Source organism: Oleiharenicola lentus, from assembly GCF_004118375.1.
Classification (GTDB): Bacteria; Verrucomicrobiota; Verrucomicrobiia; order Opitutales; family Opitutaceae; genus Lacunisphaera; species Lacunisphaera lenta.
The window spans coordinates 1,087,715-1,144,625 of sequence record NZ_SDHX01000001.1 but is presented as its reverse complement, the minus strand read 5'-3'; the positions used below and the strand labels follow the sequence as shown (position 1 = coordinate 1,144,625).

Sequence of the window (56,911 nt, the reverse complement as noted above, 5' to 3'; positions counted from 1 at the left end):
GTCGTTGGCGAAGTTGCGCTTGCGCGTCCGCCACAACTCGCGCGCCCGCAGCAGCGTGGTCGCGAATCCGGCCGGCGGCTCTTGGACGACAAAGCCGCGATAGCCGAGTCGCTCGACGGCCAGCAAGGTGGCGCCGTTTTCCTCGCCGACGCGCACTTGCCGCAACCGCGCACCCGGTGCACCGCAGATTTCGCCCGTCAGCCCATGCCGCCCCATGAAGTCCGCCAGAAATTCCGGGCGGATCGCCAGGATGCGGGGAAAGGCCGACGGCGCGGCCCCGGCGGCCACCAGCACGCGCGGCAGCATGGCGTGCGGATGCGCCAGCGCCATCTGCCCGGCCGGGACCTCGGTGGTCTCCGGCACGAAGCCGGCGGCGCGAAATTCCTTCTCGTGCTCCGGCGAGACGACGAAGTGATCCACCCATTCGAAAAATTCCGTGCCGGTCTCGGCGTGCATGCGTTGCGCCAGCGCGGCCGCGAAGGAGTTTTTCTCGAGGAAGGCGTTGATATGCCGCGAGAGCAGCGCCTCGGCCTCGTAGGCCAGCGGCCAGTTGAAGTTGTCGGGAGTTTGGAGGGAAGACATGGGGTAAGTTTTGTTGCGTGTGTCATAAAGGTCCGGCGCGATTAACCAAGATTTTTTGGGCCGAAGCGGGCGCGGCTTTGGCCTTTGCTGCTTCGCTGCTTCGTGTTCTATCAGTCCAGATGATCGCAACGCCTCCCGACCTCTCCGCCCTCGCCGCCCGCCTCACCGGCGCGCTGCACATGGGACGGACGATGCGCGCACTCTACGCGACCGACGCTTCCGAATACCAGGAACTGCCGCTGGCCGTCGCCCTGCCCCGCACCGAGGCGGACGTGCGCGAACTGGTGCGCTTCGCGGCGCAACACCGGATCGGCCTCATCCCCCGCACGGCCGGCACTTCGCTGGCGGGCCAGGTCGTCGGCAGCGGCATCGTCGTGGACCTCGGCCGGCATCTCAACCAGATCGTCTCCTTCGATCGCAGCACTCGCCGCGTGCGGGTGCAACCGGGCGTCGTGCGCAATGAACTCAACCTGTTCCTTCAGCCGCACGGCCTGTTCTTCACCCCCGAGACCTCCACGGCCAACCGCGCGATGATCGGGGGCATGGTCGGCAACAATTCCTGCGGCGCCAACTCCATCGTCCACGGCACCACGCGGGAACACCTCATCTCCGCGCGCGGCTACCTGAGTGATGGATCGGAGGCCACCTTCGGTCCTCTGACAGCGGCGGAATTCGCGGCCAAGTGCGCCGGACCCGACACGCTCGAAACCAGAATCTACCGCGAGGTCCGGGCCGTGCTCGGCGACGCCGGCAACCGCCAGCTCATCCGCGACCACTATCCGAAGCCCGCCGTCACGCGCCGCAATACCGGCTACGCGCTCGACCGGCTGATGACGTGCCACGTGTTCGACCCGGCGTCCGACCGGCCCTTCAACCTCTGCCAGCTCCTGGCCGGCTCCGAGGGCACGCTCTTCGTTGGCGTGGAGTTCGAGCTGAACGTTGAGCTGCTGCCGCCGCCCGGCGCGCTCATGTGCGCCCATTTCGCCAGCGTGCACGATTCGCTCAAGGCCACGCTCATCGCGATGCGGCACCGGCCCTTTGGCTGCGAACTGATCGACCGCCACATCCTCGAATGCACCAAGGCCAACCTCGAGCAGGCGCGCAACCGCTTCTTCGTGCAGGGCGACCCGGGAGCCGTGCTCGTCATTGAGGTGCGCCATGCCGACCGCGCCACCATCGAGGCCACGATGCGCACGCTCGAAGCGGAGCTGCGCGCCGCCGGGCTCGGCTACGCCTTTCCCGTGCTCTGGGGCGAGGACTGCAACCGCGTGTGGGACCTGCGCCGCGCGGGCCAGGGCCTGATGATGAACGTGCCGGGCGACGCCAAGCCGCGCGAGGTCGTCGAAGACACCGCTGTCGCCGTCGAGGATCTGCCCGCCTACATCGCCGAGTTCGACGCATTGCTGCGCGAGAAATACGGCATCAGCAGCGTCTATTACGCCCACGCCGGCGCCGGCGAGCTGCACACCCGCCCGCTCTTCGACCTCAAGACGGCGGAGGGACTGCGGATGTTCCGCGGCATCGCCACCGACGTGGCCGCGCTCGTGAAAAAATATCGCGGCTCCCTCTCCGGTGAGCACGGCGACGGCCGCCTGCGCGGCGAGTTCATCCCCTTCATGGTCGGCCCGGAATGCTACGCGCTCATGCGCCGCATCAAGTCGGTCTTCGATCCGGCCAACATTTTCAATCCGGGCAAGATCATCGATACGCCGCCGATGGACACGGCCCTGCGGCACGGCCCGGACCACCCGACGCCGGACTATAAGACTGTATTCGACTTCAGCGCCTCCCAGGGCGTGCTCCGCGCTGCCGAGAAGTGCAACGGTGTCGGCGAGTGCCGCAAGTCCCACCTCATGGGCGGCACCATGTGCCCGAGCTACATGGCCACGCGCAACGAGCAGGACACGACGCGCGCCCGCGCCAACCTGTTGCGCCAGGTCCTGACCAATGCGCGCGAGGGCATGAACGCGTGGGACAGCCAGCAGGTGAAGGAGGTCATGGCCCTGTGCCTTTCCTGCAAAGCCTGCAAATCCGAGTGCCCCTCGAATGTGGACGTCACCCGCCTCAAGGCCGAGTGGCAGCAACACTACCACGATGCCCACGGCGTGCCGCTGCGTTCGCGGATTGTCGCCGGCTACAGCGCCTCCATGCGCTGGGCCACGCTGGTTCCGGCGCTCTACAACTGGATCGTCACCGCGCCCGATGTTTCGCGTTGGATCAAGGATTTCACCGGCTTCGCCCGGCAGCGCAGCCTGCCCACCCTGCCGGCGACCACGCTGCGGAAGTGGATGGCGCAAGGTGGAGCCCGCGCGGAGCGCGGGCTCGGTTCTCTTGTAGGGTCGGCCCTTGGGCCGACCTCGCCCTCGAACCAGGTCGTCGCAAGCGACGACCCTACAAAGGATCGCCCCCGCCGCGTCCACCTCTTCTGCGACGAATTCACCGACACCACCGACGCCACTGTCGGGATCAAGGCGGTGCAGCTCCTCGAACGGCTTGGCTACGAGGTCGTCCTTCCCGCGCAGGTTGAGAGTGGCCGGGCCCATCTGTCGAAGGGCCTCGTGCGCGACGCCCAGCGTCTCGCCATCCGCAACGTCGAGCTGCTCAAGGACGTCGTCACCGCCGAGGCCCCGCTCATCGGCATCGAGCCGTCGGCCATCCTCGGCTTCCGCGACGAATACCCCGACCTCGTGCCCGCTTCCCTGAAAGACGCCGCGCGCACGCTCGCGAAGCACGCCCTGATGATAGACGAGTTCATCGCCCGCGAAGCCGAGGCCGGCCGCATCCGGCCGGAACAGTTCCGCGCCACGGAACGCACGATCAAGCTTCATGGCCACTGCCACCAAAAGGCCCTGTCCTCCGTCGCTCCGACCGTGAAAATGCTGCAACTGCCGGCCGGTCACAAGGTATCGGTCATCCCCAGCGGTTGCTGCGGCATGGCCGGGTCCTTCGGCTACGAGGCGGAGCACTTCGCCGTTTCCCAGCAGGTCGGCGAACTCGTGCTCTTCCCCGCCGTACGCTCCGCCGCCCCAGAGGTCGTCATCGCTGCGCCCGGCACCAGCTGCCGTCATCAGATCCTCGACGGTACCGGCCGGATCGCGCTGCACCCGGTGGAGATTCTGCACGAGGCGCTGAGGTAGGGACAGTCTGTGACTGGCCGCGACCGGTCGAAGACCGGTCCTACTCAAGAAATTCCCGGGCTGGCATCGGCGCTGCTCCTGTCTATCCTGCCACTATGCCCCTCACCCGCTTCTCCGTCCCGCCGCTGCACACCGTCACCCGCTCGCTGGCTGCCGTTGCCATGGGGCGCAAGGCGCCCGACCTCGTCATCACCGGTGCCCGCATTCTTTCCACCTACACCGAGCGCATTCACGAGAACCGCGAGGTCTGGATCAAATCCGGCCGCATCGCCGTGGTGAAACCTGCCGGCACGTTCAAGGCCGGCCCGAAGGACAAAACCAAACTCTACGACGTGCGCGGCGGCCTGCTCGCCCCCGGTCTCGTGGACCCGCACATCCACATCGAGAGCTCGATGATGACCGCCTGCGCCTACGCCGAAGGTGCGTTGCTCAACGGCACGACCACCATCTTCTGCGACAGTCATGAGATCGGCAACGTCTGCGACGCCGCGGGCATCGAGTGGATGCTGCGCGACGCCCGGCAGGCCCCGCTCAACATCTTCCTGACGGTCCCCAGCACCGTGCCGGCCACGTCGGCGTTCTTCGAGACCGCCGGCGGCGACCTGACGCCCGCGAAGATCGGCAAACTCTTCGACAAGTGGCCCGAGGCCGTCGCGCTGGGCGAGAAGATGGATTTCGTGCAGGTCGCCATGGGCGACAAACGCAGCCACGGCGTCCTCGCCGAGGCGATCAAGCGCGGCAAGCCCGTCTGCGGCCACATCTACGGTCGCGAATTTGTCGCGGCCGGTGCCGCCAGCGGCATCAACGACACCCACGAAGCCATCGACCGCGACATCGCCGATGACTTTCTCGAGAACGGCGTATGGGTGTTCCTCCGCGGCGGTCCGCCGACCACGCCCTGGCACTCGCTGCCCCAGGCCATCAAGACCGTCACCGAACTCGGCGCCCACCCTAAGCGCGTGTGTGTCTGCACTGACGATCGCGACGCCGACGATCTTTTCCTGTTCGGCATGGACTGGGTCGTGCGCGAGGCCGTGAAGCACGGCATGAAGCCCGTCACCGCCTGGAGCATGGGCTCGCTGCACCCGGCCACGCGTTACGCCAAGGACGGAGACATTGGCGGCTTCGGCCCCGCCCGTCGCGCCGACCTCGTGCTGCTCAACGACGACCTCGTGCCGCAGAACACCTGGTATGGCGGCGAACTCGTCGTCGAGAACCGCAAGGTCACGCCGCTCCTCGATAAGGCCCTCTCGAAGCGCTACCGTTACCCGAAGGCCGCCTACGAAACCGTGAAGCTCGCGCCGAAGCTCACGCTCACGCCCGCGCTGCCCACCGGCCCGGTCACGGCCAACTGCATCCGCACCGCGCTGCCCGGCATCATCCTCTTCCACGAGAAGGTCGCCCTCAACCCGCAGCCCGGCGAGACTTGGTCCGACCTGTTCGCGAAGCACGGCCTGTGTTTCGTCACCGTCATCGAGCGCCACGGCAAATCCGGCAAGGTCGCCCACGGCCTGCTCAAGGACTTCGGCCTGAAGGAAGGCGCGGTCGGCAGCTCGGTCGGCCACGATGCGCACAACATCATCCTCGCCGGCACCAACGAGGCCGACCTGCAGCTCGCGCTTAAAACCATCAAGGCCATGCGCGGCGGCGTCTGCGTCATCCGCGGCGGCAAGGTCGTCGCGAAGGTCGCCCTCCCCGTCGCCGGCCTGCTTTCCGACAAACGCGCCACTGTCGTCGCCGCCGAGTCCACCGCCCTCAAGACCGCCTGGAGCGCCGCCGGCTGCACCCTCCCCTACATGGGCTTCAACCTCATCCCGCTCTCCGTGATCCCCGAGATCCGCATCACCGACAAGGGCCTGGTGACCGTGCCCGGCATGCAGATCCTGCCGCTGTTCGAGCCAGCGACGACCTGACACACCGGCTGGCTGTCCCCGTGTTTCCCCTTGTGGCCACCTTCAACATAAGGATAATTGGCCCTATGCGCCTTCGCCACACCTTGGGCCTCACGCTTGCCTGCTTGATGGCCACGATCGCGGCGGCACAGACAACCTATACTTGGTCGGGATTGGGCGGTGATTCGATCTTCACCAATCCTAACAACTGGCAGGGCAACGTGGCACCCGCCGGAACTGCGACGGACAATCTGGTTTTCCCGGGTCTGCCGGCGAACCTGCTGGATGAAGTGGGCTTCACCGCGATTCTCAACTCACCGACCAGCGCTGGAGACATCACGTTCAACGGAAACTACTACAGTTTTTATCTCAGTGGCACAGGCCCGCTCACCCTCCATGGCAACGTAGCCGCCGTGGGCAATGTAGGTAACATCTCGCTCCCGGTCATCCTCTCCGCCGGGAACCACACCTACGCGGGCAGCAACCATGTTTTCCAGACTGGCGTCGTGTCGGGCACCGGCGGCATCGCCGTAGACAGCGGCACCTTGGCCCTTTTCAACTCGGTCAACACCTACTCCGGCGGCACCACCGTCAACGGCGGCACCGTCCTCGTCAACGGCAGCAGCTCGCTCGGCACCGGACCCGTCACGATCAACTCGGGCACGCTCACCCTGTCAGGCAGTGCCTACACCCTGGGCTACAATATCCTGCTCGGGACCAACGTCACTCTGAGCAGCTACGCAGCCGCCAGCAGTCCCCAGCTCGGCAACGGCAGCACGACGCTCACTCCCGTCGCGGCCGGGCCGACCACGGTCAATGTCAATGTCGCCTACAGCACCGGGCCCGTGGTCATCGGCGGCAGCCTCGCTGATGGCAGCGGCGCCACTACCTACGCCTTCACCGACGAGGCCGGAGTTGGCGGTCTACTGGGAGGGTATTTCCGCCTGACCGGCACCAATACCCACACCGGCGGCACCGCGGTGAACGCCGACGCCACGGTCATCTTCGGCACGGCCGCTGCCATCCCGGCCACCGGCCTCATCACCGCGGCCACCGATGCCTATGCCGGCATCGAGAGCCCGACGCTGCAGACCGCCTTCCTGAGCAAACTCGACGCCGCCACCTTCAGCGGCACCATCGGAATTGAGAACGATGATTCCACCTTTACCGGCAACATCGACCTGAGCAGCTTCTCCGCCAACGGCGGCTCGGCGTCCATCGGCACGCGTGGCTATGCCTTCCTGACGGGCCTGATCACCCCCTCCAGCACCTCCAACCAATACCGGTTCCGCAACAGCGGCACGCTCTTCGTGGAAGGCGCCAATCCACTTTCGGGCAGCCGGAGCGTTCACTCGACCTCGTTTGCCAACGCCTCGGTCCCCGGCATGCTGGTTCTGGCACAAAGCGTGGCCAACACCTACACGGGTGGCACTTATGCGGATAACGCCGCCATCGTCCTCAACTCGCCGGGCTCGTTGTCCGCTTCGACCACCATTCATCTCGCCAACGGCGGTTACGTCAGCGTTACCGACACCTCCACGCTCTCGATCGCCAACCTGGTCAGCAAGATCGGCACCGTCACCAACGGCGGCGTGATCGGTTTCGACAACTCCGCCAACCTGTTCGGTGGATTCAACACCTACCTCTACACGGCCCCCGTCGATTTCTCCGCCCTCACGACCGACGTCTATCTCGGCACCGCCGGCGGACACACCGCCTTCAGCGGCGTGATCACCACCGCCAATGGCAACACGGGCGATTATTTCCTGACCGGGTATGGCTATGCCGAACTCGAGGTTTCCTCCCAGCTCACCGGCAGCAAGGCGCTCCATGTCGGCATAGCACAAGGAGAGGCCGGCTCGGTCTATCTCGAACACGTCAACAACACCTACACCGGCGGCACTTTCCTCAACACCGGCTCGCTGATTGTCGCGGCGGCCGGTTCCCTCGGCACCGGCCCGATTACGACCGTCGCGGTCGATGGCACCTCCTCACCGTATCTGGAAGGGCCGAGCAACAGCACCCTGTCCAACAGCATCACCCTGGGTGCCGTCGATCTGAGCCTCTACTGGGGCAGCAACAGCACCTTTTCCGGTGTGATTTCCGGCACGGGCAGCCTGACCATCAACAGCGACCTGACCCTGTCCGGTGCGAACACCTACAGCGGCGGCACCTATGTGCCCGCCGGCACCTTGGTGACCGCTACCACCCATACCTCCCTCGGCTCGGGTGGCTTGAGCCTGGACACCGGCTCCACCGTGCGGTTCACCTCCGCCGCGCCCCAGATCGGCAGCCTCCTCCTCGGCGGCACCTACTTCGATGATACCGATGGCGTCTACGAGCGCTCCTCGGTTCTTGAATTCGCCACCAGCGGCAACGCCACGCTCACCATCAACCAGGCGGATGATGGCACTTTCGAAGGCGCCATCGGTCAGGGCACGGGTGTCGGCTCGCTGGTCAAGAACGGCAGTGGAACGCTGACCATCGGCGGCCTGGTGGGCGCGGACAACAACGTCCACACTCCCTTCAGCGGCGGCACCACGATTAACGACGGCAAGTTGATCGCCGGTTCCGCCACCGCGCTCGGCACGGGCACCATCACGATCAACGGCGGTGAACTCGGCACCGATTTCGGCGTCACGCTGGCCAACGCCGTGACCTTCGGCGCCAACGGCGGCACCCTCGGCGGCAGCGGCACGTTCTCCGTCCCGATCACCGCCGGCACCAACGTCACCCTCGCCCCCGGCGCGTCCCCCGGCACCCTGACTTTCACCGCCGGCCTCACCCTCGCCCCCGGCGGCAACCTGGAATTCGAGGTGCAGGCCGCCACCGGCATCGCCGGCACCGGCTTCGATCTGGTGAACGTCTCCGCCGGCCTGCTCGACATCACCGCCACTTCCGGTTCGCCCTTCACGATCAAGCTGACGTCCCTCGATACGCTGGGCGATCCCGGCGACGTTTCGGATTTCTCGTCCTCCACCGGCTACACCTGGATGATCTTCCAGGGCAATTCCGTCTCCGGCATCAACGGGTTCGTGACGAACAAGTTCATCCTCGATGCCTCTGCCTTCACCAACAGCCTCAATGGCGGCGTGTTTTCGCTCACCCAGGGGCTGAACGGCGCCAACCCCGCCCTCTATCTCAATTTCAGCCCCGTGCCCGAGCCCTCCACCTACGCGCTCGTGGTCACCGGCCTGCTCTCGGTGGTTTTTCTGCGCCGCCGCCGGGGCTGAGGAGGGCGACCGTTCCGGTCTGCCATGACCCGGGCATGACTTTCTTCCCATATCGCCAATCCGCCGGGATGTGGTAGGCTGGCGGGATGGACATCTGGCCCAAGGACCGCGGCACGTATTACGGCTCGTTCGCCTTCGCGAGCGTGGTGCTGGGCTGCTACGCGGGCTATTTCAACACCCGCACCTTCTACACGTCGGAGTGGATGGCCCTGCTCTCGTTTGTCCTCGGCGCGGTGCATGTGACGCTGGGCATCTTTTGCACCGACTACGCCGCCGCCGATTCCCGGCGGCAGTCCGTGCTCTACTTCCTGGGACAATGCGCCCTGCTGACCGTCATCCTGCTGATCAGCCCCATCCGGGGTTTCATGGGCGTCCTTGTGTTGCCGGTCGTGAGCCAGTCGGTCCTGCTGCTCGGCTGGCGCGGTGCGGCACTGGTCACCGCCTATCTCTACGGCATCAACGTCGCGCTGTGGGGCGTGCCCTACGGTTGGGGCTCCGCCCTTCAGGCCCTCATCAGCTACTCCGCCGGTTTCGCCTTCACCGTCGTTTTCACCGCCATCACCCGGCAGGCGCTCGAGGCCCGGCATTGTTCGGAGAAACTCCGCCATGAACTCGAAAAGGCCAACCTTCAGCTCCGCGCCCAGGCCGCCCAGACGGAGGAACTCGCCACCACCCGCGAACGCAACCGCGTCGCCCGCGAGATCCACGACGGCGTCGGCCACTACCTCACCGTCGTGAAGACCCAGCTCGACGCCGCCTCCGCGCTCCTGCCCGCCCAGCCGGACCGCGCCCGCGAGGCCGTCGGCAAGGCCGCGAAACTCGCCGCCGAGGCGCTCGACGACGTGCGCCGCTCCGTCGGCACCCTGCGCACCGACGCCACCCGCCCGCCCCTGCCCGAGGCGCTGAAGGAACTCGCCGCCCACGGCGAACCCGCGCCCACGCTCGCCATCGAGGGCGAGCCGCGCCCGCTGGCCCCGGGGGTCGAGCACGCGCTCTTCCGCGCCGCCCAGGAAGGCCTGACCAACATCCGCAAACATGCCCGTGCCACCAACGCTCTCCTGCGCCTCGACTTCCGCACGCCGCAGCGCGTCGTGCTCGAGCTCGCCGACAACGGCGTCGGGGCCAATGGCGCGAACGGCACCGGCTTCGGCCTCCGCGGCCTGCGCGAGCGCATCGAACTGCTCGGCGGCACCGTGGCCAGCGGCAACCGCCTCGAAGGCGGCTTCGCCCTCCGCGTGGAGGTGCCGGCGTGAGGCGAAAAGGGTCACCACGAAATACACCAAACACACGAAAACGGAAACCTTCCCCATGAAACGCCCAACCGATCAGAACAAGGCAGCCTCTGACCGAGGCGTTTCCTGATTTTTCCCCTTTATCAAATCGTCCCAGGTTTTCGTGTGTTTCGTGTATTTCGTGGTTTCCCTCCTTCCTGAATGAAAAAACTCCGCCTCCTGCTCGTGGACGACCAGTCGCTCTTCCGCGAGGCCTTGCGCACGCTGCTCTCGCTGCAGCCTGACTTCGAGATCGTCGCCGAGGCCGAGAACGGTGAACGCGCCATCACTCTCGCCAAGGCCCACCGTCCCGACGTGGTGCTCATGGATCTCCGCATGCCGGTCATGGGCGGCGTCGAGTCCACGCGCCGCCTCCTGCAGGCGGTGCCGTCCGCCCGCGTTGTCGTGCTGACCACTTTCGATGAGGACGAAGAGGTCTTCGAGGCCCTGCGCGCCGGCGCCAACGGCTACCTGCTCAAGGCCTGTTCGGCCGACAAGCTCTGCGAATCCGTCCGCGCCGCCGCCAAGGGCGCCTCGGTGCTCGAGCCCTCCGTCGCCGCCCGCATGATGGCCGAGGTCAACCGGGCCGCGACCCGCGAGGGCCGCAAGGTCGCGCCAGCCCTCTCCGACCCGCTCACCGACCGCGAACTCGCCGTGTTGCGCCTGCTCGCCGCCGGCCGCAGCAACAAGGAGATCGGCGGCGAGCTCGGCATCACCGAGGGCACCGTGAAAAACCACATGACGAACGTGCTCGGCAAACTCGGGGTGCTCGACCGCACCCAGGCCGCCCTCCGCGCTCGCGAGCTGGGGCTGATCTGAAGAAGTTGCCCTTTGTGGGCGGCCAGCTTGCTGGCGCCACGCATGCCGACCAAGTGGCGCGAGCGAGCTCGCCGCCCACCAACGATAGTGGACCATGCCCCCGGGTCATGCGCGGGCATGACCATGACCCTGACCTCCGGGCCATGTGCGCGAGGAAGCTTCCTGCTAAGTTACTGGCATGTCTCTCGTCGCCGAGTTCACCTCCGCCCTCCGCCACCTGCGCCGTTCGCCGGGATTCTCCCTGCTGGCCGTGGCCATGCTGGCGCTCGGCATCGGCGCCAACGTCGCGATCTTTTCCCTCTTCCGCTCGATCATCCTGAGCCCGTTGCCCTACCCGGAGGCTGACCGGCTCGTCGGGCTCGGTGCGGTCAACACCGCCAAGGCTCTCGCGATGCCGTCGCTTTCGGCCAGTGACTTCCGCGATTTCAAGGAAAACGCCCGCGCCTACGCCGCACTAGCCGCGTTTCGGCCCAATTTCACTTCCTATCGACCGACCGGAGGCGACGCCGTGCAGCTTGTTGGCGCCCTGGTCACCGAGGATTTCTTTGCCCTCTTCGGCCTGAAGCCGATCCGCGGCCGGATCTTCACGCCCGAGGAATTCAGCGTCGAAGCGGCCCGCAGCGTGGTGATTTCCGAGGGCGTGTGGCGCCGGCTTTTTGGGGAGGACCCGGCCCTGCTCGGCCGCACCATCCTGCTCGACGACCAGGCCGTGACCGTCGTGGGCATCATGCCGGCCGGTTTTCGCGAACCGGAGTTCGTGGACCTGTGGCTGCCGTTCCCCGCCGAGGCACCGGAGAACCTGGCGCGCGACTCGCGTTACTGGACCACGGTGGGCCGGCTCGCGCCCGGCGTGACCGCCACCGCGGCCCAGGCCGAGGCCGTCACGCTCGCCGAATCCCTCGCCCGCGAATACCCGGCCACCAACCGCGGCTGGTCTGCGTCGGTGCGCCCCCTGCTCGATCTGCGGGTGGACGGCCTGCGCGGCACACTGCTGATGTTGGCGGGGGCAGTCGGGCTCGTGTTGCTGGTCGCCTGCGTCAACCTCGCCAACCTCATGCTGGCGCGCGGGGTGTCCCGGCTCGGGGAGTTCGCCGTGCGGCTCGCCCTCGGCGCCAGTTCCGGAACCCTGGCCCGCACCATTCTCTTTGAAAGCCTGCTCCTTGCGCTGGGCGGCGGCCTGCTCGGCACGTTGCTGGCCATCGTGGGCCTGCCGGTCCTGACCGGGCAGCTGCCGCCGGGAATAATTCCCCGCTCGCACGCCGTGGCGGTGGACAGCTGGGCGCTGGCTTTCGCGCTGGGTGTTTCGGGGCTTACCGGGCTTGTGTTCGGTCTGCTGCCCGCATGGCAGGTGCTGCGCACCAATCTCAACGCCACCCTCAAGGCCGGCGGCACCCGCGGCGGCACCGGGCGCTTCGCCAGCCGGGCGCAGGCCGCGCTCATCACCGGCCAGCTGGCGCTGACGCTCATGGTCCTCACCGGGGCGGCCTTGCTGGCGCGCAGCCTGTTCTCGCTGCAACACACGCCGGTGGGCTTCGACGCCCGCGACGTGCTCACGCTGCGCGTGGCCCCGCCCGAGAGCCGCTGGCAGGACTTCGCCGCGCTCAACCGCTACTACGAGCGCCTGGTGGAAACGGCACGCCGCGTGCCGGGCGTGGAGGCCGCGGCCTTTGACTCCAGCGCCCCGCTCTGCGGCATCTCGCTGCGCTATCCGTTCTGGGTGCGCGGCCGCCCGCGCGACGAGGGCAACGCCGACGACGCCGTGTTCAACGCCGTGACGCCGGATTTTCTGAAAACCCTCCGCCTCCCGCTGCTCCGCGGCCGTTTCATCGAGCCCGGCGACGAGCGCACCACGCGCAAGGTCTGCGTCATCAACCAGGCGCTCGCGGAGCGGGCCTTTCCCGGCGAAGATCCGATCGGCCGCCACCTCCAGACCGTGCCCTTTCTGCTCAGCGAGTATCGCGAGATCGTCGGTGTGGTCGCCGACGTGAGACAGGACAACCTCGCCGACGCGCCCCCGCCGCAGATCTACGTGCCGCAGGCCCAATCGCCGTGGTTTTTTGGCACGCTGCTGGTGCGGGTGGCGGGCGGCGCCGCACGGCTGGGCGAACTGCAGGCCGCGTTACGTCAGGCGGACCCGGCCCTGCCGATGGATCTCGTGCCGCTTGAGCGCAACATCGCCCGCACCGCCACGGAGCCGCGATTGCGCACCTTGTTGTTCGGCGGGTTTGCCGCCGCCGCACTCGGCCTCTCGGCCTTCGGACTCTACGCGAGCATGGCGTTCACCACCGGGCAACGTGTGCGCGAAATTGGCGTGCGCATGGCGCTCGGTGCGAGCCCGGCCGGCATTCTCGGTTGGATGCTCCAGCACGCCGGCCGGCTTTGCCTGGCGGGCACGACTCTGGGCCTGCTGGGAGCCGTCGCGTTCGGCCGGGTGCTGGGCAGTTTCTTGCCCGGTGTGACGGCCTTTGATCCGCCCGTGCTGCTGGCCGTCGCGCTTTTCCTGCCGTGCATCGGCCTGCTTGCCGCCGCGGTGCCCGCATGGCGAGCCTCCCGCCTGAATCCCACCCAGGCGCTCCAGCAAGACTGATTTTAACCATGAAAACATCCGTGCTCCTGCTCCTGCTCCTTGCGACCGCCCTCGGCTCCGCGGCGCAAACACCCGTCGAACAAGCCACCGCCGCCCTCAAGGCCGGCGATCTCGCCACCGCCGACTCCTTGCTCTCGCCGCTGGCCGCAGGCGAAAAGCCCGACCCCGCCGTCCTCCAGCAGCTCAGCCTCGTGCGTCTGCGTCAGAACCGGGCGGCCGAGGCCGTCGCCCTCGCCGAGCGCGCCGTGAAACTCGCGCCCGACCAGGCGGGCGCGCACGCCAGCCTTGGTCAGGCGCTGTCGCAGCGCATCGGCGAAGTCGGCTTCATGCAGCAGGCGATGATCGCCGGCCGCATGCGCAAGGCCTTCGAGAAGGCCGCCGAACTGGACCCGCAGCACCTCGGCGCCCTCATCGGCCTGAGCCGCTACTACACCAACGCCCCCGAAATCGCCGGCGGCAGCCCCGTCAAGGCCCGCGAATACGCGCTACGCGTCCACCAGCTCAACCCGGTGCTCGGCGAGTCCGAACTCGGCAACATCGCCGAGAAACAGGAGGACTTCGCGACAGCGCTCACCCACTACGAAGCGCTGGCCAAGCTGCAGGCGGATCACGGCAGGCCCCACTACCTCTGCGGACGCATGCTCGTGCAACTCGGCCGCAAGGACGAGGCCCGCACGCGTTTCGAAACGGCGCTGCGCCACGACCCGAAGCTCGAGGCCGCACAAAAGGCGCTGGCCGAACTAACGCAGCCGGCATCCTGAGCTCCCGATCGCAACACCTGACTTTGCGCAGGCCCTCAACGGTCGGTCATGCAGGATTGCACCAACCGGCTCAGCACCTACGGTCGGTGCATGCAATTTGACTACCCCGCCCGGCGCGAGCGCATCGCCCGGGCGCTGGCCCTGAACCACGAGGTGCTGCTCATCGGCGCAGGCCACCCCATCCCCAAGCCCGAGATCAGCGACGCACTGCTGCCGTTTATCGCCCACCAGGAGTATTACTACCTCACCGGCCACACCGAGGCCATCGGCGGTATCCTCGCCTACGATCCGCGCGACGCAAAATGGACCTCCTTCGTGCCCGAGGTGACGGAACTGGACCGCGTGTGGGAAGGCCGCGAGCAAATCCCTGGCGTGCTCCTGGCCGGGTTTCCCGACTGGCTCGCCGCCCGGCGTGACCGCCCGGTCGTCATGCTCGGCGCCCCCATCGCCGGCGTCTCCTGCGACGAGGCCCGCTCCGCCGCGATCCGCGAGGAATACAAGCACGCCCGCCGCCCCAAGGAACCGGCCGAGGTCGAACTCATGAAACGCGGCGCCGCCGCCACCGCCGCCGGCTACGCCAAGATCCAGCCTTGGCTCCGCGCTGGCGTCAGCGAACGCACGCTCCAGATCGAGCTTGAGACCGAGTATTTTCGCCACGGCGCCCAATGCACGGGCTACGACACCATCATCGGCGCGGGATTGCAGAGCGCGGTCTTCCACGGCTCACCGTCACCGGACCGGCTGCTCCAGGACGGAGACTTCGTGCTGATCGACTCCGGCGCGCAGGTGGATCGCTACGTGACCGACGTCACCCGCACCTACGGCATCGGCCGGCTCTCGGGATTCCAGCGCGACCTTTACCAGGCGGTGCTTGGCGCCCAGCAACGCGCCTGCGAGCGTTGCCGTCCCGGCATGGAGTGGAAGGACCTGCATTTCACGACCGCGGCCGACATGATGTGCAGCCTTGCCGCCATGGGCGTGGTGCGCGGCGACCCCCACCTGCTGGTGGAGCAGGATGTGCACACCCTGTTCTACCCGCACGGCCTCGGCCACATGGTCGGCCTCGGCGTGCGTGACGCCAGCGGCCTCGAGCCGGGCCGCGCCCGTGATCCGCGTCCTTCATTGCGCAGCCTGCGGATGGACCTCGTGCTGCGTGCAGGATACATCGTGACGGTGGAGCCGGGGCTCTACCTGATCCCGGCCATCCTGCGCGATCCGGGCCGGCGCCAGCGTTACGCCAAGGTCGTGAACTGGGACCTCGTGGACCAGCACCTGCACATCGGCGGCGTGCGCATCGAGGACAACATCCTCGTCACCGCCGGCGAGCCGGTAAACCTCACCGCCGCGATCCCGAAGTCACTCGCTTGATCAGACCTTCAGCCAGCGGCGCATCCCCGCGCCGACGATGGCGAGCGAGAGCAGCGAGCTGACGGGCATGAGAATCGCCGCGAGCAACGGGCTCATGTGTCCGCTCACGGCCAGGCCCACGGCGAGCGCGTTGTAGGCCACGGAGAAGACGAGGAGCGCGAGCTGCGTGCGGCGGCGCGCGGTGTTGACCTCAAACAGGCGGCGCAGGCCACGCAGACCCTGGCCCAGGTAGTAGAAATCAGCTTTCCCTTCCAGCACACCGCGATGGATGACCGGGGTGCCGCGCGCGAAGGCCGCATCGAAGGCGAGACTGTCGTTGGCGCCGTCGCCCAGCATCAGGGTGTCGCGCCGGTCGATCATTTGCACCCACGCGGCCTTCTGCTCGGGCGTGCGGCCCGCCACGGCATGATCCGCGGGCAGCCCCAGCATCCGGGCCATAGCGGCCACTTTTTCCGGCCGGTCGCCGCTCAAAATGAAGACCTTGAACCCCTCACACCGCAGCGCGGTGATCTCCTCGACCGCATCCGGTCGCACTGAATCGGCGAAGGCAAACCGCGCCAGCACGACCCCGTCGCAGGCAAACTCGGTGTCATGGGTTCCTTCTGGAGCCGGGGTGCCCTCCCCTCGGTTTTGGGCCCACCCGGGCCGGCCCAGCGACCAGACCCCGGTTGCCGTTTCCAGCCGCACACCGAAGCCGGGCTCCTCCTGAATGGTGCCGGCCAAGGGTTCCAGCCCCGTGCCACCAGCTCCGGCCAGCAAGTTTTCCAGCAGGCTCTGGCTGACAGGATGCGGGTTGTCGCGCACCAAGGTCAGCAAGGCCGCGCGGGCCGCCGGGGCAAGTTCCCCTAGGGCCGCGGGATTGCGTAGCACGGGAGTCTCCAGCGTGAGCGTGCCAGTCTTGTCGAAAAGCAGGTGCCGGATGCGGCTCAAGCGCGGCCAAAGATCGCCCTCGCGGACAAACACGCCGTGCCGGCGCAGCGCCACCGTGGCCATCTCGTCCGCCAGCGGGAAAGCCAGACCAACGGCGCAGGGACAGGAAACGACCAAGACCGCCGTCACCACCGCGAGCGTGTGCACGGGATCGTGCGTGCCCAGCCACCAGAAAACACCGGAGAGAATCGCCGCGGCGAAGATCGCGATCAGGTATCCGCCGACGATGCGTTCCAACATCCGGTGGCGGAAATGGTCGCGACCGGCGGGCTGGAGCAATTTGGCCAGCAGGGACTCGTTCCAGCCCTGCGCGGCCCGCAGCTGGACCTCGCCCCGCGCAAGCGACACCGCCCCGGCCGGCACCCGCCCGCCGAGCCGGTATTCCCGCGGATCGGCCTCGCCCGTGATCCACGCCGTGCCAAAGGCCGCGGCCGACGACTCGAGCTGGGCCTCGACCGGCACCACCTGACCCGAGCGCACACGAAACACATCCCCGGGCCGCAGGTTCTCGACGGGCTGCTCCACCGTGGCGCCCGAAGGCCCGAGCACGCGCACCTTGTGCGGACGGGCCTGCACGCTCAGCAGCCGCCGGCGGTTGCGCTCCACGGCGGCCACCTGCGCCCAGCGACCGACGAGCATCAGCAGGATGAAAGCACCGACGAAATCGAAATACACATACTCCTCGCGCCCGGTGGCCCACCCGAAGAACGACCCGGCATAAGCGCCAATGATGCCGATGGCGATGGGCAGGTCGATGTGCAGCACGCCGCTGCGCAAGGCCTGCCAGGCCCGGCTGAGAAAATAACTGCCGCCGCTCAGCAGGCTGAGCGTGGCGAACACCATCGCCAGAGTGCCGAAGAGGGGCGCGTAGCGAAAGCCGGCCTCCATGCCGAAATAGGTCGGCAGGGCGAACAGCATGATGTTCATCGAGAACGCCGCACACAGGCCGAGGCGGCGCACGAGCAGGCGGCTCTCCGGCACGGCCGGCTCCTCGCCCGGCGGCCCCACGAGATAGTTGAAGGACTGCAGGGCGCGGGCAAAGCCCGGGGCATCAAACTCGCCGCGCGCCCAGCGCAGGCGCAGGCGCCCCAGCTGCGCGTCGGTCTCGATGCCGAGCGCCCCCTTCTGCTGGTGAAACACCTTTTCGATCAGCCACACGCAGCCGGCACAGGAGATGCCCTGCACCTCCAGCAGCAGCGCGGGCGTGCCGGGCACTTTTTCCGCCTCCGCTTGCAGCTCGGCCAGCCAGGCAAAGTCCCGCGGCTGGAAAACCAGCTGGTCCACGGGCGCGACCACCGTGTCGCGAATCTTGTAATAGCCCTCCAGCCCATGCTCGTGCACGAGACGGAAAACATAGGAGCAGCCCGCACAGCAAAAGCCGCTCTCCCGCGCAGGGTCCGTTTGCAGCGGCGTGCCGCAGTGCCGGCAGTGGTGGACGGGGACGGCTTGCGGGGCGCGCAGTCCACGCACTCGCACCATCGGGCTCGCATCCCCGCCCACCAAATTTTGCCGGAAATCGCTCATGTCAGAAGCACACGAAATCGTTCACCCCCGGGCCGCCGAGGCCCAGTGTCCCGCGCAGCCGCCAGACGAGGACGGCGGCCACGACGAGCGCGAGCGCGGTCTGGATGCGGCCGAGCCATACCGGCCCGATGCGCACGCGGATGAGGTGGTAGTTGGCCTGCGCAAACCACAGCAGCGGCACCGTGCCGAGACCGAAGGCGAGCAGCGTCTCGGCGCCATTCAGGGCGGAACCCGACAGCAGCGCGAGCGACAGCAGAAAATACAGCGGACCACAGGGCAGCAGCGGAGTGGCGAGTCCCAGCACGGCCGCGGCCTTGAGCCGCGAACCGCCGCGCAGCCGCTGGGTGACGGCCGCATAGGCCCGCCCGATCACCGGCAGCCGCGGCAGGCGCTGGTCGAAGCGCACGGCGACAGCGACAAAGAACGCCACCAGCAACCACGGCAGGTAGCGCAGAGCGCCCTCGCCGATGAAGGACAACGGCACGCGGCCCATCCCGCCCACGAGCGCACCCAGCAGCGAGTAGCCGACGAGGCGGGTGACATGATAGACCGTCGCCACCGTGTGCGGATCGGCCTCATCGCGCCGGGCGGGCATGACCGAGCACGCCAGCGGGCCGCACATGCCGGCGCAGTGCAGGCTGGTCACCAGCCCGGCGAGCAGCGCCGAGACGGGCCCCGTGATGCCGGCCAGTTCGTGCGTCATGGCTTCGCCTCCTGGGTTGCGAGCGGCACCGTGCGTGTGTCGATCCGCCGCGAGGCGATGAACAGCACCGTCCACAGCACCCCGAGAAACAGGAAGCCGGCGGCGACCCAAAGCCAGAGGGACCATGCCGTCTTCTGCGCCTTTTGTCGGGTCGGTGCTTGCGCCGCCCCCGGAAGCGAGCCCTCAAGGTCGCCGCCAGCGGCGACCCTACAAGGAGTGATCCCCGTCTCAACGCTGGACGCCTTTTTCACGGTCTTCCTCCTCTAGCAGTTTCGGCTCGGGCCCCATGAATTCCACGGCGCGCGAGAGTTGGTAGGTGTGAGCCGAGTCTTCGACCCGGACGGTAAAGTGGAACGGACCGGTGTAGTGCTTGCGGTCCACAATCAGCACCAGCGGACTGACCGACTCGGCGAGCGGCCCGAGGGTGACCGGCGCGGTGAAGCCGCTTTGCTGAACCCCGGCGGGAACGCCTTCGGTCGAGACCACAAACGTGGCCGGCTCGGTGCGTTTGTTCAGCAGCCGCACCATGAACTGGTTCCGCACGTCGCCGGGGCTCACGAAATAGGCCGCGCCGCTCATGCGATAGACGAGGAAGTTCGCCGGCTTCACCGTCGAAAACGCGTAGGTCGCGACCGCCGTGCCGACGAGCAGCAGGATGAAGTAAACGATGATGCGCGGGCGAATCCAGCGGGTGCGACCGCCGTCGAGCCCGATGAAGGAATCGTAGCGCACGAGGCCCGTCGGCCGGTGAACCTTGGTCATGACCTCGTCGCAGGCGTCGATGCAGGCCGCGCACCCGATGCACTCGAGCTGGAGGCCGTGACGGATGTCGATGCCGGTCGGGCAGACCTGCACGCAGCGGTTGCAGGCCACGCAGGCGCCGGCATCGGGCGTGCCGAGCTTGCCGCGCGGCTCGCCGCGCTTGCTGTCGTAGCCGATCACCATCGAGTGGTCGTCGGTCAACGCCGACTGCAGGCGTCCGTAAGGGCAGATCACGATGCAGAGCTGCTCGCGGAACCACGCGAAATTGAAATACAGGATGCCCGCGGCGATGAAGACGAAGAGGAAGGCCGCCCAGTGATCGCGGGGGGCCTCGCGCATCATTTGCCATACCTCGGGCAGGCTCACGAAGTAGCTGAGAAATATGTGGGTGATGACGAGCGACGCCACGGCATAGAGCGCATGCTTGAGGATGCGCCGCCCGGCCTTGCCGGCGGTGAGGGGCGCGGCCTGAAGCGCACGTCGGGCGGGAGCATCGCCGTCAATCCAGCGTTCGATCACCCGGTAAACATGCTCGAGATAGACCGTCTGCGGGCAGGCCCAGCCGCACCAGAGACGGCCGAAGAGCGCCGTCAGGAAAAAGAGCGCGAAGCCCAGCCCCGTCACGCCGAAGAACAGCAGCCAGGCATCCTGCGCCGCGAGGGTGAAACCGAAGAAGTGGAAACGGCTGCCGGCGATGTCGAGGAGGACGGCCGGGTAGCCGTTGACCGGAATCCAGGGCAGGGCGACGTAGAAGGCGATCAGCGCCCAGCCGCTCCAGCGGCGCATCCGGGTGAAACGGCCGTGGACGTCGGCCGGATGGATGTCGCGCCGCGAACCGTCACTCGCGATAGTCGTGACCGAGTCCACGCTCGGCCGGTAGGGCGACGCGGGACGCGGGCGGGAGGGTTCGGGATTCGTGGGAACTTTGGGATCGGCGCTCATGCGTGGTTTGAGCGGGTGGAGACCGCGCTGCGCGCGGGCTAGACCTGCGCAGAGCGCAGGTTCCACCTTGATTTACTTGGGAGTCTCGACGGTGACGGGTTCTCCTTTGCGGTGATGGGAAAGAAGGAAGGCCACGACCTCGGCGGTCTTTTTCTGGCCGAGCACGGGCTCCCAGGCCGGCATGCCCTTGGCCAGGACGCCGGCCGAGACGGTGTGGTAGACTTCCTTCGGCGTGCCACCGTGAATCCAGGCGGTGTCGGTGAGGTCGGGACCGACCGCCGCCGGGTTCTCGCCCTTGCCCCGGAGGCTGGCGAGGTGGCAGGCGGCGCACAGGGAGGTGTAAGTCTGCTTGCCGGCCTCGACGAAGACCGGATTGCCGCTCATCTCCCAGAAGATGTCGTCGTTGGTCACGTCGATGGAGCCGGCCATCTTGACGGCGGCGATGCGGGCCATCTCGGCGTCCACCTGCGTCCCGTCGGCCGGAACCACCTTGGCCACCATGTGGGCGAACCAATAGACGATGGAGAACGCGATGGCGCCGTAGAGGGTGTAGAGCCACCAGTTGGGCAGCCGCTGGTCGAACTCCTGAATGCCGTCATAGACGTGGTTACGGAGTTTCGGACCGTTCTGACCGGGCGGAGGTTGCGGAGGCTGGGTCATGGCGGGATCAGTTGTGCTCGAGGGGCATCCGGGCGAGACGCTCGCTCTGCGCGGGTTTCATGCGGCTCGCGCGCCACGCGGCGACCACATAAACGAGCGACGCCACGGCGAGGGCGACGACGGGAAAAATGAGCTGCCAGTCTTCGTAGATGATGCGGCGGAACATGGTGAATTCTCCTATTTTCGATTTTGGATTCTCGATTTTTGATTGTTTGGAGTCTGGAATTTGGCGTTTGGGATTTACCGCGCAGCGGTTCCGGTGGGCTCCCACTTCTTGCCCAGCGACTGGAGGTAGGCGATGAGGGCGACGATCTCCTTGTCGGGCTCGGTGTAGCGGCCCTGGTCGCGCAGCTCGCTGGCGATCTGCTTGGCCTGGGCCCTGGCGAGGGCGTCGATCTCGGCGGGCGACCAGTTGGGGAACGGCACGCCGAGCAGGCGCTGCACGCGGATCTTGGAGCTGAGCGCCGCGTAGTCGGTGGCCTTCTCGTGCAGCCATGAGTAGGACGGCATGTTCGACCCGGTCGAGATGGCGCGCGGGTCGCGCATGTGGTCGTAGTGCCAGGCATGGTTGTATTTGCCGCCGACGCGGGAGAGATCCGGACCGGTGCGCTTGGAACCCCACTGATAGGGATGGTCCCAGATGGATTCGCCGAGGCGCGAGTAGTCACCGTAACGCATCACGTCGGGCACGAGCGTGCGGATCATCTGCGAGTGGCAGGTGTAGCAGCCCTCGCTGACATAGAGGTCGCGCCCCGCGAGCTCGAGCGGCGTGTAAACCTGGGCCACGCGGTCCTCGGTCTGGAGCCGGCGCTCGATGGTGAGCATCGGGATGATCTGGATGAGGCCGCCGACGGCAACGGAGAGAAAGGTCAGCACGGTGAACGGCAGTGCGTTCAGCAGGAGGCGGTCATACCAGTCGCCCCAGGCCTTGCCGCGGGACTGGAAGTGACCGATGGCGAGCAGCACGCAGAACGCGGTCGCAATCAGGCCGAGGATGTTGAGCCAGCCGCTGGTAAACATCCAGATGAAGGCCGCCAGCAGGCCGAGCGTGGAGAAAACCACGGGGGCGCTGAAGATCGTGCCGCCGGCCCCGAGCTTCTCGTCGGCGCGGTGCGGCTCCGGGAAGACCTCCATGGTGCCGTTCACCGCCTGGGTCCCGGCGATCGAGCGCCAGATGTTGTAGGCCATGATGATGAAGCCGACCAGGTAGAGGGCGCCACCCACGACGCGCAGGAGCATGAGGGGGCGGATGGCGTTCAGCGTCTCGAGGAAGTTCGGATACTTGAGGATAGTGCCGCCCTCGGCCGTGGCGTTCAGCATGAGACCCTGGCTGATGCCCGAGGCCCACATGGCGGCCACGTAGAGGAGGATGCCGAACATCCCGAGCCAGAAGTGCAGGTTGGCGAGCGACTCGGAATGGAGCTTCGTCTTCCACAGGCGCGGCACGAGCCAGTAGAACATGCCCGCGGCCATGAAGCCGTTCCAGCCGAGCGCGCCGGCGTGGACGTGGCCGATGATCCAGTCGGTGTAGTGACCGAGGGCGTTGACCGCCTTGATGGACAGCAGCGGCCCCTCAAAAGTGGCCATGCCGTAGTAGGTGACGCCGGCGGCGAAGAACTTGATGACGGGATCGGTGCGCAGCTTGCCCCAGGCGCCGCGGAGCGTGAGCAGGCCGTTGAGCATGCCGCCCCACGACGGGGCCCACAGCATCAGCGAGAAGGTCATGCCGAGCAGCTGGAGCCAGTTGGGCAACGCGGTATTGAGCAGATGGTGCGGACCGGCCCAGATGTAGAGGAACACGAGCGACCAGAAATGGATCACCGACAGCCGGTAGGAATAAACCGGCCGCTCCGCCGCCTTCGGCAGGAAGTAATACATGATGCCCAGGATCGGCGTGGTCAGGAAGAACGCCACGGCGTTGTGGCCATACCACCACTGGACGAGGCCGTCCTGCACGCCGCCGAAGACCGGGTAGCTGTGCACCAGCGAGGTCGGGATGGACAGGTGGTTGACGATGTAGAGCATCGCCACGGTGATGATCGTCGCGATGTAGAACCAGATGGCGACGTAGAGGGACTTCTCGTGGCGCTTTGCCAGCGTCCAGAAGAAGTTCACGGCAAACACGACCCAGATGACGGCGACGGCGATGTTGATCGGCCAGATCAGCTCGGCGTATTCCTTGCCGCGGGTGAGACCGAGCGGGAGCGTGATGGCGGCTGCGACAATGATCAGCTGCCAGCCCCAGAAGTGGAGGTTGGACAGGAAATCACTCGCGAGCCGGGCCTTCACCAGGCGCTGCGTCGAGTAGTAGATGCCGGCAAACATCATGTTGCCGACGAACGCGAAGATGACCGCGTTGGTGTGCAACGGGCGCAGGCGGCCAAAGGTCAGCCACTGCTGGCCGAGGTTGGCCTGCCAGAAATTGAGCTGGGTGGCGATCAGCACGCCGACCAGCATGCCGACTATGCCCCAGAGGACGGCCGCGAGCATGAACTGCCGCACGACCTTGTCGTTGAATTCGATGGTTATTTTTTGTCCGTTCGTCATGGCGGGTGCGTGGAAGAGAATCAGAAATGGGCGGGGTCCTGCTCATCGCGGCGGCGGAGGCAGTGCGCGCAGGGCGTGCGTTGTCCAGACCGGCAGGCGCACGCCCGATCGGCGTGGTGCTGCGCACCGCTTGCCTGCGGAAACTCGTCCGCCAAAGGCAGGAGCGAGTCGCGTTCGGGGCTGGTCAGGTGGCGGCGGCGCTGCTCGTGCAGGAAAAGCACGACGAAGGTGCCGGCCAGCAACAGACTGAAGAATACGGTAAGAGGAATGACAGACATGGCGTGGATTATGTCTGCCCCAGCCTAGCAGATCACGGCATCCGCCGGCTGCGCATTCCTTGCGCTAGACGCGGCGGGCTTTGGCAAATTCCGCACAGTCACCTTGACCGGGGCGGTGTGCCGCAGGCGCTCGCGGGCCGCGAACCAGAATTCCTGATCCCGCCCCACCGGACGGCCAGCCTCTTCCCAGAGGAAATAGGCGGCGTGTTGGATATCCTTTTCGGCCGGCTCGCCCAGCCGGATGATGTGTTGTCGTGGGTTCATGGGACCACGATAACCCGCTCCGGCCCCGGGCGCTCCGCGCCGCTTGGCCTTCGTTGCGCGAGACTTGCCCAAGAAATGCGCAATGGCCGCCAAGCGCTGCGGCGCAACCCGGCCCGCACTGTGGCATGATCGCCGCGTGACTCCCTCCTCCGTCCAGTGCCTGGCAGGGCTGGGTCCCGCCATCAAGCAGGAGTGGGCCGAGCTGCTGCGTGGCGAGCCGACCATCACCCCCCTCGGCCGTCCCGACACGCTCGTCTTCCTGATGGACGCGACGCTGGCGCAGCTTTTTGCCGGACTTGAGGACAAGACGGCCCAGCAACAGTGGCTCAAGCAATGCGCCCCGGTGGTCGGCCCGGTGCACAACTACTGCGCCTGCGGGTTGAACCCGCTGCTCAAATACTTCACGACCGGCGAACTGGCCGTGCGGGCCGCCGCCCATGGCAAGCTCGGCGGCGAGATCGAGGAAGTCCTGCTGCGTTTCCGCGCGCTGGCCCAGCGCGAGATCGAGACGCTCTGCTCGGTTTGCCAGCACAAGGGTGTGCCGGGTTGCTGCGAGATGGCGGGCAAGGCCCACCACCTGCCGCCCTCCCACTCAACCCGCCGCTGATTGGCGCTGGAGCTTCTCGCGCCAGACGGTCGGCGCCTCGCCGGCGATCTTGCGGAACACCCGGTTGAACTGCGATAGCGACTGGAAGCCCGCCTCGTAGGCGGCCTCGCTGATGCGCTTGTGCGGGTTCAAGAGCAGGTTTTTCACCTTCTCGACGCGCACGCGGGCGAGATAGTCGGTGAAGGTCAGGCCCGTGGCCTGCTTGAACATCTTGCAGAAATAAAACGCGCTCGTGTTCACCGCGCCGGCGACCTGGCGCAGGGACATTTCCTCGTGCTGGTGCTCGGCGATATAGACCTTCGCCCGGGTGATCATGGGCGACTCGGCCTGTTTGGCCGCCACCATGAGCTGGTTGCTCAGCGAGGCGAGGTGCTGGGCGAAGATGGTCAGCAGGCGGAGCACGGCCTCGTATTGCTTCTTCTCCAGGACGCGGGTCTGGAACCAGGCCTCCTCCAGCTTCTTCAGGTCGGCATCGACGCCGTAGTTGATAAGTTCGCGGGTGACCTTCTTGAAATCGCGGCCGCTGGGCTTGTGCAGGAGGATCTGGCCGGTCTGGAGGAAAGCCACGAGGTTCTCGCCCACCCGCACGGGCACGGCGGAGTCACATAGACCGGCGAAGCACTTGAGCGTCTTCGGCTCCATGCGGGCCTCCTCCTCAACCTTGCGCTGGAGCTGCAGGCAGGCGGCGCAGGTCTGGTTGGTCTTCGCCATGAGGGCGCAGAAGGGCGCCTCCTTGGGGTCGTTGTGGTGCGGCAGGTCGAAGGCCTCGATGGGCCGCAGGTTGATCGGCAGACCGGTTGTCTCACGGAAAGCCTTCTCGTAATCCTTGAAAATATCCGATTCCCGGAGCTGGCGGACCAGTTCCCGGCTGTGGCGGGCATTGTCAGACGTGGTAACCACGCCTTCACACAAGCGTTCTGTCGGCCGGGTGCAAATACGATATTATCCCGCCGCTCCGTCACCAGAGCGGCTAAGCAGGCCTAGCAGCGGGCTTTCTAGCCTCCGCGCGGCGCCCGTCGGCCGGCCGGCGGCACCACCAGCACCGGACACGGCGCCTTTTTCAACACGCCATGGGTGGTGCTCCCGACCAGCAGGTCGTAGATCGCGCCGTGGCCGTGGCTGCCCATCACGATGCAACTGGCGTGGGCCGAGGCCGCCTTGGCGAGGATGGCGGCGACGGGTGCGCCCTCGCGCAGCACCGACGTCGTCAGCAATCCGCGTTTCTCGCACCGGTGCTCCACGGCACGGAGCTTGCGGGCGGCGATCTTTTTGGCGGCACCGACCAGTTCGGTCAGCTTGCCGTCGTCGAACGCATAGACTTCGCTCATCATCACCGGGGGCGGCTGGACGATGTGCATCAGGATGAGCCTGGCCCCGGTGAGCCGGGCGAGGTCGCTGGCCGTGTCGCAGACCCGCACCGTCGCCGGCGAAAGGTCGAGGGGAACTAGGATCGTTTTCATGGCAACGATACTATACTCCCCCTCACCCGTTCCGGGTGCGCGGATCTTGCCCGGCTGCGGGCGGGGATTGTGCGGCTGCCGCGAGGGCTCAGGCCGAGACCAGGGCCAGCGCCCGCGGGAACATCACGTTGTTCTCCTTGTGCACGTGGCGGTGCAGGTCGGCCTCGAAGCGGGCCAGCCCGTGCAGCAGGGCGCGGTGGGTGTTGCAGGCGTCCGCATCGGGCGTGAACCCGTCGGTCAGCTCCCGCAGCCGCTCCGTCGCGCGACCGGCACTGTCATGTTCTTCTTCCATGCAGCGGATCGGGTCGCCGATCGAGGAGGCAAAGCCCCCGCGGAGGCCGCCCTCGATCTGCCGGACCAGCGGAAACAGCACCGCCTCCTCCTTGTGCATGTGCTGGAACATTTCCTGGGTCAGGCTGACGACCGTGGTGGCCATCTCCTGCAACCGCGCATCGCGATGACCGTGCTTGTAGGCCACGCGCTCCGCCATCTCGGCCAGGCGCGGCAACTCTTCCTTCAGGTAGGCGTGATGGGTATGCTCGATGTGGTCGGCCAGGTCCTTCAGCGACATGCCCGCGGCATCCACTTCCGCCGGACCGGAGGCCAGCGCGGCGGCAGCGGCGTCCAGCAGTGCGATGACGGTGGTGACGGAAAGTCCGCGGCTTTCACTGGCGGCCGCCAGGCTTTGCTTGCCGCCGCAACAGTAGTCGATGCGCAGCTCTTCAAAAATCCGGGCGAGGCCGGGACGGGTGGCGACGAGATCGCCGATGCGGGAGTCGGGAGTGAGGTCAGACAGGGTCGTGGTGCTCATGATGGAGCCCCACCCTACCCGCCTGGCGGCCGCCTTGCCTTGATGCGGATCAAGCGGGCGGAAATTTTCCGCCGCCGTGCAGGGTGATGATCTGACGCAACCGCTGGCCGATGCCTTCGGCCAGGGCGATCAGCTCCCCGGCTTCCCGCGCCGGCAGGTGGGCGCGGCAATGCCGGGCCCAGAGCCCGAGCCAGGCCGCGAAATGCCTCTCCTCCAGTCCGAGGGACACATGCTTGAAGGGCATGGGGCCGGCGTAGCGCGCCGGGCCGCCGGTCGCGCCCGACCAAAAGTCAGCGATCTTTTCCAAATGGGCCGGCCAGTCGTGGATGTGCGCGGCAAAAATCGGCGCGATCTCCTGATGCTGACGGACGTCGGCGTAGAAATACCGCAGCATTTGCAGCAAACGCGGACGACCACCGAGGCGGTCGAACAAAGGTGCGGGAAGAGCGGGATCGGTCAGGGCCATGGGGCGGATTCCTGCGGGAGTATGCGCCGGAACGTCCGGCGGGGCCTTGACCGGCGTCAAGCACCCGGCGCGCCGACTTCGCCGAGATTGCGGCGTAGCATCGACCCGAGCCGGGCGGCGTCGTGCACCTTGATACTCTTGGCTGCGACCGTAATGAGCCGGTCATCGCGCAACCGGGCCAGCGTGCGGGAAAGCGTTTCGCTGCTGGTGCCCAGTTCTGCCGCGAGCACCCGCTTGGTGCCGGGCAGCTCGATGACCCCGTCCTTCGCGTCACGCCCGTGCTTCACCAGCCAGTTGAGCATGCGGGTCTCGACATCCTTGAGCGTGAGGTCGTCCAGGGCGCCCACCAGCACGCGCAGGTGCGCGCTCATGGAGCCGAGCATGCGCAGCGCGAGATCCGGCCGGCGGCCGATCAGCTCGAGGATGGGGGCCTTGGGGATCAGCAGCACGGTGGAAGGCTCGACCGCGCGCGCGTTGGCCGGATAACCGGTGGCCGAGGCCAGTGCCGCCTCGGCAAACGACTCGCCCATGCGGAACACGTGGATGACCTGCTCCTTGCCGGCGGCGCTCACGCGGTGCACGTTGATCGCGCCGGTCTGCACGACGTAGAAACCACGCGAAGATTCGCCCTCGTGGAAGAGATAATCGTCCTTGGCCAGCCGCAGCACCAAAGTGAAGCCGGCGATGGCGGCCAGGTCCTCCGGTGACAACCCGGTGAAGAGCTGGCAGCAACGCAGGGAACTGACGAGTCCGGTTAGCTTGAGATCGGCGGCGCGTGGGGCGGTCGGCATCGGGCGCAAGCTAGCACGGGGTTTGCGCGCAAGTCGCGCCTGAAGTGTGCCGTCTGGCGACTTGACCGTCGGGCCACGGAGCGCGCATCACCGTGGGCATGCAAGGAAGCGAACTGCTTGCCACCCTCTCCACCCTCCCGGCGGACCGCGCCGCCGCCGTGCTGCGCCACGCCGCCCGCCACCCGATCGCGGATCCGCGCGAACCGCTGGCGGCGGAGCTGACGGAGGCGGGGCACCGCGACGCCGAGGCCTTCGGCGCGGCGATCCGCGGCTTCGACCGGGTGCGCCTCTTTCACAGTCCGGTCAAACGCTGCCAGCAGACGGCCGAGCGCGTCGCGGCCGGCGCAGCGCGGGCGGGGCTGAACGTCGAACTGGTGGGCACGCGGCCGGAACTGGGCGTCGCCTACATCCTCGACCAAATCGAGACGGGCCGGCTGAGCGGCCTGCATGGCGAGAAGTTTGTGCGGCTCTGGTTCACCAACCAGGTCTCGGAGCAGCTGATCCTGCGCGCGCCCGATATCGCCCGGCGCAAACTCGCCTACGTCACGGCCAGGTTGCGGGAGCCCGTCGCCGGCGGCCGGCGGCTCGACCTGCACGTCTCGCACGATTGGAACGTGCTCATCCTGCGCGAACTCCTGCTCGGCGTGCGCCACGAGGAAGCCGGCTGGGCGACGTTCCTCGACGGCGTGGCCTTCACCGCCGAGGCTGAGTCCCTCCGGGCGTTCTATCGGGAGCGGGATGCGTTGGTTTCTTAATCGGAGATGTTCACCACAAAGACTCGACGTCACAAAGTTCTGATCGACCCAGTCTTTGTGTCTCTGCGTCTCTCTGGCTAATCAAGCGGCTTGGCCGGCGGCGTCGCCTGCGTGATGAGAATCGTCAGATCCTCGACAGCGCGCACGGCGTGCGGCAGCTTCGGCGGCATGTGCAGGAGATCGCCCGCGACCATCCTTTGTTTGCGGTCGGGAAACGTGAACTCGCAGACGCCCGCCAACACCTGCACCAGCGCGCGGGCCGGGGTCGTGTGCTCGGACAGTTCCTGACCGGCGGCAAAACGGAACAGCGTCACGCGCAGGCCGGGCGCGGTGAGCACAGCCTGGCTCACGATGCCGTGGGCTACATTTTGCGCGGGAGCCGTCAGCGGGCATACGGCGGCTTGGTCGGAGGGAAGGAGGGCGGCGGACATGGCGGTTTTGGTTCAGGGTTGAAAAAAGGGAAAACCGCCCAGACGCGCACTGGCGCCGGCCAGCACAAAGAGCACGGAGAGCCCCGTGACGCCGGCAATGTGCCAGGCCATCACCGGGAGGTTGTCGTCGTTGAGGCGCGGGATGACGCGTGTCTTGGCATGGATCGCCAGCGCGGCAGTGCCCGCGAGGCAGAGGATTTTCACGTGCACGATGTGCGCGAGCGGCGCGTCGCTGAACCAGTTCGCCGGCGCGCCGAGCAGCCGGTGCGCCAGCCACAGACCGGTGACAATCTGCACGGCCAAAGCGGGCATGCCGACGCGTTCGTAGCCCTGCTCGAAATCGGTGAGGATAGATGCGCGTTTTGCGCGCAGCGCCCGCGGCAACACCGTTGTGGCCAGCACGACGTGTCCGCCGGTCCAAATCGTGGCGCCGAGAATATGGAGCGTCAGCAAGGTATAATAGAGGGTGGTTCTCATGGCATGGCGAACGCCCCACCCTAGCCCAAGGCCGCGCCGCGCGCCTTGACGCAGGTCATGCCGCCGGCAAATCGGACCCGCGCGGCCGGAGCACCGCCACCCCCGCCACGATAAGGGCGGAGGCGACCAACAGGGGCAGCGGCAGCATCCAGCCGAACGGCAGACCACCCACGAAGGTCGGCACTACCAGCAAAGACTCCGTGATCGCCGTGCCCGCGAGCAACAGACCCGCGCCCAACCGCAACCGCGCTCCGGCCGGCAACCAACCGCACCCGTGCGCCCAGACAAGCAGAGCGGGCGTCACGAGACCGAGAAAAACGAGATGCAGGAAGGCGATGGCCACGAAGCGCTGCTGGGTGAGTTCGGCGAGCCCGGGCCAGGGGCCGGCAAGGTGCAGGACATGTTTGAGCAGCCAGGCCCCCAGGGCAACAAACGCCAACAAACGCACGACTCGGTCAGCCGGCAAAGGCACGCCGCGCACGGCGCAGACAAAACGCACCGCGCCGACAGCCTGCATCACGCCGCCCGCTACCGCAATCCAGCCGACCACGGCCGGCGGTCCGCACCAAAGCGTCGAAAGCGCAAAGGTCAGTAACCCGCCGACGGCGAGCCACCACGCGGCGCCGGTTGCGGCGGTGTCATCCACGCGCCAGCCCCGCTCCTGCGCGCGTTGCAGCAGCAGGGCCTGCAGGAAAAACGGAAACCAGCCGTTGTATTGGCAGTGCAGGTAGAAATAGATCGCGAGCGTGTAGGCGGGCGACTCGCGCAGCCCCAGCGCCGGCAACACGCCGAGGGCGAGCGGCCCGCCGCCGGACAGGATCATAAACGCGAGCGCCAGCCGCAGATGCGGCCGCGCCGCCGGGACCGCGCGGTTCCGGCGCCAGAGCTTCACCGCGAACACGAACGCCGCGGCCATGTGCAGCGTGGAAAAAGCGATGCTGGCCGGGGCGTAGCCCTGGAAGGGAAACGTGCCCAGCATGCCCAGCACGGCGAGCTGCATCGCCCACCAGATCCGGTCGTAGTCGCGCGTCTCCTCCGGCGGCACGAAATGCCGCAGCGCGACGACCAGAAACGCGTTGAACACCCACCCGAGGAAGGCGACGTGCGAGTGCGCGTGAAGCAGGTGGTTGTATTCCAGCGTCGTCCACGGCCACACCCACTGGAGCCGCAAGCCGAGGCCAATCAGGACGGAGACGAGCAAGAACCCCCACGCGACGCGGAAGCGCCGGGCCAGCGAGGCGTCGGGCGGGAATTCGGGAATTACTGTGGGCGTGCCGCGATTCATGTTTTGGCGATGTGCCGCGGATCTCACGACCCGCGATCCATTCGGCGCGCGGCAGCATGAGTCGGGAGACCCATGCCACCCGAACTTACTTCAGGGCGCCCGCAACGGCACCGCCGCCCGCCGGCCTGGTCTCCTTCGCAACGGCGATTTCGCCCTGGCGGGCATAGTCGATCGCCTCGGCGAGGATGCGCGCAGCCTCCTGCGGGGCGTGGAAGCCCATCGAGTTTTCGGCCGCCACGAAGTCGAGGCGCCACTGCGCCTTGCGGTGCAGGTCTCGGGCGGTTTTGAGCTGATCGTCGGTGGCGCCGGCTTTCTGGGCCAAGGCGATGGCGTCCAACAGGCCGACCACCGCCGCCTCGCCGCGCGTGAGCAGCGCGGCGTTGCGGTCCTGCACAAGGAGCGCTCGCGCCTTGATTTCCTGCTCGGGGATACGGTGACAGGACTGGCAGGCCTGGGCGACGTTGAGCAGCGGGGAGCGGACATGGTGGTTGCTGACCTTGATGGCGCCCTCGCGGACATAAGGCATGTGGCAGTCGGCGCAGGCCACACCGCTGCGGGCATGAATGCCCTGGCTCCACATCTCGAACTCCGGGTGCTGGGCCTTCAGGATGGGCGCGCCGCTCTCCTTGTTCTTGAAGTCGGTGTGCCCGACCTCGTTGTAGTAGGTCTCGATCTGCTCGACCTTCAGGCCCTTGTCCCACGGGTAGGTCACGAGCTTCTTGTCGCCCTTGAAGTAATATTCGACGTGGCACTGCGCGCAGACCATCGAGCGCATTTCCTGGCGCGTGGCGTCCGAGTTGGGCTCATAGCGCCCCTTGCGACCGTCCTTGCGCCAGCGCTCGATGCTGGGCAGGTGCGGCGTCGGGTAGTCGGAATTGGCGAGCGCGCGGATGCCGTTGAGGAAGCCGGGGCGGTTGACGCGCAGGTTCATGGTCTCGGCGTCGTGACAGTCGATGCAGGAGACCGGATGCTCCACGAGTTTGGTCGCCTCGCTGTAGGGCATGGCGCAGACGACCTCGAAGCCCTTCTGAATCTGCTCTTCCCAATGCTCCTTGCCCGCGGGGATGCCGGCCTTGATGCCCTCCTTGCGGTAGGTGTCCACCGCGGAGGCGTGGCACTGGAGGCAGGCGCCGGGCTGCTTGAAGTTCTTCACTCGCTCCGTCTCGCGCTGATCGATGAGCATGTAGGCGTGGCCGCGTTCCTCGCGGTAATCCACGGCGAAGGCGTAGCCCGCAAACAGCCGGCGCCACACCGGATCCTTGTCGAGGTGCTGGAAGGCCTCGCTGCCACCGTGGTTCGTGCGCTCGGTGTCCACGGTGCGCCGGTAGCTGTCGTATTGGCGCGGGTAGTTCTTGCCCCAGATCGCGGGGTCCACGGTCTCGTCGCTCACCTCGACGACGCGGAACACGTCCTTGGTGGCCTCGGCCTTCCGGGCGACGATGTTCTGGTAGAGCATCAGCGTGAGAAAGGTGGCGCCGGCCGTGGCGGCGAGGATCGCGATGAGCGCCCAGGTGGCGAGGCCGTGCTGACGGGAGTCGGGGGTGGTTTTCATGGCGGGAGGGGCGAGGCAGCTAGGTTATAAATCTACGGATGAACGACCCGAACGTCGCAAAACTCCCCGCACCGTCATCCTGAGCGCAGCGAAGGATCCAGGCAGACGGCGCGTGATGCGACTTCCCCTTGGATCCTTCGCACGGCTCAGGATGACGCGCGCGTTGGGTTGGTTCTGATTCGAGTGTATTCGTGTTCATTCGTGGCGGTTGAATGAAAGTTCACTTCATCGGCCCGTGGCCGACCTCGCGGTGACAATGGAGACAATCGAGCATCTTCTGCGGGTCGCCGGGGTGGGTGTTGATGCCATCCACGATCTGCTGGTGGCAGGACACGCAGTTTTCCTGGAGCACGGCGATGTTCCGTTTGCGGATGATGATCGGCTCGTGAAAATCCTGGAGCGTGAAACCCTTGGAGTGCCAGAAGCCGTTTTCGGCCTTGCTGAGGTATTTCGGGATGAAGCTGTGCGGCGTGTGGCAGTCGTTGCAGGTGGCGACGGCATGGTGCGGGCCCTTCAGCCAGCCGTCGAACTGCTCGCGCATGATGTGGCAGTTCACGCACGCCGTGGGGTCGTTGGAAAAATACGACAGCCCGTGCGCGTAGGTAAACGTATAGCCGCCGAGGCCCGCGAACAGTCCCAGCGTGGCGGCGATGGCCACGAGCAGAAGCATGCGGGTGCGAGGCGGGGGCAGGGTCATCGCAAGTCAGAGCAACGACCCCAGTAAGAGCGGCCCGCGTGCGCGCGCCAAGCCCTTGTTGGAAAAGTTTTCGTCACACGCGGCCGTCTCACTCCCGCCAGAAACTCACGGCCCACGCGCCGTCGGCGCGGTGCTCCATCGCGGACGCGAAGCCTTCGCTCTTCAGCAGCTCAATAAGAGGCGCGGGCATGAAGGGCGCGAGGATCGTGACGCCCTGCCCCGCCGCAAGCGCATCCACGCGCGAGCGGATGGCATCGAAGGGCTCCTCGCCGCGCGCCAGCAGCGGCCGGACATCGAAGGTCTTGAAATGGCTTGGTTTCATCGGTGGTTCACGTGAGGCGGACAGGATAGCACCGGAAGCGGGGCGCCGCCTTGATGCAGGTCATGCTTGGACTCAGGGCGCCCAGATAAAACCGGCTTCGGGCTCGTAGGCGAGGACATGTCGGCGTCGAGCCTGCGCGGTCCACTCGGCGCGCCAACGGCGGGCCGGCTCGCCCGTGGTGTCACCGCGGGTCCACAGGTAAACCTCGGCGGTTTGGGCCCCGGGCGCGAGACGCCACCGCACCTCGCCGACCGCCATGCCGTCGGAAGTAAAACCCTTGGGGCGCACGACGTGCTCCTCGGTGCGGCCGTTGACCGTCACCCGCACGACCACCGGTTGCCGCGTGCGCTGCACCGGTTGCGCGGCGCGCATGTGCACCGGTCGCTGGTCCTCGCCCGCCGGCGTCGCGTCGGCGGCCACGCCTTCGACCCAGTCGCCGTAAGTGCGGAACATCACGATGAACTCCGGCTCCGGCGGCTCGGGGCTGCGGAATGGCGCGTTCGCCAGCGCCAGCAGCCCGGCCAGTCCGGCCACCGCGACGCCGAGGCCCGCGAGCCAGCCCGCGGTGCGCCCGGTGTGCACCGCCGGGGCCGGGTCTGCCGCCCGGAGCAGACCGGCGGCCACCATGGCCAGCCGTTCCGGGCGGATCGGATCGAAGTCCACGTGCGCGACGCGAAGCGGATCGGCGCGGTTGGGCCGGAGCGCAGGCTCGCGCGTGCCGGAGATGCGCGCCGGCATCCACCGGTTGCCCTCGCGGCCGAAGGTCTCGGCCGAGCCGCACCCCACGATGAGCACGGCCGCGGCGCCCTTCGTCACGAGCCGTTCGATGAGCTTCGGCTCGACCCAACCGGAACAGGGCACGGGACGGACCGTGTAGCCGGGCAGCCGCCGCGCCCAGCCCACATGATCGAAAAGTTCCCAGCCACCGTCACCCTGCGCACAGACAAAGGCGATCGCCGGCCGCGCCCCGCGCGCGTGTTCCGTCGCGACCATTCCCTCCAGCTCGCGCCCGACCCGCCGCGCGTCGAACCACGCGAGCCCGATGCCCTGGGTGTCGCAGGCCCCGGCACAGATGCCGCAGCCGATACAGCGGTCGGGGTCCACCTGCGCCTGCGAGGGAAAGGGTTTCCCGTCCGTGCGCGGCACCATCGTGATGGCGCCGAAGGGGCAGTCGTGCGAGCAAAGCGTGCATGAAAAGCAGCGAGAAACATCCACGGTCGCCTGGAAAGCCGGGCGGAGCCGGCGGCGGGCGAGCCACCACGGCACGGTGAAGAGTCCGGCGGCGGCCAGTCCGGCCGCCAGCCAGAGTCCGGGGCCGCTGAGCCGCGCGGTCAGTTGCAACGGCCACAAAAACCACCAGTCCAGGCTGAACGCCGCCGGCTTCACCGCCAGATGGGCCGACGCGGCATTGGTGGCCGGCACGAGCAGGGCCGCAACGAACACCGCCCCGGTGAGCCAGGCCGTGAGCCGGCGGTCGGGCAGCAGGCGCGACCGGCTCAGGCGCGCCAGATGCAGGGCCAGCCCACCGGTGATCGCGAGCGGCAGCACCATGTGCAGAAAGAACACCACGAAGAACAGCAGCGAGGGCACCGTGCGGTCATGGTTGAAGAGCGGCAGCATCGGCTCGCCGAACACCGGCAGCACGTCCACCGCCTTCATCGTGCCCGTGGCAACGAGCTGCGCGCGCTCGTCCCACACCAGCCAGTAACCCGTCCAGCCGATGAACCAGACGAGACCGAGCATCCCCACGCCGCTCACCCAGGCCAACCAGCGCGCATCGGCGAACTTGCGCGCCAGCAGCGTGCGGAGCGCGTGCAGCAGCATGAGCAGCATCGCCAGGTCCGAGGAATAGCGGTGGACGCTGCGCACGATCCCGCCGGCGGAACGCGGACCCAGTTCCGCCAGCGACGACCACGCCGACTGCACACTGGCCGAATACCAGATCAGCAGCAGCACGCCCGAGAGCGTGGCGAGCAGCAGCATGGCGTTGGTCGCCGGCCCGAGCTGCGCCAGCGGATTGAGCGCCCGCGGCCAGACGCGCTCAATCAGCGTGTCGAGGCGCGTGAGAAGCGCTTCGCCCGCGGCAAACAGCCGCGCGGCGCGGACCGGCGGCTGAGGCGGAACAGCCCCCGGCGTAGGACCAGCGCCCAGATTGTCCGCCAGCGCCTCGCAGTCCGGTTCAGGATGCGGGTGTGCGCTCATTCGCGGAGCAGGTGCAGCAGGCCCTCGCGCAGCCAGGCGCGGTGGCGCGGGTCGAGCGTGAAGCGGAAGGCGATGCGGCCCTCGCGATCAATCAGTAGGAAGAGATTCGCGTGATTCAGGACCCCCGTCTCCGGATCGCGCGTGACGGAGAACTGCAGGCTCTTGAGCAGGTCGCGCATCTCGTCGGGGCGCTCGCCATTGACGTAACGGAACTCGGGAAACGCCAGCCCCTGCGCGCCGGCCATGGCGTCCATGATCTCGGCAGTCTCGTATTCGGGGTTGAGCGACAGCGCGACGACGTGCAACCCGGCGCGGTCAGCGGCGGGCAGTTCGCCCAGCACGGCGCGCAGCTCCTTGAATACTTCCGGGCACGCCGTCGAACATGAGGCATAGACGCCGGTCACGAGCACCACCTGCCCGCGCAGGTCGGCGAGGCGGAAGGGCGTGCCCTTCTGGTCCACGAGCGGCTTGTCAGGCACCGCAAGCTGCACGCGGATGCGTTCGCCGGGAAACGGCGGGAGCACAGCCCCGCCGGCACGATCGCTCTGCGCATACCCGACCAGCCCGGCCACCGCGGCCGCGACCACGACCAGGCCGGCCGCCGCCGCCCGCAGGTGGCGGAGCCACAGCGCCGGCGAGCGCAGCTGCACCACCGTATCGCGCCAAAGCACTCCGGCCACGAGCACGACCATGACGGGCTCGAGCAACATGATGCTGACGGCGGCCCACGACATGCCGCCCGTGCGCGGGTCGCCCTGGTAGCACCATTGCTGGAAATCCCGCACGAAGCCGCCCAGCGCACCCTCTCCGGTCGGGCCGAAGATGGTCAGCAGCAGGAACGCCTCGTAGCCGGTCAGCGCCGCGCCCAAAAACACCAGCAGGCCCGGTCCGGTGAAGAAGCGGGAGCCGGCGGAGGCAGCGGCCGGCGGGGCGTCAGGGGCGTGGGCGGGGATGAGCATGTTTGCTTGGTTGTAGGGCGGGGTCTCCGAACCCCGCCACGGACGTGTTACCGCGATCGACGCAAGGCGGGGTTCGGAGACCCCGCCCTACAGTTCCGGAATCACCGCACGGGCCACACGTCGGCCAGCGCCTTCCAGTTGGCGAAGTAATAAACCGCGAAGCAGGCCAGGAACACCAGGGTCAGCACGATCGTGCCCTTGGTCGCCGAGTGGTTGTCGGCCAGCGAACCGGCCTGCGCCCCGGCGAGTGCGGGCGGCGTGCCCCAGTCGGCCATCGGCCGACCGTGGTTCTTCTCGCCGAAGAGGAGCGTGCCAACGCACAGCAGTACGAAAGCCAGCAGGCCGACAAAGGCCAGCACGCCGCCGAGGCCGAGCACACCGAGCCAGAGGTGGGCCGCCGAACCGTAAACACCCTGCGCGTCGATGTCCCAGCTGCGACGGGACACGCCCATCGAGCCGGCGAAGGACATGCCGAAGGACAGCATGACGATGCCGAGACCGAACAGCCAGGGCTGGAGGCGGGCGAGGCCGCGCCAGATGAAGTCGCGCTGAAAGAACAGCGGAATCACGTAGTAGGCCAGCGCCATGAACGCCAGGGTGGTGCCGCCCACCACGGTGACGTGGAAGTGGCCGGGGATGCGCAGTGTGTTGTGCGCGATGATGTTGATCTGCTGCGTGCCGAGCGTGACGCCGGTGATGCCGCCGAGGAAGCCGAAGATGATCACCGAGAGCACGGTGCCCGAGAGCGCCGGGTTGCGCCACGGCAGGGCGACGACCCAGCCGAAGAGACCGCGCGTGTAACCCTTCTCGCGCATGGCGATCTCGACGCCGGCCGGCACCGTGAAGCCGTGGACCATGGACGCGAGCACCGCGAGATACATCGCGTAGGAGGTGTTCCAGATCTTCCAGGCCGAGCCGACCGCCGGGTCCACGAGCAGGTGGTGGGCCGACGCGATGTTGATGAACAAAATGTAGAGCGCGAAGGCCGTGCGGCAGACCGCCTCGTTGACCGGGCGCGCGCCGACAATGACGTGCGAGAGCAGATACCAGACCGCGACCATGGCGCAGACGTTGACCTGCTGCGACTGGTGGCCGAGGCCCCACCAGATGATGCGATACCAGATCGGGTCGGGCTGGCCGATCCAACCCATCGAGTAGGCAAAGGTCGGGATCATGACGATGGCGCCGTGCAGGAGCGTGACCACCGCGATGATCGCCGCGGCCAGCGCGCCGAAGGTCACGATGGGCATCGAGCCTTCGTAGGCGCGGTCCCGCTTGGCGACGTAGAGCGTGGCGAAGAAATTGAACACGCCGACCAGCGTGCCCACGGCCACGAGGATGATGCCGAGGTAGAACGCGGGGTGTGCGAGCAGCGGCAGGTAGGACGTCATCATGACGTCGGCCTTCCCCGCGAGGATGACCCAGTCCACCATCACCGCGCCGACGCCCATGAGGGCGAAGCCGACCCAGGCCACCTTGCGCGAGAAGAGCCGCGCGTTGAGCGGCGTGGTGCAGGCGAAGTAGAGGATGGCGACCTCGAAGAACAGGATCCAGAAGATCAGCATGTTGATGCCGTGGAAGGTCAGCACGCGGTAGAACCAGTCGGCGGGCAGCAGGTGCACGGTCTGCCAGCGCGTGAGGGCGAGCAGCAACGCGGCGATGCCGCCGAGGAGCAGGAAGACGACGCCGACGACGGCGTGCAGCTTGATGAAACGCTGGGCGTCGAGACAGACGCCGAGGCCGGTGGTGGCGCAGACGCGCTTCGGCGTGGCGGGCGCGGCCAACGAGTGCGGGCCGACGGGCAAGGTGGCGGAGACGGAGGTCATGGGAGGCGGGAGGGTCGCGGGGTTATTCGACGAAGATCTTGCCGGTCATCGCGTGGTGCCCGATGCCGCAGAATTCGTTGCAGACGATGGTGAACTCGCCCTTCGACGTGGGCGTGAGCGTGAGCACGTGGTCGTAGCCGGGCACGGCCTGGAAATTCATGTTGAGCGGCTGGAGCGAGAAGCCGTGCTGCAGGTCGAGCGCGGAGAGGTGGATGCGGTAGGTCTCGCCCTGCCGCAGGCGCAGCGCGGGATACCACTGCCACATGCGGCCCACGAGGTAGGCGTCGCCGCCGGCCGGCGGCTCCACCAGCGGCAGCTCGGCCGCGAAGGCGTTGGGCGTGGGGTTCTTGAAGGTGCCGACGCGGTTGGCCTCGACGAATTTCTCGGTGCGCGCGAGAAAATCGGCGGGCATGACGGCGTAGGCCTCGCCGGAGCTGTTCTGTTTCCCGCGAAAGTGCCAGTAGGGCATCATCAGCGACATCACGAAGCACCAGAGAATGGCGACACCGAGCCAGAGCTTTTCATGGCCGGCGGGGGCGTGGAACCAGGGGGAGGTGAGAGGGCGGAGGCTCATGGCGGCGGCGGTTCAGGGGAGCTGCGCGGGCTTGATGAGCAGGAGCTCGATCCAGCCCCACGCGGTGTAGGACAGGAAGGGCACGAGGACGCCGAGGGCCAGGAGCAGCCACGGATTGTCGAGGACCTTCTGCCAGGGGTGTTTTTCGGATTCGTTTTTCATGGTGAGGGGGAAAGGGAACGCGTGCGCCACGCCGCGAGACCGCGGAGCATGACGGCGAGAAAGAGGAGGCCGCCGGCCACCGCCACGAGACCGCCGAGGCCCATCACGCCGAGGCCGAGGTATTCGCCGAGCGAGCGCACATGCTGCTCGACGCCGTATTGCTTGCGCCCGAGGCCGAAGGCGCCGGCCAGTGCAAAGCCGAGGCCGAACACGGCCTGCCCCGCGCCGAAGAGCACGAGCTGCCAGCGGATGAGCCGCGGCGACGGGCCGAGGGCGCGCGGCGCGGCCTCGCGGCTGAAGTCGTAGGCCGCCGTCATCAGCGCGAGAGTGACTGCGCCGATGGCGCAGTGGTAATGGCCCGGCACGAGCGTGCTGGAGCCGCGGATGAAGGCGCCGAGCACGAAGCCCAGCACGGTGAGCAGCGCGCTGCCGGCGAGGCCGACGAGGCGCCAGCCGCCCCCGGCGGAGCGGTTCGCCGCATGCCGCACGACGTGCCGGATACCCAGGCCGAGCACGATCAGAACCACGGGGAAAATCGTCCATCGCATCAGCTGCGTCGCGATCTCGGAATAAGCCGGCCGCGACGTGCCGCCCCAGGCCACCCAGGGCATCACCGCCTGCGGCAGCACCAGCGCCACCGCCAGCCAGCGGATGGTGGCGGGCGAGACCACGCTCTCGCCGGACCAGCGGCGGAGCAGGAGCAACCACAGCCCGAGCATCAGGGCGACGTTGCCGACCTGCATGACGTGTCCCCCGCCCCAGGCCACCAACTCGTAGTAGCCGATGGCCGGCAGGCCCGGCAGCGTCGTGCGCCAAGCCGCGGCGAAGGTCGCCAGCGCGATGAGGTGCGCCGCGGCCGAGGCACGCAGCGCGACGAGCGCGTCATCGGGCAGCGCCGCCGACGGCTCCGCCGGCACCGCGAGCGCGCCGGCAAAATACAGGCCGCTGCCGGCGAACCACGCCACGAGCCCGGCAACAAACACCGGGTGATCCACGACCGGCACGTAGTTGGCGAGGATGGGCTGTGCCCCCGGCATCACCGCGCCGGCCAGCAGGCCAAGGATGCCGAGCCCGGCGAGCACGACCGACGCGACGGTGAGGCCGCGTGGCACCCGGGAGCCGACCGCCCAGGCGAGATACGCGAGGGCGCCGGCCTGAAACCAGATGACGATTGCCAGATCGACATGCACCACGAGGGCGCGTTTGAAGAACAGCGGGTCGGTGAACAGCCAGCCTAGGAACGGCAGGCGGCCGACGACGAGCAGGAGCGAGAGCAGACCCGCAAGCACGAGGCTGCCGACGCCAAAGGCGAACCAACCGCGGGCCGCGGCGGGAAAACGCGCACCGGCCGCCGCCACCGCCGGAGACGGGACGAAGGTCGGGGACGCGAGGGGAACGGCGGCCGGGGCAGACATCACGAAGGTTGTAGCAGGCCGCGCCGCGCGCGGCCTTGACGCGCATCAAGACTTGGGCGCGACGATGAGTTTGCCCTTCATCAGGGCCGCGTGGCCGGGGAAGGTGCAGACGAAGGGATAGTCGCCGGGCGTGGCGGGTGCGGTGAACTCGACGGTGTCGCTCTCGTTGGGCCCGAGCAGCTTGGTGTGCGCGAGAACTTTCGTGGCATCGGCCGGTTGGTATTCCGGCGCGCGGGCGGCGGCCGCCTGGGCGAGCGCGAGCACTTCATTGTCGGCCATCGGCACGAGCAAAATCCAGTTATGCCCCATGGCCTGCTTGGGCATGCGACCGACGTTCTTGAACGTTACGCGCACCTTCTCGCCGGCCACGGCGCGGATCTCTGTCACGCTGAACTTCATGCTGTCGTCGGCGGTGATGCTGACGGCTTTCACGCCATCAGGGGCGGGGGCTGCCGCAGACGCGGCGGCAGCGGGAGCTTCGGATTTGCCGCAGGCGGAAAGCAGGAGCGCACCGGCGGCGAGAAACGGGAGGATCAGGGTGGAATGGATTTTCATCGCCCCCACCCTAGCGCGCCGGACGCGCGCCCGCCTTGACGCGAATCAAGCCGGCGGCAACTCCGCACAGATGCACTGGCAGACGCCGTCGAGGAGCAGGATCTCCCGGTGCGCAACGCGGCGCAGGCGTTCGCAAAGTTCGCCGACCTGGGCGACGCGGGTCTCGGCGTCGAGGGAGGAGTCGGCGGCTTGCGCCCAGATGAGCGCTTCGAGCAGGGCCTGCTCAAGCGTGGCGAAATACGGGCGCAGCGGATTGCAATGACACCGGCCAGGCAGTTTGCCCTCGGCGGCGACCGGTTTCCCGGCCGGACGCTTGGGCGCCAGCACGTCGTCGAGGGTGTGGTCGAAGAGGTGGACGAGGATGTCCGGCGTGGCCATTGCCGTGGCAGGTTTTTCAAGGCGCAACAGCGCCTCCCACCGCGCCCGAATCTCGGGCCGGCGCTGATCGAGAATCTGCGGCAGAGCCGTGGTCATGGGCAGCAGAAGAGTTGGCCCGGGGCTGCCGACCGGTGGGGAACGAGGTCACGGGTCGGGAGACCCATGCCACTTGAAACCAGCTGCTCGGTGACCTCCGGCATACGTTCCTCAGGTTCGAAGCACCGTTTCAGCGCGACGCGGCCACGATGGCCTGGGCGGTTTCGTCGAGGCCGCCGCGGAGGCCGGTGCGCTGGTGGACGACCTCGCCCCCGCCGTTGAGAATGGTGATGAGGTTGGAGTGGGCGAACTGGCCGTCGGCCTCCTGCTTGAACTTCACGCCGAGCAGCGCGGCGAGCTCGCGCACCGCGTCGTCGTCGCCGTGGAGCAGCGTCCACTGCGCGTCGAGGTGGCGGTCGGCGCGGTATTGCGCGAGCGCGGCCGGCGTGTCGCGGGCAACGTCGAAGGACACGAGCACGAACGCAGCCCGGTCGCGGATGTCGGCCGGCAGCTTCGCATGGATGGCCTGCATGTCGGTGAGCAGCAGCGGGCAGGCGTAGCTGCAGGAGGCGAAGAACATGGTGAGCACGACGGGGCGGCCGCGGAGCGAGCCGAGGGTGAAGGAACGGCCCCGGTCGTCGGTAAAGCCGGCCTCGAGCTGATAAAGCGATTCGGAGGAGAAGGCGGTGGTTTCGGAGCCCTTGATCTCTTCGCAGCAGGCGGCGGGCTTGGGTGCGTCGGCTTGGGCGCAGCACGCCGCGGGTTGAGCCTTCTCCGCGCAGCACGCGGCCGGGGCGGAGGGCTTTTCCGCGCAACAGGCCGCCTTGTCCGCCTTTTCAACGGTGCAGCAGCTGCCGGCCTTCGGCTTGGTGTCGGCCGGGCAGCAGGCGGCGGGTTTGTCGGAGGCGGCGATGCTGGCCGCGAAGAGGAGGGTGATCAGGGGAATCGTCGTTTTCATCGGAGAGAAGCCGCGCAGCGGAAGCCGAGCGAGGTGGTGGTGTTGTTGGCTTTCAGGGAGGCACGAAGGGCGGAGCGCATGAAGGCGGCGTAGTCGCTCGTCTCCTTCGCCCCGGCGGCTCCGGCGCCGCAGAAGAGGTCGCGCTCCAGACCGGTGTCGGCGCGCGATTCACCGGTGACCATGGCGGTGTTGAAGTCGTCCACCCATTCCCACACGAGACCGTGCAGGCCGCGCACGCCGTGGAGCGTGGGCTTGGCGGTGGCGACCGAGGGCAGCACCTCCGGCACCGGGCGGGCGAGCCAGGCGTAGAGGTCGCGGTTGAAGTCGGGTTCGTTCTTGCCGAAGGCGGTGGTGTAGCCGGCGGCGGCGGCGAGTTCCCACTCGGCGGTGCTGGGCAGGCGCTTGCCGGACCAGCGGGCGTAGGCGCGCGCGGCGAACCACGACACGCGCACGACGGGGGCGTCGAGCGGAGCGCGCAAGCCGGGCTCGAGGTCGCCGGTCCAGTGCTCCAGATAGGAGGTGTCGGCGAAAAGCCGGCTCACGGCGGAGCGACGCCACTTCGGGTTGGCAGTGACGAAGGCGAGGAAGTCGGCGTTGGTGACGGGCGCGGTGTCGAGCCGGAAGGCGGCGACGGGCACCTGCTCGGGGTCCTTGGTCGAGCGTTGGAGGGGCACATAGGTGCCGGACGGCACCATCCGCATGGCGGCATTTTCGATTTTTGAATTAGGATTTTCGATTTCCGATCCACCCAAGGCCACGCCCGTCAACACCAAGAGCGCCACCCCGGCACATGTGTAACGTATTACGTTACACAGGGCGGAGCCGCAGACGGGAGGGCGGACGCGGCGGACGGTGGCAGTCATGGGAGGGTTGGTTGTAGCGGCGGTCTGTGACCGCCGACGGCGTTCATAGAGCGCCGCTACCGTTTTAGTGTGTCTCGTTCTTCACGCGGCGGACGTCGTCCACGGTGGTGGCGGGGCCTTCGTTGCCCCAGCTGTTCGTCACGTAGGTGAGCACGTCGGCGACCTGCTCGTCGGTGAGCGGTTGCGGCGGCATGGCGCTGTTGTAGTTCACGCCGTTGACGGTGACCGGGCCGGTGAGGCCCTTGAGCACGATGCGGATCGCGCGGTCGCGGTCGGCCTTGAGGTAGTCGGAACCGGCGAGCGGCGGGAAGACGTTGGCCATGCCCTTGCCGTCGGGCAGGTGGCAGGCGAAGCAGCTGGCCATATAGACCTGCTTGCCGCGCTCGAGCTGCACCTCCTTGGTGAGGCTGGCGATGGCGGGGTTGGATTTGATCTCGGCCGCGATCTTCGCCTTCAGCTCGGCCTCGCGCCGGGCGGAGGCGGAACCCTCTTCGGCGGCGGCACCGAAATAAACGGCGTCGATCTCCTTGCCGGAGTAGATCACGCGGTCCTCGGGACCGGAGGCCTTGAGCATGCCGAGCGCACCCTTGTTGAACGCGCGGCTGAGCGAGTGGTCCACGAGCACGTAGGTGCCGGGCACGTCCATCTTGAACTCAAGGATGGCCGAACCGCCCGAGGGGACCATCGTCGTCTGCACGTGTTCCTGGGCGTATTTCATGCCGCCCTCGGTCCAGACCTTGTCGAAAATTTCGCCGATGACGTGGAACGAGGAGGTAAGGTTGGGACCGCCCACGCCGAAATAGACGCGCACGTGGTCGCCGACCTTGGTGTCCAGGGCCTTGTCGCCGACGAGTGCGCCGACCGAGCCGTTGAAGAGGACATAGGTGGGGTGTTCATCGATGGACTTCGCCATGTCGAAAGTCTGCAGGCCGGAGGCGCCGAAGCCGCCCTGAGTGTAGAACTCGCCCTGCATGACGTAGAACTCCTTGTCCACGGACGGCAGGCCGTCCTTCGGCTCGACGAGGATCAAGCCATACATGCCGTTGCCGATGTGCATGGGCACGGGCGCTGTCGCGCAGTGATAGACGTAGAGGCCGGGGTTGAGGGCCTTGAAAGTAAACTTCGAGCCGTGGCCCGGCGCGGTGAAGGTCGAGGCCGCGCCGCCGCCGGGGCCCGTGACGGCGTGAAGGTCGATGTTGTGCGGGAGCTTCGAGGACGGGTGGTTGTTGAGCGTGAACTCCACGACATCGCCCTCGCGGATGCGGATGAACGAGCCGGGCACGGAGCCGCCGTAGGTCCAGAAGGTGTATTCGGCGCCGTCGGCGATGCGCATGACGACCTCACGCACCTCGAGGTTAACGACGACGCGCGCAGCGTGCTTGCGCTTGATCGGTGGCGGCACGTGGGGTGGCGCGGTGAGGATGGCCTGCTCGACCGGCAGGGCCTGCACGTCGGGCGGCAGCAGGACCGGGCCCTTGGCATCGGTCGGGCCCTCGGAGGCGAAAGCAGGCGCGGCGAGCACCAGGGCGAGGAGAGCGGCGGGGATTACGCGGGATGTTTTCATGGCGGTTGGGTTTCTGGGGGGGTGAGAGTAGCGAAGAGCGCGGGGCGATGCCTTGATACGGATCAAAGGTTGGCGCTTCACACAGCGGGCCAGCCGAGGCCGAGCAGCGCCACGTAGAGCAGGCCGAGCGCGGCTTCCATCATGCCGATCCGTTTGGCCGGCCAGGTCGGACGCCACGGGCCCAGCAGCCAGAGGACCCGGGCAAAAAGGACCACCGCCAGCGGAACGGCGACGGAAGGCATGTGGGCGGTCAGCACCAGGCCGAGCGAAGCCAGGAGCGCGACCGCCGCCGCGACCAGCGAGAGCGTGCGGCGCGGAGCCCCGCCTTTCGCCATCCGGAGGTAGGAGCGCACGGCGAGCACGGCCGGCACGCTGCGGGCGAGCGCGAGGACTGCGAGCGCGAAGGCGGTTGGCGCGTCGCCGCCGGCAAGCGTGACGAATGCCGCGGGCACGAATGCGAACGCCGCGCTGCCCGCCACCTCGGCCGCCGCCGCGCGGGATTCACCCTGCGCGTCGAACCAGACGAAAACCAAACCCAGCGCCGCCGCCGGCAGCAGCGGCCAGAAGGCGGTCCACGGCGAGAGCACGAGCGATTGAACCAGTCCGACGCCAGCCAGCACGACCAACAGGGCCAGGGCCCGCCGTGCTGCCTGGCGCCGAAGAGAAGGGGTTGCATCCAGGGCCGCCTTCAGCGGCCGCCGGGCAAAGAACCCCGTCACCGCCGCCCCGGCCAACGCCCCACCCGCCCACGACGGCGCAACCAGCAGGCCGAGCGCGAGCGGTTCCAGCGCGAGCGACCACGAGCCGTGCTCCTTCGGCAGAAACACCGAAGCAACCGGAACCGGCCGTTGGAGCGGGAACGAAGGAATGGGCAGCGTGGCGGTGGACATGACCCATTATCGTCAATCCCGCCGCGCCCGGCCTTGATGCGGGTCAAGCAAGACGCGGGTTGCCGGCTGGTTTCGTTTTGCAGCGGCGCCCACAAGACGTCATGCGTTCCTCATGAAAATCCGCCCGCTTCTGCCTGTCTCTCTGATGCTCGGCCTGTTGCTCACGCTGCCGGTCGCTCGTGCCGCCGAAGACGGCGCCAAGGAACCCGCGGAGCAAACCGCCGCCCGCACCGCCTTGGAAAAGGTTTACGACGAGGCGTTCGAGGCCGCCGATCGCGAGGTGTTCGACGCGCCGGCGCTGCGCGCGAAGCTCGACGCCTTCCTCGCGCAATACCCGCAGGACGCCAGCGCCGCCTCGTTTGTCGGGAATTACTTCTACTACGTGGAATCGATCGACCTCGGGCAGGCCAAGGCCGCGTGGGCCGCGTTCGCCGACCACGCCAACCCGAAGGTCAAAGCCGTGGCCGACAAGAAGCTCGCACTGGCCGAGCTGATCCAGCGCCCGATCGAGATGAAGTTCACCGCCGCCGACGGCCGCGCGGTGGATGTGGCCGCGTTGCGCGGCAAGGTTGTGCTCATCGACTTCTGGGCCACGTGGTGCGGCCCCTGCATCCAGGAAATCCCCAACGTCGTCGCGGCCTACAACCAGTATCACGCCCAAGGCTTCGAAATCGTCGGCATCTCCTTCGACAAGGCGCCGGACCCGGCCAAGCCCAACCCGCGGCACAAGACCGCCGAGGGCGTGCTTGCCTTCGCCCAGGAGAAGGCGATGCCCTGGCCGCAATACTACGACGGCCTCCACTGGAACAACGTCTTCGGCAAGCAATACGGCATCCAGGGCATCCCCGCGATGTTCCTGCTCGATAAGCGCGGCCTGGTCGTCTCGACCAACGCCCGCGGTCCGAAACTGGCCCGCGAGATCCAGCGGTTGCTGAAGGAGTAAGGCCGGGCGCGGGAGCCGGCCCACCTCGGGTCGGTTTCCCCACCGGGGCGAAGGGCCCCGGCTCCCGGGGTCCCGTGGAATTTCGGTTGGACAAAACCCGCCCGCCTCCTTGATGTTGCCGGCATGTCATCGTCCGAAAAGAAGCCCTTCAACGTCATCGGTCTGGTTGTCGATCTGGTGCTCACCGGCATCGCCTTCGTCATCTTCTACACGCTGGTGCACTCCCATGTGCCGTCCAGCGACCCGGCGATGATCAAGCTCTGGGGCGGCCTCACCGCCGCCTGCATGTCGGGCGTCTTCTGGATCGCCCTGAACATGTTCAAGGTCGTCCTGAAGTTCCAGATCGAGTCGCGGAAGTAAGCCTGCCGATCCACGGTTCAAATTTACAAGGCCCGGTGAAAGCCGGGCCTTTTGCTTTGGCGCGAAACTCCTGTGCCGCCAGCCCGCGACGGAGCGCGGGCTCCACCTTGCTTCACTTCATCCCACGCTCACGCCGCCTGGTTCCGCCGGCCGATAAAGGCCGAGACCCAGATCGATAGCTCATAGAGCACGATGAGCGGCACGGCGACCAGACATTGCGTCATCGGGTCGGGCGTCGGCGTGATGATGGCGGCGATCACAAACACCACGACAATGGCATGGCGGCGGTATTTTCGCAGCGTGGAGACCTCGAGCAGGCCCATATAGACCGCGAGCACGATCAGCAGCGGGAACTCGAAGGCCGCGCCCATGCCGAGCGTCATCCACAGCAGCAGGCTGTAATATTTGTCGGCCGTCCACATGATGGTGTAGCCGAGCAGCTCATTGAGCTCGAAGGACACGCGGATGGTGCTCGGCGTGAGCAAAAAGTAGCCGAAGGAGGCACCGCCGATGAAGAGCAGGTTGGCCGCCAGCCCGGTGGGCACGATGACCTTCAGCTCGCGCCGGGTCAGGGCCGGGGCGACGAACTGCCCGACGAAGAACAACCAAAACGGCAGCGACAACAGCACGCCACCCATGATGCAGATGTTGATGATGACGGTGAAGACACCCATCGGGGTGCTGGTCACCAAGTCGGTCTTCATCTTGGGATACTCGGCCTGAATCTGTTCCAGCGGCAGGTTCAGCAGGTGGGCGGCGCTATCGAGATTGTAGGCAATGATCGTGACAAAGATCGCGAAGACCACGGCGCACTTGATGAGGGTGACCCGCAGCTCCTCCAAGTGCCCCAGGAAACCCATGGGCTTGCCGCCGGCCACAGCCGGGGGGGATTCGTCATTCGGCAGGTCTGGGTATTGGTCGCTCAAGTCTCGTCCTGAAAACAACTTTGCCCCCGCCGGGCAAGGCCGGTCTTGGCTCCGGGTCCGGATATCCGGCTTTCCCCGGGGTGGCCGGACCACCCGGCTCCGTAGTTTTGCCGACCGGGGCGGCCCGGTCTACCATTCCAACGAAAGGTTCACGTTGAGACCGTCGAATGGGTTGACACCCCCCGCGCGGCCCGCTCGCATGACCGCTCCCCATTCTTTTTCCCAACCATGGCTAAAAAAACACCTGCTAAGAAGTCCGCCAAACCGGCGCCCAAGAAATCCGCCAAGTCCGCCAAATACGTTTACACGTGGGGCGCCGGCAAAGCCGACGGCAACGGCTCCATGAAGGCCCTGCTCGGCGGCAAGGGCGCCAACCTCGCCGAGATGACGCGCATCGGCCTCCCGGTGCCCCCGGGCTTCACGATCACCACCGAGGTCTGCACCTATTACTACGCCAACAAGCGCACCTACCCGGCCGCGCTCCAGGCCCAGATGGAGGCCGGTGTGGCCAACATGGAGAAGATCATGGGCACGAAGTTCGGCGCCACCAACGGCATGCCGCTCCTCGTCGCCGTCCGCTCGGGCGCCCGCGACTCGATGCCCGGCATGATGGACACCATCCTCAATCTCGGTCTCAACGACCAGACCGTCATCTCCCTCGAGAACTCCACCAACAACCCCCGCTTCGCCTGGGACTGCTACCGCCGCTTCATCCAGATGTATGGCGACGTCGTGCTCGGCGTGCAGAAGCGCGAGGGCGAGGACCACGAGCCGTTCGAGACGGTCATCGAGGGCTTCAAGCATGAGAAATACCACGGCGACATCGAGGACTCCAAGCTCACCGCCGACGACCAGAAGGAACTCGTCAAGCGCTTCAAGGCCCTCGTGCTCGAGCGCACGGGCAAGCAGTTCCCGAACAATCCCTGGGATCAGCTGCGCGGCGCCGCCGGCGCCGTGTTCGGCTCCTGGATGAACGACCGCGCCAAGGTTTATCGCGCCAAATACAACATCCCCTCCGAGTGGGGCACCGCCGTCAACGTCCAGGCCATGGTGTTCGGCAACACCGGTGAGACCTCCGGCTCCGGCGTCGCCTTCACCCGCAACCCGGCCAACGGCGTCAACGAGTTCTACGGCGAGTTCCTCATCAACGCCCAGGGCGAGGATGTCGTCGCCGGCGTCCGCACCCCGGAGCCCGTCCTCGAGCTCAAGAAGCAGATGCCCAAGTCCTACGCCGAGCTCCTGAAGGTCCGCGCGACCCTCGAAAAGCACTTCAAGGACGTCCAGGACATCGAGTTCACGATCCAGGAAGGCAAGCTGTTCATGCTCCAGACGCGCAACGGCAAGCGCACCGCCGCCGCCGCGCTCAAGTTCTCCATCGATATGGTGAAGGAGAAGCTCATCGACTGGAAGACCGCCATCACGCGCAATCCGGCCGACCAGCTTGAGCAGCTCCTCGCCCCGATCTTCGACCTCGCCGAGGTCAAGAAGGCCTCCGTCATCGCCACCGGCCTCCCCGCCGGCCCCGGCGCCGCCACCGGCAAGATTTACTTCAACGCCGAGCGCTCCGTGCAGGCCGCCGAGAAGGGCGAAAAGGTCCTCCTCGTCCGTGTCGAGACCTCCCCCGAGGATCTCCGCGGCATGATTGCCGCCGAGGGCATCCTCACCGCCCGCGGCGGTGTGTCCTCCCACGCCGCGCTCGTCGCGCGCCAGATGGGCAAGGTTTGCGTGTGCGGCGCCGCCGCCCTCCAGATCGACTACGACAAGAAGACCGTCACCGTCGGTGGCACCACCTACCACGAGGGCGACTTCCTCTCGATCGACGGCACCTCCGGCACCGTTTACGCGGGCCAGATCAAGACCGCCCCGTCCGAAATCATCGCCGGCCTCGTGAACAACGATGCCGCCGCCAAGGCCACCGAGAAGTTCAAGAGCTTCACCCAGCTCATGAAGTGGTGCGCCCAGGCCACCAAGCTCAGCGTCCGCACCAACGCCGACACCCCCGAGCAGACCCGCATCGCGGTCGCGTTCGGCGCCGTCGGCATCGGTCTCACCCGCACGGAACACATGTTCTTCGAGGGCGACCGCATCGACGCCATGCGCGAGATGATCCTCGCCGATTCGCTGGCCGGCCGCGAGGCCGCCCTGGCGAAGCTCCTCCCCTACCAGCGCGACGACTTCTACGGAATCTTCAAGGCGCTCAAGGGCTTCCCGGCGACCATCCGCTTCCTCGACCCCCCGCTGCACGAGTTCCTGCCCCACACCAAGGAGCAGCAGATGGACCTCGCCCGGAAGCTCAGCATCCCGGTCGAGAAGATCATGCACCGTGTCCACGAGCTGCATGAGTTCAACCCGATGCTCGGTTTCCGCGGCTGCCGCCTCGGCATCAAGTATCCGGAAATCACCGCCATGCAGGCCCGCGCCGTCATCGAGGCGGCCGTGAAGGCCAAGAAGGACGGCATCAAGTCCAAGCCCGAGATCATGATCCCGCTGGTCGGCTTCAAGAAGGAGCTCGATCTGCAGGTCGCCATCGTGCACGAGGTCGCCGCCAAGGTGTTCGCCGAGCAGAAGACCAAGGTCGAATACTCGGTCGGCACCATGATCGAGGTCCCGCGCGGTGCCCTCACCGCCGACGAGATCGCGCAGACCGCCGAGTTCTTCAGCTTCGGCACCAACGATCTCACCCAGACCTGCCTCGGCATGTCGCGTGACGACTCCGGCTCCTTCCTCGCCCCCTATCAGGAGGCCGAGGTCTTCAAGAAGAACCCCTTCGCCTCGGTCGACCAGACCGGCGTGGGCCAGCTCATGAAGATCGCGATCGAGAAGGGCTCGAAGACCCGCCCCGGCATCAAGCTCGGCATCTGCGGCGAGCACGGCGGTGATCCGGACTCCGTCAAGTTCTGCCACAAGATCGGCCTGACCTATGTGTCCTGCTCGCCCTATCGCGTCCCCGTGGCGCGCTTGGCCGCCGCCCAGGCTGCCATCGCCGACAGCAAGTAAGCCCCAGGCTTCAAGCCTCTCACCAAGCCCCGGTCTCGCGACCGGGGCTTTTTTATTCCTCGGTGATGAGGAGCCTCAGCCCTTCTTCGCGTAGGACAGGTGCGTGGCCACGCATTGCCAGCGGCCATCGCGGCGCACCCAGACGTCGGTGCAGCGCAGAACCTTGCTCGCATCCGCGCCCTTGTAGGTGGCCACCTCGGTCTGTCGCGCTGTGGCCACGGCCATGTTGCCATAGATGCGCGCTTTCACGTCCTCCATCTTGAACACCGTGGCCTGATAGGCGGCCGACTTCACGTCGGCGATATCCTCGGCCTTGGTGAAGACCTCTCCGTCAGCCGTGGTGCAGACCCACTCCTCGGCCTCCAACCGGTCGAGCGTCGCCGTGTCACGATCCACGTAGGCCTTGGCCCAGACGTGCTCGAGCGCCGCGATTTCTCGCTCTACGACCGCTTGGTCCACCGGGCCGTCCTGCCGGTTCAGGTAACTCATGGCCGTGATCAGCCACTTGTCACCGGCAAGGCGCAGCGTGCAGGTCCACGGCCCGCCACCCTTCATCGCCACGCCTTCCGGCGTGGTAAACCTTTCCGAGTAGCGGCCGCTGGCCACAGCCAGGCCTCCCTGAATAATCACAGATTCTGTTTGGATCCCAAAGTCTGTGACCTTCATTTTTCGGTGAAATTCGGACATCATTTTTTCAGTACCGGTCCGATCCAGAGGAGCCTTCTCCCTAAAGTCCCAGCAGGTGAATTCCGGGGCCCACAGTGCCAAAATTCTGTCTTTTTCCCAACCTGGCTGTGCCTGCGTCCAAACCTTGAACACGTCTAAGACCGCCTGCTGATCCTTCGTCCAGTTCTCCGCCGTCCAAGCGGCACCGGCCAGACCGGCCGCCGCGATCCATGCAAAGAGCGTTTTCATGTGCGTTGGCTGCCGTCGCCACCATGACGACGGCATGAAGGCCCATGTTATCACCTCCCTCGTTTTCTGCTCCGCATCGGTTGCTACCCACGCCGGGCACAAGAAATGCGCCAACCAGCCCCTTTCCTGAGTCTTCTGGCGCGTGGCGGGTCCGCCGCTGGCCACCGCCAAGGAATGACTGGCGGTGGTCGCCTTCGAGCCCGGGTTTGCCTGCAACCAGCCCCGCTCACTAAAACCGGGCGCATTCTTGGGTCGGCGAAGTCCTGTATCCTCGTCATATTCTTGCCGCTCCTGTTACCTACCCACCCCCTCGCAGCGTCTTAGCCTTCGTCCGCCCCCACCCCATGCTCCTCCCGCGCCTGCTGGCCTTGGTTTCCTGCGTATTCGCAACCGTCGCCTTCGCCGCGCCCGCCCCGTTGCCCATCGCGCCCGACTTTGTCGTCGCCGCCGACGGCTCGGGCCAGTTCAAGACCATCCAGTCGGCACTCGACTCCCTCCCGGCCGACAACCGCGAACGCCTCGTCCTTTTCATCAAGGACGGCACCTACCGCGAGAAGGTCCGCATTGACGCTGGATTCATCACCTTGCGCGGCCAGAGCCGCGAGGGCACGCGGATCGAGTTTCCGCAGGGTCGCGAGGAGTTCGGCCAGCAGCCGGACGCGCTCGGCTTTGCCGTCGTCAACATCAACGGCGACGACTGCGTGCTGGGGAACCTGACGGTCGAGAACACCCACGGCGTCATCGGCAAGCACGCCTTCGCCATCTACGGCAAGGCCGACCGCACGGTCATCACGGACTGCAACGTTTACAGCCAGGGCAATGACACGCTCTCGCTCTGGAAAGGCGACACCGGCCGCTACTATCACGCCCGCCTCAAGGTCCGTGGCTCCGTGGACTTCATCTGCCCGCGCGGCTGGTGTTACATGACCGACAGCGAGATCTACGAGGTCAACCCCGGCGCCAGCGCCGCGATCTGGCACGACGGCAGCAAGGACCGCGACCAGAAGTTCGTGCTGCGCAACTGCCGCTTCGACGGCGTCGAGGGCTGGCGCTTCGCCCGCCACCACGCCGACGCCCAGTTCTACCTGCTCGACTGCACCTTCTCCGCCGCACTGCGTGACCTCGCCCCGAAACGCGTCATCTACCCGCTCGGTGACAAGCCAATCACCGAAGCCGACCGGAAGCGCAACGCGGAGCTCGACCTCATCAACCGCTGGGGCGAACGCTTCTACTACCACAACGTCCGGCGTACCGGCGGCGACTACGCCTGGCACGCCGACAACCTCGCCACCGCCGAGGGTTCGCCCAAGCCGGAGCAAATCACCGCCAAGTGGACCTTCGCCGGCACCTGGGATCCCGAGAATTCCGCCGGCCCCACCATCTCGGCCATCACCCAGGAAGGCGGCGCCGTGAAAGTCCGCTTCAGCGAAAGCGTGACCGTGAAAGGCCGGCCCTCGCTCGCACTGCCTTCCGGCGGCGCGGCCGCCTATGAGTCCGGCAGCGGCAGCGACACCCTCGTCTTCCGTGGCTCGGTTGGCGGAAACACTGCCGCCCTCGGCCTCGACCTCAACGGCGGCGCCATCGTCGCCACCGAAGCCCATGCCACGCTCCGCACGGCGGAACTCACTATGCCTTCCTCCATGTAGGGTCGCCGCTTGCGGCGACCTCGGCCGCGAATCCGGCGCATGCCCCACCCCAACAATCAACCGAGTCCTCTCCTGACCATGCGTTCCGCCCTCGTTGCCCGTCTCGCCCTGTTCTTCGTCGCCGCCCTCCGCTCCTTTGCCGCCGACGCCGCGACTTTGCCCGCCTTCCCCGGTGCCGAGGGCTTCGGCGCCACGACCCCGGGCGGACGCGGCGGACGCGTGCTCTTCGTCACCAATCTCAACGATTCCGGTCCGGGGAGTTTTCGCGCCGCCTGCGAGGCCGAGGGGCCGCGCATCGTCATCTTCCGCACCAGCGGCACCATCGCGCTGAAGAAGGATATCGTCGTGCGTAATCCCTTCCTCACGGTCGCCGGCCAGACCGCCCCGGGCGACGGCATCTGCCTGCGCGACCGATCGTTCGGCATCGCGACCCACGACGTGGTGGTCCGCTACCTGCGTTTCCGCCTCGGGGATGAGGGCCGCCAGCAGGCCGACGCCCTCGATCTCCTGAACGGCGCCCGCCACGTGGTCCTCGACCACTGCTCCGCCACTTGGTCGGTGGACGAATGCCTCTCCCTTTCCGGCGACGTCGCCAACGTCACCATCCAATGGTGCCTCATCGGCGAGTCGCTGCGCCAAAGCGTCCACGCCAAGGGTGCCCACGGCTACGGCTCGCTTTCCCGCGCCAACGGCCCCGTGACCTGGCACCACAATCTCTGGATCCACAACGACGCCCGCAACCCGCGCCTCGGCGACAACTACGGCCGGCCGCCCTACCCGACCTTCGACGTGCGCAACAACGTCATCTACGGATTCGGCGGCACCGCCTCGGGCCTCACCCAGGGCATCCTCAAGGTGAACTACGTGGGCAACTACCTCCGCGCGGGCCCCGACAGCTCGGCCCGCACACCGATCACCGTCAGCGAAAAATCTGACCTGCATTTCTTCATCCGCGACAATGTCCTTGATGGGCACGCGGACCTCACCGCCGACAACACCCGTTTCTTCAACCTGCGGGAAACGCGCGCCGGCAAACCCGTCGTCACCGTCGTCGACACGGCCTTTCCCGCGCCCGCGGTCACCACCACCTCCGCCGCGGACGCGCTGGAGGCCGTACTCGCGAGCGTCGGGGCCAACCTGCCGAAACGCGACGCCATGGACACGCGCCTCGTCGGCCACGTGCGGACGCGCAGCGGCCGGATGATCAATTCGCAGCGGGAGGTCGGTGGCTGGCCCGTTCTGCTCGCCTCCCCCGCGCCGGCGGACCGCGATGACGACGGCATGCCCGACACTTGGGAGGAAGCGCGCCGCTTGGACGCCAACGACCCCGCCGATGCCGCTCGCGATCTGGATCGGGACGGCTACGCCAACATCGAGGAATTTCTCAACCAGACCGACCCCGGAAAACCCGAGCCGACCACCTGACCCCGTGAACGCCGCGTTGTCGCGCTTCACCACCCACCCCATGCCCCACCTGATGTCCGCCCGCGCCGCGTGTGCGCTGCTGTTGCCCGCGCTGCTCTGCGCCCAAACGCCTGCGACTGTCACCAGCTCCGATCCTCGGGAAATCCCCCTGCCGCCGATCAGCACGCCGATGGGCCGACTACCGGGCATTGCTGAACTGCCCGTCCGGCCGGATTTGCCTGATGTGCTCGTCATGGACGATGGCAAACGCGTCACTTCCCCCGCCCAATGGCCACAGCGCCGCGCGGAGATGCGCCGGACGCTCGAATATTACGCCACCGGCCAAATGCCGCCCGCCCCGGGCAACGTGAAGGGAGTCGAGGTGCAGACTGCGACTGTCGCCGACGGTAAAGTGAAATATCGACTCGTCCGCCTCAGTTTCGGGCCGGAGGAAAAGCTCGCGCTCGACATCGGCATCTTCACGCCGGCCGAGGGCGGCCCCTTTCCCGCGATCATTCTCCAGGCCGGCACACCGCCCGGGGCCACGCCGCTGCCGCGTCTGCCGCCCGGTCCGAATCAGGGAAAAGGCGAAAACGTCCTGCTCTTCGTCGGTGTCGGCAACAATCCCGCGCCCCGCCCCTCCGTCGCGCCGGGCAGCGGCTCCGCCACCGCTGAGGCCCTGGCCGCGCGCCACGCCGAGATCTTCCGCCGCGGCTATGCGCTGGTCATCTTCAATCCTAACGACTGTGCCGAGGACACCACGCTGCGCGAATTGGACGGTCGCTGGTCCTATCGCACCACCCGTTTCCCTCCCGCCTATCCCGGCTACGACTGGGGCATCCTCGCGGTCTGGGCCTGGGGCGCCTCGCGCGTCGCCGATTATCTTGAGACCGACGCCGCGATCGACCGGACGAAACTCATGGTGATCACCGGCGCGTCGCGGAACGGAAAGTCCGCGATGATCGCGGCGGCCTTCGACGAACGCCTGCTGGGCGCGCCCGTCGTCACGGGCGGCGGCGGAGTCGGCGCGTATCGTTTCGCCGGTCCGCGCCGGAGCGAGACGCTCGACATCATGGAGCTGAAATACCCGAACTGGTTCTCGCCCGAATTGCGCCAGTTCCGGGGCCAGCGCGAGAAACTCCCCTTCGACCAGCACTGGTTCCTCGCCCTCTGCGCGCCCCGGCCGTTCCTCGCCTTGGAAGGCGACACCGACATCATCTCGCTGCCCGCCGCCGTGCAGGCCTCCTTCCGCAGCGCGGAGCCCGCCTACGCGCTCCTCGGCGCCACGGGCCGGCTCGGTGTCCACTACTCCCGCCATGGCCACACCTTCAACGCCGAGGACTGGACCGCACTCCTGAACTTCACCGACCGCCACCTGCTCGGCAAACGCGACATGATCTTTGACTGGTTCCCCTCCGAGGCCG

51 protein-coding genes (2 of these 51 cut by a window edge) are annotated in these 56,911 nt (G+C 67.2%); 16 read left to right on the top strand and 35 right to left on the bottom strand.

What is annotated here, in order from left to right; genetic code table 11:
- Window positions 1–582: the start of a hypothetical protein gene (locus ESB00_RS04760; protein WP_129046577.1), read on the bottom strand. The gene continues 810 nt to the left of window position 1, outside the view; 582 of the gene's 1,392 nt are visible here — the first part of the coding sequence; its start codon is at window positions 580–582; the stop codon falls past the left edge of the window.
- A gap of 119 nt (window positions 583–701) precedes the next feature.
- Between ESB00_RS04760 and ESB00_RS04755 the strand changes: the two genes are divergently transcribed.
- The 8 genes from ESB00_RS04755 (at window position 702) to ESB00_RS04720 (ending at window position 15,650) form a co-directional block, all read left to right on the top strand.
- On the top strand, window positions 702–3,719 hold the full coding sequence (locus ESB00_RS04755; RefSeq protein ID WP_129046576.1) for an FAD-binding and (Fe-S)-binding domain-containing protein: 3,018 nt from the start codon (window positions 702–704) through the stop codon (window positions 3,717–3,719).
- Between the two features lie 95 nt (window positions 3,720–3,814).
- Window positions 3,815–5,632, top strand: coding sequence for an adenine deaminase (locus ESB00_RS04750; protein WP_129046575.1), 1,818 nt, complete (start codon window positions 3,815–3,817; stop codon window positions 5,630–5,632).
- Window positions 5,633–5,697: 65 nt separating this feature from the next.
- Window positions 5,698–8,844 carry a beta strand repeat-containing protein gene (locus ESB00_RS04745; protein ID WP_129046574.1) on the top strand — a complete coding sequence of 1,049 codons (3,147 nt, stop codon included), beginning with the start codon at window positions 5,698–5,700 and terminating at the stop codon, window positions 8,842–8,844.
- Window positions 8,845–8,930: 86 nt separating this feature from the next.
- The gene (locus ESB00_RS04740; RefSeq protein WP_129046573.1) at window positions 8,931–10,097 is read left to right on the top strand and encodes a sensor histidine kinase; all 1,167 of its coding nucleotides are present in this window, start codon (window positions 8,931–8,933) and stop codon (window positions 10,095–10,097) included.
- 180 nt (window positions 10,098–10,277) lie between these two features.
- The gene (locus tag ESB00_RS04735; protein WP_129046572.1) at window positions 10,278–10,934 is read left to right on the top strand and encodes a response regulator; all 657 of its coding nucleotides are present in this window, start codon (window positions 10,278–10,280) and stop codon (window positions 10,932–10,934) included.
- A 178-nt stretch (window positions 10,935–11,112) separates the two neighbouring features.
- Window positions 11,113–13,521, top strand: a complete 2,409-nt coding sequence (locus tag ESB00_RS04730; RefSeq protein ID WP_129046571.1) for an ABC transporter permease — start codon at window positions 11,113–11,115, stop codon at window positions 13,519–13,521.
- Window positions 13,522–13,529: 8 nt separating this feature from the next.
- Entirely contained in the window at window positions 13,530–14,282 is a 753-nt protein-coding gene (locus ESB00_RS04725; RefSeq protein WP_164976044.1) for a tetratricopeptide repeat protein, read from the top strand.
- Between the two features lie 90 nt (window positions 14,283–14,372).
- The gene (locus ESB00_RS04720) at window positions 14,373–15,650 is read left to right on the top strand and encodes an aminopeptidase P N-terminal domain-containing protein (protein ID WP_164976043.1); all 1,278 of its coding nucleotides are present in this window, start codon (window positions 14,373–14,375) and stop codon (window positions 15,648–15,650) included.
- Here ESB00_RS04720 and ESB00_RS04715 read toward each other — a convergent pair whose 3' ends face one another.
- The 9 genes from ESB00_RS04715 to ESB00_RS04680 form a co-directional block, all read right to left on the bottom strand.
- A complete protein-coding gene (locus ESB00_RS04715) occupies window positions 15,651–18,104 on the bottom strand; it encodes a heavy metal translocating P-type ATPase metal-binding domain-containing protein (protein WP_246026406.1) in 2,454 nt (817 codons plus the stop codon). It abuts the gene before it with no gap.
- Between the two features lies 1 nt (window position 18,105).
- On the bottom strand, window positions 18,106–18,807 hold the full coding sequence (locus ESB00_RS04710) for a sulfite exporter TauE/SafE family protein (protein ID WP_129046568.1): 702 nt from the start codon (window positions 18,805–18,807) through the stop codon (window positions 18,106–18,108).
- Window positions 18,804–19,058: a hypothetical protein gene (locus tag ESB00_RS04705; RefSeq protein WP_129046567.1), complete on the bottom strand. Its 255-nt coding sequence runs from the start codon at window positions 19,056–19,058 to the stop codon at window positions 18,804–18,806. Before ESB00_RS04705 ends, ESB00_RS04710 begins: the two co-directional genes overlap by 4 nt.
- On the bottom strand, window positions 19,036–20,511 hold the full coding sequence (gene ccoG, locus ESB00_RS04700; protein ID WP_129046566.1) for a cytochrome c oxidase accessory protein CcoG: 1,476 nt from the start codon (window positions 20,509–20,511) through the stop codon (window positions 19,036–19,038). The genes ESB00_RS04705 and ccoG overlap by 23 nt, the downstream gene beginning before the upstream one ends.
- Window positions 20,512–20,583: 72 nt before the next feature.
- On the bottom strand, window positions 20,584–21,171 hold the full coding sequence (locus tag ESB00_RS04695) for a cbb3-type cytochrome c oxidase N-terminal domain-containing protein (RefSeq protein WP_129046565.1): 588 nt from the start codon (window positions 21,169–21,171) through the stop codon (window positions 20,584–20,586).
- Window positions 21,172–21,178: 7 nt separating this feature from the next.
- Window positions 21,179–21,337 carry a hypothetical protein gene (locus ESB00_RS19585; protein WP_164976042.1) on the bottom strand — a complete coding sequence of 53 codons (159 nt, stop codon included), beginning with the start codon at window positions 21,335–21,337 and terminating at the stop codon, window positions 21,179–21,181.
- A gap of 74 nt (window positions 21,338–21,411) precedes the next feature.
- Window positions 21,412–23,718 (bottom strand): cytochrome-c oxidase, cbb3-type subunit I, encoded by a 2,307-nt coding sequence (gene ccoN, locus ESB00_RS04690; RefSeq protein WP_129046564.1) that lies wholly within the window; start codon window positions 23,716–23,718, stop codon window positions 21,412–21,414.
- A gap of 20 nt (window positions 23,719–23,738) precedes the next feature.
- The gene (locus ESB00_RS04685) at window positions 23,739–23,996 is read right to left on the bottom strand and encodes a hypothetical protein (protein ID WP_129046563.1); all 258 of its coding nucleotides are present in this window, start codon (window positions 23,994–23,996) and stop codon (window positions 23,739–23,741) included.
- 24 nt (window positions 23,997–24,020) lie between these two features.
- Complete coding sequence (locus tag ESB00_RS04680) at window positions 24,021–24,260, bottom strand: DUF2934 domain-containing protein (protein WP_218938679.1); 240 nt, start codon at window positions 24,258–24,260, stop codon at window positions 24,021–24,023.
- A 136-nt stretch (window positions 24,261–24,396) separates the two neighbouring features.
- On the opposite strand from ESB00_RS04680, the gene ESB00_RS04675 reads away from it, so the two are divergent.
- A complete protein-coding gene (locus ESB00_RS04675; RefSeq protein WP_129046562.1) occupies window positions 24,397–24,867 on the top strand; it encodes a hypothetical protein in 471 nt (156 codons plus the stop codon).
- On the opposite strand, the gene ESB00_RS04670 is transcribed toward ESB00_RS04675, so the two are convergent.
- The 5 genes from ESB00_RS04670 to ESB00_RS04650 all read right to left on the bottom strand — a co-directional run bounded on the left by ESB00_RS04670 (window position 24,853) and on the right by ESB00_RS04650 (window position 28,395).
- On the bottom strand, window positions 24,853–25,767 hold the full coding sequence (locus tag ESB00_RS04670; protein WP_246026405.1) for a PocR ligand-binding domain-containing protein: 915 nt from the start codon (window positions 25,765–25,767) through the stop codon (window positions 24,853–24,855). The two genes, ESB00_RS04675 and ESB00_RS04670, sit on opposite strands and share 15 nt — an antisense overlap.
- Before the next feature lie 95 nt (window positions 25,768–25,862).
- Complete coding sequence (locus tag ESB00_RS04665) at window positions 25,863–26,327, bottom strand: universal stress protein (protein ID WP_129046561.1); 465 nt, start codon at window positions 26,325–26,327, stop codon at window positions 25,863–25,865.
- An 88-nt stretch (window positions 26,328–26,415) separates the two neighbouring features.
- On the bottom strand, window positions 26,416–27,138 hold the full coding sequence (gene ric, locus ESB00_RS04660) for an iron-sulfur cluster repair di-iron protein (RefSeq protein WP_129046560.1): 723 nt from the start codon (window positions 27,136–27,138) through the stop codon (window positions 26,416–26,418).
- A 49-nt stretch (window positions 27,139–27,187) separates the two neighbouring features.
- On the bottom strand, window positions 27,188–27,604 hold the full coding sequence (locus tag ESB00_RS04655; RefSeq protein ID WP_246026404.1) for a group III truncated hemoglobin: 417 nt from the start codon (window positions 27,602–27,604) through the stop codon (window positions 27,188–27,190).
- 56 nt (window positions 27,605–27,660) lie between these two features.
- Window positions 27,661–28,395: a Crp/Fnr family transcriptional regulator gene (locus ESB00_RS04650; protein ID WP_129046559.1), complete on the bottom strand. Its 735-nt coding sequence runs from the start codon at window positions 28,393–28,395 to the stop codon at window positions 27,661–27,663.
- A 98-nt stretch (window positions 28,396–28,493) separates the two neighbouring features.
- Here ESB00_RS04650 and ESB00_RS04645 point away from each other — a divergent pair, with 98 nt between their 5' ends.
- Entirely contained in the window at window positions 28,494–29,150 is a 657-nt protein-coding gene (locus ESB00_RS04645; RefSeq protein WP_129046558.1) for a histidine phosphatase family protein, read from the top strand.
- 77 nt (window positions 29,151–29,227) lie between these two features.
- On the opposite strand, the gene ESB00_RS04640 is transcribed toward ESB00_RS04645, so the two are convergent.
- The 18 genes from ESB00_RS04640 to ESB00_RS04560 all read right to left on the bottom strand — a co-directional run bounded on the left by ESB00_RS04640 (window position 29,228) and on the right by ESB00_RS04560 (window position 46,296).
- Window positions 29,228–29,581 carry a cupin domain-containing protein gene (locus ESB00_RS04640; protein ID WP_129046557.1) on the bottom strand — a complete coding sequence of 118 codons (354 nt, stop codon included), beginning with the start codon at window positions 29,579–29,581 and terminating at the stop codon, window positions 29,228–29,230.
- A 12-nt stretch (window positions 29,582–29,593) separates the two neighbouring features.
- Window positions 29,594–30,058, bottom strand: coding sequence for a CopD family protein (locus ESB00_RS04635; protein ID WP_129046556.1), 465 nt, complete (start codon window positions 30,056–30,058; stop codon window positions 29,594–29,596).
- 55 nt (window positions 30,059–30,113) lie between these two features.
- Entirely contained in the window at window positions 30,114–31,343 is a 1,230-nt protein-coding gene (locus ESB00_RS04630) for a hypothetical protein (protein WP_129046555.1), read from the bottom strand.
- An 85-nt stretch (window positions 31,344–31,428) separates the two neighbouring features.
- Window positions 31,429–32,895, bottom strand: coding sequence for an ammonia-forming cytochrome c nitrite reductase subunit c552 (locus tag ESB00_RS04625; RefSeq protein ID WP_129046554.1), 1,467 nt, complete (start codon window positions 32,893–32,895; stop codon window positions 31,429–31,431).
- Between the two features lie 220 nt (window positions 32,896–33,115).
- Complete coding sequence (gene nrfH / locus ESB00_RS04620) at window positions 33,116–33,592, bottom strand: cytochrome c nitrite reductase small subunit (protein WP_129046553.1); 477 nt, start codon at window positions 33,590–33,592, stop codon at window positions 33,116–33,118.
- 88 nt (window positions 33,593–33,680) lie between these two features.
- Window positions 33,681–33,914, bottom strand: a complete 234-nt coding sequence (locus ESB00_RS04615) for a DUF2249 domain-containing protein (RefSeq protein ID WP_129046552.1) — start codon at window positions 33,912–33,914, stop codon at window positions 33,681–33,683.
- Between the two features lie 72 nt (window positions 33,915–33,986).
- On the bottom strand, window positions 33,987–36,116 hold the full coding sequence (locus ESB00_RS04610) for a cytochrome b N-terminal domain-containing protein (RefSeq protein WP_129046551.1): 2,130 nt from the start codon (window positions 36,114–36,116) through the stop codon (window positions 33,987–33,989).
- Window positions 36,113–37,075 (bottom strand): SCO family protein, encoded by a 963-nt coding sequence (locus ESB00_RS04605; RefSeq protein WP_129046550.1) that lies wholly within the window; start codon window positions 37,073–37,075, stop codon window positions 36,113–36,115. Before ESB00_RS04605 ends, ESB00_RS04610 begins: the two co-directional genes overlap by 4 nt.
- Window positions 37,076–37,176: 101 nt before the next feature.
- Window positions 37,177–38,901 carry a cbb3-type cytochrome c oxidase subunit I gene (locus ESB00_RS04600; protein WP_129046549.1) on the bottom strand — a complete coding sequence of 575 codons (1,725 nt, stop codon included), beginning with the start codon at window positions 38,899–38,901 and terminating at the stop codon, window positions 37,177–37,179.
- A gap of 22 nt (window positions 38,902–38,923) precedes the next feature.
- The gene (locus ESB00_RS04595; RefSeq protein WP_129046548.1) at window positions 38,924–39,475 is read right to left on the bottom strand and encodes a cupredoxin domain-containing protein; all 552 of its coding nucleotides are present in this window, start codon (window positions 39,473–39,475) and stop codon (window positions 38,924–38,926) included.
- Window positions 39,476–39,487: 12 nt separating this feature from the next.
- Entirely contained in the window at window positions 39,488–39,637 is a 150-nt protein-coding gene (locus ESB00_RS19580; protein ID WP_164976041.1) for a hypothetical protein, read from the bottom strand.
- Window positions 39,634–41,052, bottom strand: coding sequence for a hypothetical protein (locus ESB00_RS04590; protein ID WP_129046547.1), 1,419 nt, complete (start codon window positions 41,050–41,052; stop codon window positions 39,634–39,636). The genes ESB00_RS19580 and ESB00_RS04590 overlap by 4 nt, the downstream gene beginning before the upstream one ends.
- A gap of 45 nt (window positions 41,053–41,097) precedes the next feature.
- Entirely contained in the window at window positions 41,098–41,607 is a 510-nt protein-coding gene (locus ESB00_RS04585; protein WP_129046546.1) for a plastocyanin/azurin family copper-binding protein, read from the bottom strand.
- A gap of 45 nt (window positions 41,608–41,652) precedes the next feature.
- Window positions 41,653–42,081: a hypothetical protein gene (locus tag ESB00_RS04580; protein WP_129046545.1), complete on the bottom strand. Its 429-nt coding sequence runs from the start codon at window positions 42,079–42,081 to the stop codon at window positions 41,653–41,655.
- A gap of 130 nt (window positions 42,082–42,211) precedes the next feature.
- Window positions 42,212–42,979 carry an SCO family protein gene (locus ESB00_RS04575; protein ID WP_129046544.1) on the bottom strand — a complete coding sequence of 256 codons (768 nt, stop codon included), beginning with the start codon at window positions 42,977–42,979 and terminating at the stop codon, window positions 42,212–42,214.
- Window positions 42,976–43,842, bottom strand: a complete 867-nt coding sequence (locus ESB00_RS04570; RefSeq protein WP_129046543.1) for a formylglycine-generating enzyme family protein — start codon at window positions 43,840–43,842, stop codon at window positions 42,976–42,978. Before ESB00_RS04570 ends, ESB00_RS04575 begins: the two co-directional genes overlap by 4 nt.
- A 64-nt stretch (window positions 43,843–43,906) precedes the next feature.
- On the bottom strand, window positions 43,907–45,406 hold the full coding sequence (gene nirK, locus ESB00_RS04565; RefSeq protein ID WP_129046542.1) for a copper-containing nitrite reductase: 1,500 nt from the start codon (window positions 45,404–45,406) through the stop codon (window positions 43,907–43,909).
- Between the two features lie 77 nt (window positions 45,407–45,483).
- The gene (locus tag ESB00_RS04560) at window positions 45,484–46,296 is read right to left on the bottom strand and encodes a YwiC-like family protein (protein WP_129046541.1); all 813 of its coding nucleotides are present in this window, start codon (window positions 46,294–46,296) and stop codon (window positions 45,484–45,486) included.
- Window positions 46,297–46,408: 112 nt separating this feature from the next.
- Between ESB00_RS04560 and ESB00_RS04555 the strand changes: the two genes are divergently transcribed.
- Both ESB00_RS04555 and ESB00_RS04550 read left to right on the top strand, forming a co-directional pair.
- Window positions 46,409–47,239 carry a TlpA family protein disulfide reductase gene (locus tag ESB00_RS04555; protein ID WP_129046540.1) on the top strand — a complete coding sequence of 277 codons (831 nt, stop codon included), beginning with the start codon at window positions 46,409–46,411 and terminating at the stop codon, window positions 47,237–47,239.
- Window positions 47,240–47,362: 123 nt separating this feature from the next.
- Window positions 47,363–47,599 (top strand): hypothetical protein, encoded by a 237-nt coding sequence (locus tag ESB00_RS04550; RefSeq protein ID WP_129046539.1) that lies wholly within the window; start codon window positions 47,363–47,365, stop codon window positions 47,597–47,599.
- Between the two features lie 128 nt (window positions 47,600–47,727).
- Here the strand turns inward: ESB00_RS04550 and tatC are convergent, their stop codons facing one another.
- Complete coding sequence (gene tatC, locus ESB00_RS04545; RefSeq protein ID WP_129046538.1) at window positions 47,728–48,525, bottom strand: twin-arginine translocase subunit TatC; 798 nt, start codon at window positions 48,523–48,525, stop codon at window positions 47,728–47,730.
- Between the two features lie 228 nt (window positions 48,526–48,753).
- On the opposite strand from tatC, the gene ppdK reads away from it, so the two are divergent.
- Window positions 48,754–51,522 carry a pyruvate, phosphate dikinase gene (gene ppdK / locus ESB00_RS04540; RefSeq protein ID WP_129046537.1) on the top strand — a complete coding sequence of 923 codons (2,769 nt, stop codon included), beginning with the start codon at window positions 48,754–48,756 and terminating at the stop codon, window positions 51,520–51,522.
- Between the two features lie 75 nt (window positions 51,523–51,597).
- On the opposite strand, the gene ESB00_RS04535 is transcribed toward ppdK, so the two are convergent.
- On the bottom strand, window positions 51,598–52,437 hold the full coding sequence (locus tag ESB00_RS04535) for a nuclear transport factor 2 family protein (protein WP_164976040.1): 840 nt from the start codon (window positions 52,435–52,437) through the stop codon (window positions 51,598–51,600).
- 344 nt (window positions 52,438–52,781) lie between these two features.
- Between ESB00_RS04535 and ESB00_RS04530 the strand changes: the two genes are divergently transcribed.
- The 3 genes from ESB00_RS04530 to ESB00_RS04520 all read left to right on the top strand — a co-directional run.
- Window positions 52,782–54,083 carry a pectinesterase family protein gene (locus ESB00_RS04530; protein WP_129046535.1) on the top strand — a complete coding sequence of 434 codons (1,302 nt, stop codon included), beginning with the start codon at window positions 52,782–52,784 and terminating at the stop codon, window positions 54,081–54,083.
- Window positions 54,084–54,161: 78 nt separating this feature from the next.
- Window positions 54,162–55,508 (top strand): pectate lyase family protein, encoded by a 1,347-nt coding sequence (locus ESB00_RS04525; protein ID WP_129046534.1) that lies wholly within the window; start codon window positions 54,162–54,164, stop codon window positions 55,506–55,508.
- 4 nt (window positions 55,509–55,512) lie between these two features.
- Window positions 55,513–56,911: the 5' portion of a glucuronyl esterase domain-containing protein gene (locus ESB00_RS04520; protein WP_164976039.1), read on the top strand. Its footprint extends 44 nt past the window's final position; only the first 1,399 of its 1,443 coding nucleotides appear in the window; it begins with the start codon at window positions 55,513–55,515; the stop codon falls past the right edge of the window.

Coding starts and splice junctions, on each gene's coding strand:
- ESB00_RS04680 (WP_218938679.1), bottom strand. CDS start 24,260: ATGAACCCACGACAACACATCATCCGGCTGGGCGAGCCGGCCGAAAAG.
- ESB00_RS04685 (WP_129046563.1), bottom strand. CDS start 23,996: ATGTCTGTCATTCCTCTTACCGTATTCTTCAGTCTGTTGCTGGCCGGC.
- ESB00_RS04580 (WP_129046545.1), bottom strand. CDS start 42,081: ATGACCACGGCTCTGCCGCAGATTCTCGATCAGCGCCGGCCCGAGATT.
- ESB00_RS04725 (WP_164976044.1), top strand. CDS start 13,530: ATGAAAACATCCGTGCTCCTGCTCCTGCTCCTTGCGACCGCCCTCGGC.
- ESB00_RS04750 (WP_129046575.1), top strand. CDS start 3,815: ATGCCCCTCACCCGCTTCTCCGTCCCGCCGCTGCACACCGTCACCCGC.
- ESB00_RS04635 (WP_129046556.1), bottom strand. CDS start 30,058: ATGAGAACCACCCTCTATTATACCTTGCTGACGCTCCATATTCTCGGC.
- ESB00_RS04625 (WP_129046554.1), bottom strand. CDS start 32,895: ATGAAAACCACCCCCGACTCCCGTCAGCACGGCCTCGCCACCTGGGCG.
- ESB00_RS04530 (WP_129046535.1), top strand. CDS start 52,782: ATGCTCCTCCCGCGCCTGCTGGCCTTGGTTTCCTGCGTATTCGCAACC.
- ESB00_RS04590 (WP_129046547.1), bottom strand. CDS start 41,052: ATGTCTGCCCCGGCCGCCGTTCCCCTCGCGTCCCCGACCTTCGTCCCG.
- ESB00_RS04730 (WP_129046571.1), top strand. CDS start 11,113: ATGTCTCTCGTCGCCGAGTTCACCTCCGCCCTCCGCCACCTGCGCCGT.
- ccoG (WP_129046566.1), bottom strand. CDS start 20,511: ATGAGCGCCGATCCCAAAGTTCCCACGAATCCCGAACCCTCCCGCCCG.
- ESB00_RS04715 (WP_246026406.1), bottom strand. CDS start 18,104: ATGAGCGATTTCCGGCAAAATTTGGTGGGCGGGGATGCGAGCCCGATG.
- ESB00_RS04640 (WP_129046557.1), bottom strand. CDS start 29,581: ATGTCCGCCGCCCTCCTTCCCTCCGACCAAGCCGCCGTATGCCCGCTG.
- ESB00_RS19580 (WP_164976041.1), bottom strand. CDS start 39,637: ATGAAAAACGAATCCGAAAAACACCCCTGGCAGAAGGTCCTCGACAAT.
- ESB00_RS04720 (WP_164976043.1), top strand. CDS start 14,373: ATGCAATTTGACTACCCCGCCCGGCGCGAGCGCATCGCCCGGGCGCTG.
- ESB00_RS04630 (WP_129046555.1), bottom strand. CDS start 31,343: ATGAATCGCGGCACGCCCACAGTAATTCCCGAATTCCCGCCCGACGCC.
- ESB00_RS04595 (WP_129046548.1), bottom strand. CDS start 39,475: ATGAGCCTCCGCCCTCTCACCTCCCCCTGGTTCCACGCCCCCGCCGGC.
- nrfH (WP_129046553.1), bottom strand. CDS start 33,592: ATGACCCTGCCCCCGCCTCGCACCCGCATGCTTCTGCTCGTGGCCATC.
- ESB00_RS04575 (WP_129046544.1), bottom strand. CDS start 42,979: ATGAAAACGACGATTCCCCTGATCACCCTCCTCTTCGCGGCCAGCATC.
- ESB00_RS04710 (WP_129046568.1), bottom strand. CDS start 18,807: ATGACGCACGAACTGGCCGGCATCACGGGGCCCGTCTCGGCGCTGCTC.
- ESB00_RS04740 (WP_129046573.1), top strand. CDS start 8,931: ATGGACATCTGGCCCAAGGACCGCGGCACGTATTACGGCTCGTTCGCC.
- ESB00_RS04560 (WP_129046541.1), bottom strand. CDS start 46,296: ATGTCCACCGCCACGCTGCCCATTCCTTCGTTCCCGCTCCAACGGCCG.
- ESB00_RS04735 (WP_129046572.1), top strand. CDS start 10,278: ATGAAAAAACTCCGCCTCCTGCTCGTGGACGACCAGTCGCTCTTCCGC.
- ESB00_RS04695 (WP_129046565.1), bottom strand. CDS start 21,171: ATGACCCAGCCTCCGCAACCTCCGCCCGGTCAGAACGGTCCGAAACTC.
- ESB00_RS19585 (WP_164976042.1), bottom strand. CDS start 21,337: ATGTTCCGCCGCATCATCTACGAAGACTGGCAGCTCATTTTTCCCGTC.
- ESB00_RS04645 (WP_129046558.1), top strand. CDS start 28,494: ATGCAAGGAAGCGAACTGCTTGCCACCCTCTCCACCCTCCCGGCGGAC.
- ESB00_RS04745 (WP_129046574.1), top strand. CDS start 5,698: ATGCGCCTTCGCCACACCTTGGGCCTCACGCTTGCCTGCTTGATGGCC.
- nirK (WP_129046542.1), bottom strand. CDS start 45,406: ATGAAAACATCCCGCGTAATCCCCGCCGCTCTCCTCGCCCTGGTGCTC.
- ESB00_RS04555 (WP_129046540.1), top strand. CDS start 46,409: ATGAAAATCCGCCCGCTTCTGCCTGTCTCTCTGATGCTCGGCCTGTTG.
- ppdK (WP_129046537.1), top strand. CDS start 48,754: ATGGCTAAAAAAACACCTGCTAAGAAGTCCGCCAAACCGGCGCCCAAG.
- ESB00_RS04755 (WP_129046576.1), top strand. CDS start 702: ATGATCGCAACGCCTCCCGACCTCTCCGCCCTCGCCGCCCGCCTCACC.
- ESB00_RS04655 (WP_246026404.1), bottom strand. CDS start 27,604: ATGGCCCTGACCGATCCCGCTCTTCCCGCACCTTTGTTCGACCGCCTC.
- ccoN (WP_129046564.1), bottom strand. CDS start 23,718: ATGACGAACGGACAAAAAATAACCATCGAATTCAACGACAAGGTCGTG.
- ESB00_RS04650 (WP_129046559.1), bottom strand. CDS start 28,395: ATGCCGACCGCCCCACGCGCCGCCGATCTCAAGCTAACCGGACTCGTC.
- ESB00_RS04605 (WP_129046550.1), bottom strand. CDS start 37,075: ATGCTCATCCCCGCCCACGCCCCTGACGCCCCGCCGGCCGCTGCCTCC.
- ESB00_RS04525 (WP_129046534.1), top strand. CDS start 54,162: ATGCGTTCCGCCCTCGTTGCCCGTCTCGCCCTGTTCTTCGTCGCCGCC.
- ESB00_RS04570 (WP_129046543.1), bottom strand. CDS start 43,842: ATGACTGCCACCGTCCGCCGCGTCCGCCCTCCCGTCTGCGGCTCCGCC.
- ESB00_RS04550 (WP_129046539.1), top strand. CDS start 47,363: ATGTCATCGTCCGAAAAGAAGCCCTTCAACGTCATCGGTCTGGTTGTC.
- ric (WP_129046560.1), bottom strand. CDS start 27,138: ATGAGCACCACGACCCTGTCTGACCTCACTCCCGACTCCCGCATCGGC.
- ESB00_RS04610 (WP_129046551.1), bottom strand. CDS start 36,116: ATGAGCGCACACCCGCATCCTGAACCGGACTGCGAGGCGCTGGCGGAC.
- ESB00_RS04585 (WP_129046546.1), bottom strand. CDS start 41,607: ATGAAAATCCATTCCACCCTGATCCTCCCGTTTCTCGCCGCCGGTGCG.
- ESB00_RS04665 (WP_129046561.1), bottom strand. CDS start 26,327: ATGAAAACGATCCTAGTTCCCCTCGACCTTTCGCCGGCGACGGTGCGG.
- ESB00_RS04600 (WP_129046549.1), bottom strand. CDS start 38,901: ATGACCTCCGTCTCCGCCACCTTGCCCGTCGGCCCGCACTCGTTGGCC.
- ESB00_RS04615 (WP_129046552.1), bottom strand. CDS start 33,914: ATGAAACCAAGCCATTTCAAGACCTTCGATGTCCGGCCGCTGCTGGCG.
- ESB00_RS04535 (WP_164976040.1), bottom strand. CDS start 52,437: ATGAAAACGCTCTTTGCATGGATCGCGGCGGCCGGTCTGGCCGGTGCC.